Annotated in this window: 35 protein-coding genes and 6 pseudogenes; 11 read left to right on the top strand and 30 right to left on the bottom strand. The window is 46.9% G+C overall.

Annotation, left to right across the window (positions count from 1 at the left end; translation table 11 throughout):
- Positions 1-217: 217 nt before the first annotated feature.
- Positions 218-796 carry a penicillin-binding protein 2 gene (locus OB236_RS14475; protein ID WP_262684642.1) on the bottom strand — a complete coding sequence of 193 codons (579 nt, stop codon included), beginning with the start codon at positions 794-796 and terminating at the stop codon, positions 218-220.
- A 36-nt stretch (positions 797-832) separates the two neighbouring features.
- Positions 833-994 carry a hypothetical protein gene (locus tag OB236_RS14480; RefSeq protein WP_262684643.1) on the bottom strand — a complete coding sequence of 54 codons (162 nt, stop codon included), beginning with the start codon at positions 992-994 and terminating at the stop codon, positions 833-835.
- Positions 995-1,382: 388 nt separating this feature from the next.
- Between OB236_RS14480 and OB236_RS14485 the strand changes: the two genes are divergently transcribed.
- Positions 1,383-1,799 carry a VOC family protein gene (locus OB236_RS14485; protein WP_007729208.1) on the top strand — a complete coding sequence of 139 codons (417 nt, stop codon included), beginning with the start codon at positions 1,383-1,385 and terminating at the stop codon, positions 1,797-1,799.
- Between the two features lie 79 nt (positions 1,800-1,878).
- On the opposite strand, the pseudogene OB236_RS14490 reads toward OB236_RS14485, so the two are convergent.
- Together OB236_RS14490 and OB236_RS14495 are read right to left on the bottom strand one after the other, a co-directional pair.
- Positions 1,879-2,306 (bottom strand): annotated as a pseudogene (locus tag OB236_RS14490) (SRPBCC family protein).
- Between the two features lie 18 nt (positions 2,307-2,324).
- Positions 2,325-2,912, bottom strand: a complete 588-nt coding sequence (locus OB236_RS14495) for a nuclear transport factor 2 family protein (RefSeq protein WP_262684644.1) — start codon at positions 2,910-2,912, stop codon at positions 2,325-2,327.
- Between the two features lie 344 nt (positions 2,913-3,256).
- On the opposite strand from OB236_RS14495, the gene OB236_RS14500 reads away from it, so the two are divergent.
- Together OB236_RS14500 and OB236_RS14505 are read left to right on the top strand one after the other, a co-directional pair.
- On the top strand, positions 3,257-4,147 hold the full coding sequence (locus OB236_RS14500) for an alpha/beta fold hydrolase (protein WP_262684645.1): 891 nt from the start codon (positions 3,257-3,259) through the stop codon (positions 4,145-4,147).
- Between the two features lie 552 nt (positions 4,148-4,699).
- Positions 4,700-4,960: pseudogene (locus OB236_RS14505) on the top strand (MerR family transcriptional regulator); the annotation flags it as partial.
- Between the two features lie 41 nt (positions 4,961-5,001).
- On the opposite strand, the pseudogene OB236_RS14510 reads toward OB236_RS14505, so the two are convergent.
- Positions 5,002-5,206: pseudogene (locus OB236_RS14510) on the bottom strand (His/Gly/Thr/Pro-type tRNA ligase C-terminal domain-containing protein); the annotation flags it as partial.
- A 303-nt stretch (positions 5,207-5,509) separates the two neighbouring features.
- The gene (locus tag OB236_RS14515; RefSeq protein WP_262684646.1) at positions 5,510-6,103 is read right to left on the bottom strand and encodes a TetR/AcrR family transcriptional regulator; all 594 of its coding nucleotides are present in this window, start codon (positions 6,101-6,103) and stop codon (positions 5,510-5,512) included.
- Positions 6,104-6,266: 163 nt separating this feature from the next.
- Between OB236_RS14515 and OB236_RS14520 the strand changes: the two genes are divergently transcribed.
- Positions 6,267-7,160 (top strand): ketopantoate reductase family protein, encoded by an 894-nt coding sequence (locus OB236_RS14520; protein WP_262684647.1) that lies wholly within the window; start codon positions 6,267-6,269, stop codon positions 7,158-7,160.
- A 233-nt stretch (positions 7,161-7,393) separates the two neighbouring features.
- Here the strand turns inward: OB236_RS14520 and OB236_RS40090 are convergent, their stop codons facing one another.
- Together OB236_RS40090 and OB236_RS40095 are read right to left on the bottom strand one after the other, a co-directional pair.
- Positions 7,394-7,486: an Hpt domain-containing protein gene (locus OB236_RS40090; protein ID WP_408638474.1), complete on the bottom strand. Its 93-nt coding sequence runs from the start codon at positions 7,484-7,486 to the stop codon at positions 7,394-7,396.
- 99 nt (positions 7,487-7,585) lie between these two features.
- Entirely contained in the window at positions 7,586-7,678 is a 93-nt protein-coding gene (locus OB236_RS40095; protein WP_408638475.1) for a hypothetical protein, read from the bottom strand.
- A gap of 59 nt (positions 7,679-7,737) precedes the next feature.
- Here OB236_RS40095 and OB236_RS14525 point away from each other — a divergent pair.
- A pseudogene (locus OB236_RS14525) lies at positions 7,738-7,962 on the top strand (IS3 family transposase); the annotation flags it as partial.
- Between the two features lie 271 nt (positions 7,963-8,233).
- Here the strand turns inward: OB236_RS14525 and OB236_RS14530 are convergent.
- The 6 genes from OB236_RS14530 to OB236_RS14555 form a co-directional block, all read right to left on the bottom strand.
- Positions 8,234-10,966: an MGH1-like glycoside hydrolase domain-containing protein gene (locus tag OB236_RS14530; protein WP_262684650.1), complete on the bottom strand. Its 2,733-nt coding sequence runs from the start codon at positions 10,964-10,966 to the stop codon at positions 8,234-8,236.
- An 89-nt stretch (positions 10,967-11,055) separates the two neighbouring features.
- A complete protein-coding gene (locus OB236_RS14535; protein WP_262684651.1) occupies positions 11,056-12,615 on the bottom strand; it encodes an extracellular solute-binding protein in 1,560 nt (519 codons plus the stop codon).
- A gap of 38 nt (positions 12,616-12,653) precedes the next feature.
- Positions 12,654-13,523 (bottom strand): carbohydrate ABC transporter permease, encoded by an 870-nt coding sequence (locus OB236_RS14540; protein ID WP_262684652.1) that lies wholly within the window; start codon positions 13,521-13,523, stop codon positions 12,654-12,656.
- A 23-nt stretch (positions 13,524-13,546) separates the two neighbouring features.
- Positions 13,547-14,512 (bottom strand): ABC transporter permease, encoded by a 966-nt coding sequence (locus OB236_RS14545; protein WP_317259350.1) that lies wholly within the window; start codon positions 14,510-14,512, stop codon positions 13,547-13,549.
- 205 nt (positions 14,513-14,717) lie between these two features.
- Positions 14,718-15,773, bottom strand: a complete 1,056-nt coding sequence (locus tag OB236_RS14550; RefSeq protein ID WP_262684653.1) for a response regulator transcription factor — start codon at positions 15,771-15,773, stop codon at positions 14,718-14,720.
- A 17-nt stretch (positions 15,774-15,790) separates the two neighbouring features.
- A complete protein-coding gene (locus tag OB236_RS14555) occupies positions 15,791-17,578 on the bottom strand; it encodes a sensor histidine kinase (protein ID WP_262684654.1) in 1,788 nt (595 codons plus the stop codon).
- Between the two features lie 322 nt (positions 17,579-17,900).
- Between OB236_RS14555 and OB236_RS14560 the strand changes: the two are divergent.
- Positions 17,901-18,080: pseudogene (locus OB236_RS14560) on the top strand (transposase); the annotation flags it as partial.
- Here the strand turns inward: OB236_RS14560 and OB236_RS14565 are convergent.
- From OB236_RS14565 to OB236_RS14600, 9 genes are all read right to left on the bottom strand, one after another.
- Entirely contained in the window at positions 18,062-19,615 is a 1,554-nt protein-coding gene (locus tag OB236_RS14565; RefSeq protein ID WP_262684655.1) for a response regulator transcription factor, read from the bottom strand. The pseudogene OB236_RS14560 and the gene OB236_RS14565 sit on opposite strands and share 19 nt — an antisense overlap.
- Complete coding sequence (locus OB236_RS14570) at positions 19,612-21,450, bottom strand: cache domain-containing sensor histidine kinase (RefSeq protein ID WP_262684657.1); 1,839 nt, start codon at positions 21,448-21,450, stop codon at positions 19,612-19,614. Before OB236_RS14570 ends, OB236_RS14565 begins: the two co-directional genes overlap by 4 nt.
- Positions 21,451-21,773: 323 nt before the next feature.
- The gene (locus OB236_RS14575) at positions 21,774-23,414 is read right to left on the bottom strand and encodes an extracellular solute-binding protein (RefSeq protein ID WP_262684658.1); all 1,641 of its coding nucleotides are present in this window, start codon (positions 23,412-23,414) and stop codon (positions 21,774-21,776) included.
- A gap of 41 nt (positions 23,415-23,455) precedes the next feature.
- Positions 23,456-24,328: a carbohydrate ABC transporter permease gene (locus tag OB236_RS14580; protein ID WP_262684659.1), complete on the bottom strand. Its 873-nt coding sequence runs from the start codon at positions 24,326-24,328 to the stop codon at positions 23,456-23,458.
- Positions 24,329-24,347: 19 nt separating this feature from the next.
- Positions 24,348-25,304: an ABC transporter permease gene (locus tag OB236_RS14585; protein ID WP_262684660.1), complete on the bottom strand. Its 957-nt coding sequence runs from the start codon at positions 25,302-25,304 to the stop codon at positions 24,348-24,350.
- Positions 25,305-25,724: 420 nt separating this feature from the next.
- The gene (locus OB236_RS14590) at positions 25,725-28,841 is read right to left on the bottom strand and encodes a family 43 glycosylhydrolase (protein WP_262684661.1); all 3,117 of its coding nucleotides are present in this window, start codon (positions 28,839-28,841) and stop codon (positions 25,725-25,727) included.
- A gap of 340 nt (positions 28,842-29,181) precedes the next feature.
- Positions 29,182-29,424, bottom strand: a complete 243-nt coding sequence (locus OB236_RS14595; protein ID WP_262684662.1) for an S-layer homology domain-containing protein — start codon at positions 29,422-29,424, stop codon at positions 29,182-29,184.
- Positions 29,425-29,470: 46 nt separating this feature from the next.
- Positions 29,471-29,680, bottom strand: coding sequence for an InlB B-repeat-containing protein (locus tag OB236_RS40100; protein ID WP_408638476.1), 210 nt, complete (start codon positions 29,678-29,680; stop codon positions 29,471-29,473).
- 102 nt (positions 29,681-29,782) lie between these two features.
- Positions 29,783-33,631, bottom strand: coding sequence for a CBM35 domain-containing protein (locus tag OB236_RS14600; RefSeq protein WP_262684663.1), 3,849 nt, complete (start codon positions 33,629-33,631; stop codon positions 29,783-29,785).
- 305 nt (positions 33,632-33,936) lie between these two features.
- Here OB236_RS14600 and OB236_RS14605 point away from each other — a divergent pair, with 305 nt between their 5' ends.
- The 4 genes and pseudogenes from OB236_RS14605 to OB236_RS14620 all read left to right on the top strand — a co-directional run.
- Positions 33,937-34,548, top strand: coding sequence for a TetR/AcrR family transcriptional regulator (locus OB236_RS14605; protein WP_262684675.1), 612 nt, complete (start codon positions 33,937-33,939; stop codon positions 34,546-34,548).
- The gene (locus tag OB236_RS14610) at positions 34,545-35,138 is read left to right on the top strand and encodes a DUF4097 family beta strand repeat-containing protein (RefSeq protein ID WP_262684664.1); all 594 of its coding nucleotides are present in this window, start codon (positions 34,545-34,547) and stop codon (positions 35,136-35,138) included. The genes OB236_RS14605 and OB236_RS14610 overlap by 4 nt, the downstream gene beginning before the upstream one ends.
- Positions 35,139-35,345: 207 nt before the next feature.
- On the top strand, positions 35,346-35,687 hold the full coding sequence (locus OB236_RS14615; protein WP_262684665.1) for an acyltransferase: 342 nt from the start codon (positions 35,346-35,348) through the stop codon (positions 35,685-35,687).
- Between the two features lie 768 nt (positions 35,688-36,455).
- Positions 36,456-36,770, top strand: a pseudogene (locus OB236_RS14620) (transposase); the annotation flags it as partial.
- Positions 36,771-38,106: 1,336 nt separating this feature from the next.
- Here the strand turns inward: OB236_RS14620 and OB236_RS14625 are convergent.
- From OB236_RS14625 to OB236_RS14645, 5 genes are all read right to left on the bottom strand, one after another.
- Positions 38,107-40,764: a family 16 glycoside hydrolase gene (locus OB236_RS14625; protein WP_262684666.1), complete on the bottom strand. Its 2,658-nt coding sequence runs from the start codon at positions 40,762-40,764 to the stop codon at positions 38,107-38,109.
- A gap of 309 nt (positions 40,765-41,073) precedes the next feature.
- Positions 41,074-42,621 carry an extracellular solute-binding protein gene (locus tag OB236_RS14630; RefSeq protein ID WP_262684667.1) on the bottom strand — a complete coding sequence of 516 codons (1,548 nt, stop codon included), beginning with the start codon at positions 42,619-42,621 and terminating at the stop codon, positions 41,074-41,076.
- Between the two features lie 66 nt (positions 42,622-42,687).
- Positions 42,688-43,563 carry a carbohydrate ABC transporter permease gene (locus OB236_RS14635; protein ID WP_262684668.1) on the bottom strand — a complete coding sequence of 292 codons (876 nt, stop codon included), beginning with the start codon at positions 43,561-43,563 and terminating at the stop codon, positions 42,688-42,690.
- Positions 43,564-43,574: 11 nt separating this feature from the next.
- Positions 43,575-44,531 (bottom strand): ABC transporter permease, encoded by a 957-nt coding sequence (locus tag OB236_RS14640; RefSeq protein WP_262684669.1) that lies wholly within the window; start codon positions 44,529-44,531, stop codon positions 43,575-43,577.
- Between the two features lie 328 nt (positions 44,532-44,859).
- Complete coding sequence (locus tag OB236_RS14645; RefSeq protein WP_262684670.1) at positions 44,860-46,095, bottom strand: glycoside hydrolase family 130 protein; 1,236 nt, start codon at positions 46,093-46,095, stop codon at positions 44,860-44,862.
- An 88-nt stretch (positions 46,096-46,183) separates the two neighbouring features.
- On the opposite strand from OB236_RS14645, the gene OB236_RS14650 reads away from it, so the two are divergent.
- Positions 46,184-47,014: an AraC family transcriptional regulator gene (locus OB236_RS14650; protein ID WP_262684671.1), complete on the top strand. Its 831-nt coding sequence runs from the start codon at positions 46,184-46,186 to the stop codon at positions 47,012-47,014.
- Here the strand turns inward: OB236_RS14650 and OB236_RS14655 are convergent.
- Together OB236_RS14655 and OB236_RS14660 are read right to left on the bottom strand one after the other, a co-directional pair.
- Positions 47,008-48,528, bottom strand: a complete 1,521-nt coding sequence (locus OB236_RS14655; protein WP_262684672.1) for an FAD-dependent oxidoreductase — start codon at positions 48,526-48,528, stop codon at positions 47,008-47,010. The genes OB236_RS14650 and OB236_RS14655 overlap by 7 nt on opposite strands.
- Before the next feature lie 713 nt (positions 48,529-49,241).
- The gene (locus tag OB236_RS14660; protein WP_262684673.1) at positions 49,242-50,093 is read right to left on the bottom strand and encodes an aldo/keto reductase; all 852 of its coding nucleotides are present in this window, start codon (positions 50,091-50,093) and stop codon (positions 49,242-49,244) included.
- Positions 50,094-50,738 lie beyond the last annotated feature (645 nt).

Raw genomic sequence — 50,738 nt, forward strand, 5'->3', positions numbered from 1 at the left:
TCGCCACCGACCCGCAAATCGTTCTCCGCTCTTGGCGCATGCCATTCCTCGGAAGGTTGATACCACGTGCATAATATGGAATAAACTGGGTGAGTTCGCATCCACCTCTGTTCCCGTATGCCTTTTAAGATTCAACTAGCTACCGCCTCCTCTGTTTCTCCTATCTCTCAATTAAACTAAAGGTGAAATCCTGCGAATTCATGAGCTAGAGTGAGTATCACTTATCATATCGAGGGAGCTGAACAGCCTGCAGGATCTCGCCGGCAGGCTGTGTAATTAACCGGGTTGTCGCGATCTGATCGAGAATGGCTTGAAGCGCGGTGAGCTGCACCTTGCGATTAATCGTTAGATACAGATTCTGCCCCTTGACCGGCTTGGTCAGCTTCATGTCGCCGACGATCCGGCTCATGCTGTCGATTTGATAGGATTTATAACCGTTAAGCCCCCACATCTCCTTCTGATACATCAACTCGATGCCGTCGTAGCCGACCTCCTCGGAATCCAAATACTTAAGCGTGGGATCCGATTGATCCGCGTTGATTTCTTTGTAAAAGTCCAGATTCTCCTTGGCTCCCTTCATCTTGTTCATATAGCCGACCAATTGAACTGCGACCCGGTCGGGGCTGTACTGGCGGATGCGCTCCTCCACGATCTCCATGTCCGGATACTCGTCGCGGTGCTCGCTAAGATAGGCGATCTCTTCTTTTGACAGTCCCGATTTGATCCGTCGTTGTTGGAATGGCAGATGCGTTCTGCCTTTGATGTCCATAGCCTCTATAACTTCCTCAGTCGTCAACGGCTTGGAATTCGCTTCGCCTTTTTCGTTAAACAGCTACACGAGTTTTGCAGCCAGCGCCTCCGCCGCTTCTTGCTTAAAACCTGTTTTGAAAGTAAAGTATAGGGACTGAGTTGAGATCGAATATGCGATCTGCTGTCCCGCCGAATCGTAAATATTGCCGCGGATGGGCGGGATGGATACGCCCTTCGTGATCATGCTTGTCTGGCGTTCCTAGAGACAGAAATGTAAGCATGAAAAAGACATTTAACCTAATACTGAAATGGTGAAGGTTTCGAACTTTTTCTTTCGTACTTCGGTTTTATCATTAATTTCCATACCGTTCCTCATTCCGTCACTCGATACCCACCCTTTAATTGTCATATATTCAGACGAATTCCTTTTTAGAGAGGTTCAATCTTTATCCCTGCACAATAAGAATAAGCAACCTTACGGGAATGGCGGGTATCCGAACTCAATACCAAGTTATTTTTCAAAATTTACGCTTCCGAATCCATGAGACCGATGAATTCCCGGATCGGCTGTCGTCTATATAAACGAAGGCATAAATGAACACAAACTAATTTGACGAAGAGGTGTTTTGAAAATGGCATTAACGTCCGCATTCACGAGCTTCAACCTGCCTGTAAAAAACGTAGAACAATCGAAAGCGTTCTTCACCGGACTCGGATTCGAGCTCAACCCGCAATTCCCCGAGAACGAGAATTCGGTAGCCATCGTGATCGGCGACAACCTGCAGGTCATGCTGATCAATCAAGCATTCTTTAATACGCTCACGGAGAAGGAATCCGTCGATACGAGCAAGTATGCGCAGATGACGATCGCATTGGCCTTCGAGAGCCGGGAAAAGGTCGATGAAATCGTGAATACCGCGGTCTCCTTGGGCGGGAAATTGCACGCTGAACCTGAAGATCATGGGTTCATGTATCATTGGGGCTTCGTGGACTTGGACGGCCATCTGTGGGCCATTAACTACATGAACATGGATGCGGCACAAGGTTAAGGCTAACGGAGAGCACGCTCGTACTAGGGTTCAAAAAGAAAGACGCCGGGCATCTTCCCCGGCGTTTTCTTCGCGATGATTAGTTTTGTTCGGTATAGGCCTTGAAATTGTCCATGATCGCTTGCGAGAGCCTGCTTGCTGGAACTCGACGGGATTGGAGCTTTCCGCGTCGAACGTTTCAATGACCTTCGTCTCATTCCCTTGATCGACGAAAGCAATATCCACTCTTCTTCCGTCCTCCATGGTGTAGCCGATCGCCTCATGCCGATTCACGACATCGTAGACGCCGCCAAAATCAAAGGCCATGCTGCCATCCTTCGCTTCCATCCGTGTCAGAAACTTGCCGCCGACCCGCAGATCGTTTTCGGCTCTCGGCGCATGCCAGTCCTCGGACGCTTGATTCCACTTCGTGATGTGATCCGGCTCGGTCCAATAGCGCCATACCTTCTCGACAGGGGCTTGAATGACGGCTTGCACGGTTACTTTCGTCGGTTGACTCGTTTCCATTTTAAATAGACACCTCTCTCATGATATTCGTCGTTTGGTTATTCTCAATGATATAGACGTAAGCCAATGACGAAATTCATTGGTCAATTCGCTCAGGCAGCCCAAATCCGAAAATAATGGCGTATGAATGAAGTTTTGAACGTGCAGGATTTGATTTTCTTTGGTTTCGATGACGTGGATGCCCCAGGGTACCAGGCCAGAGCCCTCTTTGCCCGGCATATACTGGGCCAACGCTGGATAACCGCCATTCACCGTAATGGGCACAAATCGCGAACCTTCGCAATGCCAGCGAGTAAGCGAATAGAAGGCGGACAAATCTTCCTTGCCGCGGATCCACATTTCGAAGGGCGGCATCGACATGCAGCCTTCCTCGTGGAACAACGCGACGAGCGCAGCAATATCGAATTGCTCGAAGGCCTCCACATACTGGGACAGCAGCTGCTGCTCCGGTTGAACGTCCATGCTGCTGAGCTCATCCGAGCGAAGCTGCGCCCGGTCCATCGTCTCTCGGGCTCTTTGCAAGGCGCTGTTCACCGCTGCCGGCGACATCATCAACGTTTCCGCGATCTGCTTGGAGGACCACTTAAATATATCCTTTCCGTTCAACTTAACATCATAGTACTGGTATAACCTTCCAAAATATTGATGACTTGGAGGGTTATTTGGCATGCTTATTATAACTATACCATATGATTTAGATTCACTTTACTGGGAATCTTGACAAGCTATTAGCTGGTATAGCTGAGCGAAAGGCTACCTTTTGTGCTGGCAGCCTCCCATTGGTGTTTATTGAACAAATGTATCCCGTTAGAGTTTAATCCTCGCTTTTTATTCTTTCCAAAGCTTGTTCAATGGTTTCAAACTTAATTTTATTCCCATTCCAAAACATGAGAAAGAGTGTATCTTTTCGAAGCCTTAGGCATACGCTCAATTATATCGTTACTGAGAGGATGTTGCTCGTGTTTCCTTATCATTCCGGGAATAATCAAATTCCAAATCCTTATTACCGGTCTGTACCGCAGGGTCAATATTATAACCCTTATTCCGAATCAGGATGGTTTGGGTGGCATTATCCCATAGAATCAGAAGGAAGTTTTCGGCATTCTCAACGGCTTACTTTTGTCCTCGTGCATGGTTCCTGGGCTGATGCTCACTTTTGGGATGGCGTAGCTGCGGTACTGCGTAGTCAAGGGAACATAGTCTACACTCCAGAATACGCAGGCCATGGAACTGATCCAAATAAAAATGTCACTCATGCAATGATTACAAAATCAGTCGTTGATTATATTAGACACCTGAACTTGTTCGATTTTATTCTCGTTGGGCACAGCTTTGGTGGAACAGTCATCCAAAAAGTTGCTGAACAGGTACCTGATCGTATTAAACGTTTGGTCTTCTGGGATGCGTTCGTATTAAAAGACGGAGAATCGGTTGTTGATGAGTTACCGTCTCAAACAAGAAACGGTTTTGAACAGCTTAGAGCCATGTCGAATGACGACACAATCATGCTTCCGTTTGATTTGTTTCGAGTTTTGTTCGTAAATACGGCCACCACCGAGGATGCTAAACTTTTTTATACAAGTGTAGCTCCGGAGCCGGCTAAACCGCTTTTCGAGAAACTGGATCTTAAAACGTTCTACGCGCTACAAACCCCCAAAAGCTATGTATATTTCTACCAAGATAATGTATTGCCTCAAGGGGAAGGCTACGGTTGGAATCCCCACATGTCAATACGACTGGGTCTGTTCCGCCTGATCGTTGGCGATGGGGACCACTTTACGGATACACGTACAAGACCGGCTTATTTGGCACAGAAGATTTACGATGCAAGTCGGGATTGATTCACTCAAGCGTAAATATGCTTGAGGTTTTTTGCCCGGGAAATAAGCTATTCTTCCCGTTCGTATTATGAGATCAGCCAGAACTTACTGGTTGATCCTTTTTTATTTAGGTTGAGGATTAAAGATAGCCGGGTCGAACGTACTTGCCCGTGAGACTTGATCAGAGCGCTATAATGTTCTACCCCTACTTGTCATTACCATGATTGAGACTGGTTGGGACGCAATCCCGTATAACAAGCGATGCTATGGAGCAACAAGAAGAACCCATAGGGGCTACCGGTAAATTTATATCGAGGAGAGATGGGATGAATCCTGTATTCGGGCTAGACATTTCTAAAGGAGAGGGCCATGGACAAGCCTTTTTAGAGCGCGGTAAACCGTACAGAGGAACGTTTCAATTCGACCATACCCGTGAAGGGCTGCCGAAGCTCCTTCAAAGGACGTTGTCCGGACGCTTGCTCTACATTGTGAACAGTGCTTGTTCTAGAAGCAACCACTAGTCACCGTCAAGCTGCACCTTCTTGCATCTGATTTTAAGAAAGCAACAATTACCGCAACTATTCGGAAGAGGCTGTCGAGCGGTTGAGGCTGATCAAGAAGTTCCAGTCCATCGGCTGTTTGCTGGCCGAACTGAAGGAAGCTTTGCAGGACTGCGAAACCAATAAGAGCACCAATCTGCAGATTATAGATTGGATTCGCGACAAGAAAAAGGAGATCGAAAGGAAACCGTTACCTGGGATAAAGAAATCGATACCTGTAAACAAGAATGCATACAAGCGATTCGTTCGGCGACTCGGAATACAGCAACTCTGAGACTGAGGATGATGCATATTGTCTGCTTAAAGACATCTTTGTTAAATCACCTCACTATTGTCAAATGCTGAGACGTCTAATTGACCTCTTCTAAGAGTTAAAACTTTATGCGTTGTCCGATATGCCTTGAAATCAGCGATCGGTATGCGCGTTTGCTCCATCGAGTCACGTTCGCGGACTGTCGGCTTCCGACTCGAAATCATACGTGATGCAGAACGGCGTACCGATCTCGTTTTCCCTCGCATAGACATGGATTGCCCAAGTCCCTTCTTCTTCAGCAATGATTTTAGGGGTACAAATATGTCTCCCTGAACGCGAAACGAGCCTTAGAAGCGATTCTAGAGGCTCGTATTTCTTTGGAAATTCTGTTGCTCTCAACAAATGGGACTTTTTCAGTGGCCTCCGATGGTCGTGAATCAATCTATTTACTTCTCTTGACAAAAAGCACCTTCTTCGTTTGGTATCATGAATGTGTCGGGCAACTATGCAAACAAAGAGAGGTGAGTAACTTATGGTACACTATCGTTCCTATCTGACCAGTCTCGTTTTTCATCTGTATTCATCGCCATTGCGATACAACCCCAGACCGTTCATTACATAGGGATGAACAATGTCTACAAGCACATCGGTTCGATCTTTCTCCTCGACATTTAACCAATAATGTGCAGCGCCATAGATCGCTGAACCTGTCATGACCGCCGTGATTTTTATATGATGCCTGTCCGCCCCATGGTGGGTATCCCCTTTCAGAAAAATGTTCTCTATGGTTTGCTGCAGCATTTTCTTTATTTTTTCATCGACAAGCGTAGCCATCGAATTGGAATCCATTCTGCAGATCCGATAAAAATCCACGATGTATTGGTGCGTCAACAAGATCAACTGGTCACATATTTCATCCGTAAACTCCTGTGCATTCGCCACTTGCTCAGGAATCATTTCATGAAAAGCCTGTTCTGTGACTTCGTCAAGCAAAGCATATTTATCTTCAAAATGGGCATAAAAGGTGGCGCGGTTAATGGTTGCTTTCTGAGCGATATCTTTGATGGTGATTGCATCAAATCCTTTTCTCCGCAACAAATCTCTGAACGCTGCTCTAATTAACTGTCGTGTGCGCAACACCCTCGGATCTTCCTGATTTACCATTTCTATATCTCCTTGTTAAACATCAATTATCACAATGTGTTGCCTATGCAACTTTCATCTAACTCTGCCGGTTGAAATCATAAGCATGCGATATTATTATTATCTTATCAAACAGGTGTTGCTTAAACAATCTGTGACTAATTCTATGAAAGGAAGGATCATATTGAACACCAAACCACATAGACTTTTAATATTTGGCGCCGGCGTGATTGGCAGTGTATATGCACTCCGATTAGCACAGTCGGGACTGGACGTCACTATACTGGCACGAGGAAAGAGACTGGAGGCGCTGAAAAGGGACGGTCTGAAATACCACGATAATGGATCGATAAAGCAAATATCGATCAACACGATAGAAAAGCTTGATAACGACGACATTTATGATTTTATCTTTGTTCCAGTGCGATATGATCAGGCCGAATCCGCCCTGTCTGCGATCAAGCATAATCGAAGCAAGACCATCGTCACCTTTACCAACACCATTGGATATGACTCTTGGCTTGAAATCGTGGGCGATCGCTTACTTCCGGGATTCCCGGGCGCCGGTGGAGACATCAAAGAAGATGTTCTATACGCCCAATTCGGTTCCGAAAAACATCATGGAACCATTTTTGGTGAAATAAATGGACTGACGACCGAAAGAGTGAAAGAGCTTGCCCAAATATTTGAATCGGTGGATTTGCATTATGAAATCCAAAAAGACATTCAAGCATTCCATATATCGCATACTGCGTTGGCTATTGTCAACAAGCATTTCTATACAAATGACGGAATGGTGGATATTGAGACGGCAAGAAGTGTAAGCACTCTAAGCAAGATCGCCGCAGATATTAAACAAAACATTCACTTGGTAGAGCAAGCCGGAATTCCGGTAATCCCACCCGAAACGAAGGCAATGGGAGAATTGCCTGACAACGATATTATTTCCCGTTACCGCCAGATGCTGAGCAATGACTTCATAATTGATGTAAAGCTTGGGAACCATGCTATCAGCCAAAAAGCAGAAATAATGTTATTGGATGAGATGTTTCATAAAATGATATCCGCCCGGCGATGACATCACCATAAGCTCCATAAAGGACGGCAAAGGATTGATATTACCTCCCCAGTGGGAAAGCAATTAACGGATAATACCAAGGATTTGGCCAAGTTAACAAACAGCGGCAGTTGAAAAATCAACGTATGTTCAATTTAAGAGGAGGATAATCATGAAAGCTATTGCTTTGATAAAAATAAGGATGAACATATTCATCCTTATTTTTAATTTATCATTTAGTTTATTTTATATGGTTAGTCGTCGTACATAATGGTAAGGGTTTTTAGTTGTTCAAACCCCATGGCTGCTGCTGAGCCCTTAAGAGTGTGTGCTGCCCGGAATATCATTGTTGGTGTTGGAGAAGAACGGAGACCTGTAGCTGCTCATCCACCTCATCCAGAATCAGAAGTAACTGGAGCTGAAGCAGAGTGACAAGTCCTCCCTCGCTATACCCAATTCATTTCTGGGAAGGTGACAACCCTTTCTACAGCATCGACGATAACTCCGACGCTTTCCTGCTCAGGATTAACAACAACGATACGAGATTTCCCGGAAAATGGAAGCTCAGGTAGCGCAAATCGACGATATAGCGTTCAGCATCAAAGGCAGCCACTCTCGCAAAGCAACCTGCCTGGATAACGCTTGCATCGAATCCTTCTTTTCGCATCTCAAAACAGAGAAGTTGTATCTTCAACAGTGTAAGTCAGAATCGGAGATTCATCAAGCCGTAGAGGACTATATTTATTATTATAACTATCAACGGTTTCAATCTAAACTCAAACAACGCGCACCGATTGAGTATCGGCACGCGTTGGCTGCATAGCTTTTTTTCAATTGTCTACTTGACGGGGGTATGACCAAGGCACGATCAAGGTTTTTCCTTTATGCAGATTTATTTGATTATTAAAATATCTCCTTTTTTGATCTACAATATCCTTGAAAAATGTTATGGTATTTCCCATGGATCGGGTGCCCTGATTACTCTTGCAACAGATGACCCCCAGTGGCAGGCGTTGCATCCACACTTACAATACATCCGCCAATTCTCGGGAAGTTTCGTATTACCAGACTATCATTCTTGTATAAACACATTATCAAGCAGGACTGACGGTCAGTATTCCCCTGTTTTCTCCGGGAAGCCGGATATCCAGCAGGCCGTCATCCATCGTTCCAGCCTCCAGAGGTCGACCATTCCATGTGATCTGGTAGGTATGCCCGGCCTTCATGCATACAAGAAGCGTATGCGAATGATCTTGCTCTCCGTAATAAAGCAGTTCAACCGAAAGCTCCGTGTTGTCTCCGGAGAACTCCGTGCGCACCTGCCAAACATCATAGCCGCAGTTGACTGTTCCGGGTTTGTGATAAGCGGCAAACCAGCTGAGCACAGGTGCCGATAGTCCTCCGAAGTGATGCCAACCGGCTCCTCTTCCCGACTCCACAATGAAATGCTCATAACAGTTATAGGTCTGTTCGGTTTCCTTTTTCCACAGCTCCAATGCTGTGCGCGCGATAACGTGTGCCTGATCGCCGCAGCCGAGACTGAGCAGCATTTTCCAATAAAACCACTGATGGGCCATCCATACGGCTCCATTCCAATACCCATCCTTCTTATAATAGGCGGCTTTCTGATCGACAGTGGACAGGCCGATCGCTGTACTCAACCGAGTAGGGTCGGTTATGTAACCGAGTAAACGTCGTTCCTGCTCGGGTGTGCAAATCCCGGCGACAAGCGGGTATGCTCCGTCGAGTCCCATATTATAATTCTGCCCGCTCTCATGGCGGAGCAAGCCGTTCGGACGGCCCTGAGCATCATGGATGACATAACCGAAATAGCCGCTTTGCTCATCCCAGGCGTTGTCCTGAACCGCACTGCTGAATACGTTTATGTCTTCCTCATACCCTGCAATATCCACTTCCAGACCGCCTATGGCAGCCGCCACCATTTTCATTATCTTGGCGATTCTGATGGCATGACAGGTGGTGGAGACGGGTGCCGTTTCAGACGTCATCCCACTGCGATGAACCTCAACCTGCGGGGGATAATCATCCCAGCCGCCGGAGTTGTAGAAATAATCCCACGTCTTCAGCAAATTTGAGGACAGCGTCCTTGTCGTCGAGCTCCCCAGCTTGCCCGCATAAAATAAATAATACTGCCGAAGCCGCGGATAAAAATAGTCCATCAACTCTCTCGATCCGGTTTTATTCCAAATCTCCAGAAACAAGTAATGCTGCACAGGAACCATACTGCCATGATGAATAAAAGCCGCATGAGAATCCCCGGGTTCGGTAACGTAAGCGTTCAGGCATTCCACCGATCGCTTTATATCGAGCTCCGCCAATCCAATCCCTATGAAGCCAGAGTCCCATGTGTATAAGCTGTCCCACCAGCGTCCAGGAGTGTTATGACGGATATAGGTCCGCTTCGTATATACTGGATAGACGACATTCATCGCCAAAGTCGCTTCCATCAGCTGCTGACTGAAGCGGTACGGCTCACCCGACGGATTAAACGGCTTCATCTTCGCTTCTGATGCCCGCTTCACTGCAGCAAAGACGGTCTCACACTGCTCCGCATCGGTATGAAAAGAAGCAAGCTGCCTTTCAACTGATTCTTTACTTCCGGAGCAAACCATTCCATGAGTGATGGTACTCGACTGGGCAGGCAGAGGAATGGGTCTCAGATATACATTCGTAAAATGACCGTCTCCCTCACCCTTAAATACTGAATTCACATGATGATGCACATTGTGACGCATAAACCGGTCCAACTCATCGCAATGGAATTCTCTAACCTCATAATCATCATAAGTCCAGAGCAATCCGTAATAACCGACGATGCCATCGTATTTCAGCAGCAAGCTGTTCGGAACCGGCCCCTGAATCATTAACGGATGCGCATTTGCTTCCTCCGGCACAAACCGCACCTGATCAAGCAGGTGCCGTTCCGTGATAACAAACCCGTCCAGCACCGCAGAAATCTTGGCACATTCAACATCCCGTTCCATGGAGGTGAAGACGATTTCGTGCCGTCCCGCAGGCAGCGGCCCCAGACTCATGCTGACTTCTCTCGGCTCCCCGGTACCGCTAAGCTCCAACAGCGAGAGCGATGCATCCGCTGCTCCGCTAATCCCCAACAGCAACTTTTCCCCTTCCAGCAGTCTGCAGCGCAGCAGGAGCACAGCATGCTCCATCGGATCGGGCAGCTCATAGCTGTACGATACTCGGTCCCCGACCTCCCGTCCGAAGCGAAGTGCTGAGCCCTCCACCAGGCCTTGCCCTCTCTCTTCACCGCGATAAAAGCCGTCGTATACGAGAGTATCTCTCGGGGAGGGATCTGCGAATGACAAGACTTCATAATCCAGCGCGTCCGTCCACAAGGCCCGCTCCGGAAGTTCCACCCTACATGTTCGCAGCAGATCTCCATGGCCCCGCACCTGCGGGAAATGCAAGGAGGCCATGTAATGCAGCACGACGTTTTGCTCGGCGTCCGTCCGGTTAACGAATTCACACCGCACCAGCCGTGCATGCTCAGACAATTCGGCATAGGAAATATCCGTATACACTTGATCCTTCCACTCTAGCTCATGGCGGTGCGTGAACCAGCTCAAATCGGGCGATGCTTCCCATGGGTGATAGCCCGACTCCCACATCGTGTTTGGCACATCGACTTTTCTGCGATAAAATCCGGGGAACACGCTAAGATCGAAACGCAGCCCTTTTTGCGCATCGGCTATATGGGAGATTCCGATATATTTTTTCGTATAGGGTCCCCATAAAGGGAGTTGCTTCAAATCATGTGTTCCTGCTAAATACTCTATTGGCTCCAATTGCTACACTCCTCACAAGAGAATAGAGGCTGTTCAACCGCAACGTTATTACGGGAGATACAGCCTCTTATTTCTATAGTATCTGATTTTCACTTCTTCTGAGTGCTTTTGTACCAGTCCGTTGCTTCTTTAATGACCTGATCTCCACCACGTTTTTTCCAATCCTCAACGAATTTGTCGAACGCTTCTGGGGCTTCCTTGCCTGTAATAATTTTTGCGGCAAGCTCCAACCATAGTCCGTCTCTGGCAAGCTCAGGACGAGCCTGCAAAGTCGGTAGCGCCGGCATACCCAAGCCGTCATTTTTACGGCCTTCCTTCGCTGCTACGTCCATTGCCCGCAGCACGAGGTCGCCGGATGGACGGTTTTTCATAAATTCGGCATCGCTTAAATGTGAAGGCCCTACCATACGAAGCCAGACCAAATGCATCTCTTCTCTATATATATCCTCCTGCTTCTCCGGATATTTGTACTTGATCTTACCGCCGTCAACCGTGTAATCTTCACCCTCCGTACCATAGGTAAGGAATTTCTGAGCCTCATCGGAGTAGAACCAATCCAGGAATTTAATCGCATTTTCCGGATTTTTCGTAGTCTTTGGAATCACCCAAACGCTGCCACCAACCGCAGAGGTGATACTTAAACCGCCTTTGCCATCGGGACCGACCGGTGCCGGGATAATTTCCAATTGGGAAGAAGGTGTGCCTGTCTTCACCTCAGCCGCCCACTTATCTGCAAGTCTTGGGCCGTGCGACCATAAACCGACAATGCCTTGACCCTTGATTTTGGCATCCCAATCCTTTGCTTTTTGCACGAAGACTTCATTGTCCAACAGTTTTTGCTCATACAGCTTCCGGTGAGCCGTTAAAGCTTCTTTCATTGCAGGTCGGATCATATTCGGAATCAGTTGGCCGTTTTCGAATTTCCAATCAGCTGGAATCACATCGTAAGCACCAAAGAATGCTTCGGTGAACGCTAGCTTTTCCCTCCCGGAGTATGGAATCTCATCCGCCTTACCGTTGCCGTTAGGATCCTTGTCTTTAAACGCTTTCAACATTTCGATGTACTCATCCACCGTTTTCGGTGGCTTCATGCCGAGTTTATCCAGCCAGTCCTTACGGACCATCATAACGGTGCCATTAGGTGTTGCATTAACGGTTGGTATGCCGTAAATTTTGCCATCCTTGCTTACCGCTGCAAAATCCCATGATTCCTTCGGAATATTCTTTTTCAAGTTGGGTCCGTACTTGTCGATCAGTTCATTCAGCGGAATCAAGACACCGGTATCGACCGCAGGAGCCACCTCCGGTTTGTTGATGCCGTGCGTTTGCAGTAGATCCGGCAGCTCCCCTCCGGCAAACAGCAGCGTCAGCTTCTGATCGAACTCGCGGTGCGGGATCAAATCCAACGTCACATCGGTTTTGGAAATTTCACGCAGCTTTTTCACATACTTGTCGTCGTTGATATTCGGTGAACCCTCGATATATTGGAGCCCCTCCGTACCTATGCCGATCTTTAGCTTGACCGGCTTGTTATCGGTTTTTCCCTGTGAATCGGCTTGGCCCTTCGTACCCGCGTTGGAAGAACAACCGGCCAAGGTTCCGGCAGCCAAAGCTGCGGATAATGCTAAAAGCGTTATTTTTTTTCTCATTTTGGACCCTTCTCCTTTACTTGTTTATTGAAATTATGTTAACCCTTCACCGAGCCCAGCATAGCGCCTTTAATAAAGTGCTTCTGGATCAGCGGGTAAACCAACAGAATGGGAAGAGTTGCGACCATAATCGTTGCCATCTTGATGCCTTCCATCGACTGAAGCGTTACATTCACGCTTTGCATCAGCGCTTCCGTGTCACTATCCACCAGCAGCTGGCGAAGCTTGACCTGGAGCGGAAATAGCGACGGATCACGAATATACATGATTGCGTTGAAGTAGCCGTTCCAGTGACCCACCGCATAGAACAGCCCTATAGTACTCATGGAGGGAAGCGATAGCGGTAATATGATACTCCACCAGGTACGGTATTCTCCACATCCGTCAATACGCGCAGCATCGACAAGCCCCTCGGGAATTTCACGGAAAAAGGATACCATAATAATCAGATTAAATGCGCTGATCGTCCCGGGAATAATGAGAGCCCACAGAGAGTTCAGCAGCCCCAAAGATTTAATCAGCAAATACCCGGGAATTAACGGCACTTGAAAAATCATCGTGAACACAATCAACATCAGGATCAAGGATCGACCTTTCAACTCATTTTTGGATAATCCATAGGCCATTAATGAGGTAAATAACAGGTTGAATAAGGTCCCGGCCACGGTCAGGAATACCGTTACACCGAACGATTTCCATATCGCCGCATTCTGGAGAACAGCCTCATAATTGATCCAGGTCCATTCAACGGGAATAACACTGACCCGCCCTTGGGAAATGGCGCTGCCGCTACTAAGAGAACCTGCAAAAATATGTAGAAAAGGCAGCAGCATAACTAGCCCGGTAACGGTCAAAAAGAAATAATTGCTATACATAAAAGCACGTCGTGAAGCATTTTCCCTGATCAAAGCAACCGCTCTCCTTTCTGCACTCAGTAAATCGAATTGCCCGTCGCTTTTTTGCTTAATTGGTTGGCTCCAACGACCAGAATGACGCCGATAAGCGATTTGAACAATCCAATAGCCGTCGTATATCCGTATTGCCCGCCCAGAAGACCGATCCGGTAAATGTAGGTGTCTATGATCTCGCCGGTTTCCGTCACAAGAGGGTTGAGCAGCATATAGATCTGCTCAAAGCCGAGGTCGAGCACGTTCCCGATACGCAGCAGCAGCAGCACCATGATCGTCGGCAGCAGAGAAGGCAGTGTAATACTGAACGCTTGCTTCAGCTTTCCCGCTCCATCCACTTCGGCGGCTTCATACAGCTCCGGGTTGATGCCCGCCAAAGCTGCAAGGTAGATGATCGTCCCCCAACCGACTTCCTTCCATATTCCAGAGACGACAACGATGGAACGGAAGTAGCCCGGCTCCTGCATAAAAAACACAGGCTCCTTACCCAGCCATCTAAGTATATCGTTGACCATACCCGAGCTTGGGGACAGGAAGTTAATGACTAGCCCTCCTACTATGACCCATGACAGGAAATGGGGCAGGTACAAAATGGTCTGGACCGTGCGTTTAAAAAACATGCGCCGTACTTCGTTCATCAGCATCGCCAAAGCAATTGGAGCCGGAAACCCCAATACAATCTGATAAACGCTGATCAATACCGTGTTCTTTAAGACGCGCAAAAATTCGGGATACGTGAATAGATTGTAAAAATGCTTGAATCCCACAAATTTGCTGCCGAATATGCCGTTGAACACGTTATAATCCTGAAATGCAATAACGACCCCGGCAAGCGGAATATATTTGAATACAATAAAAAAAATCAATCCCGGCAGCACCATCGTATAGATCTGCCAGTGCTTTAACAAATAAGGCGTTCGCTTGACGGCTGCGGCCGGAATGGAGATTGTTCGCTGCGGTACGGTGCCTTTGCCTCTTAATTCCATCATCTCTCTCCTTCCCCTTTCACAGCTTTATTGTAATCGCTATCATTTTGATTTACCATGTGTTAATCGGCGGCGTGTTGTGCTTTTTTGACCAAACAAAAAGACGTGCATTACCTGCCACGTCTTACTTACTGCATACCCCCGATTATCAACCACTCGGCTGCCTTCCGATTACAGGCTCACTTAATAACCGCAAGCTGCAGCCCGATCATCTGGAGTTCAACCGTTTCTTATATTCATTTGGGGAGAGGCCACTGTATTTTTTAAACGACTTGGAGAAATGCGGATAGTCGCTGTAACCTACAGCATGAGCCACCTCATACGTTTTACTGTCAGGAGCCTGCAGCAGTTCCTTGGCTTTCTCCATACGAAGCTTGATTGTGTAATCAATGAAGCTCATCCCGAGCTCATCCTTGAAGCACCTGCTGAAATAGGATTCGGACATACCCGCTTCATTAGCCGCATGTGAAAGGGACAAAAGTTCGTTGGTATAATGAGTATCGATATATTCCATGGCCTTCTGGATGACGTGATGCTGTCCCCAGTTTCGCATCTGACGTATTTGCTCCACATAGGCAGCTGTAAGTTCTTCCGCCCGCAGTAGCAAATCATCCAAGGCTCCGGAGGCAGCTAATAGAGGCTTTGGAAGCTCGGTCAGTTTGCTGCCACTTTGAACTATAAGCTCCGTTTCCGCCAAAGCGAGCGTATCCTCCAACTGCTCCCTGCACGCAGCCAAGGTTAATCCTCTTTCCATTAGCTTATGACAATAATCGGTCAATAATCCTATGGCTTCCGGTTGCCTAATCATCCAGAGATTCTCCGCCACTAAGGCGGCCGTACCGCGACATTCCCACAGCCTCCTGCCCCGCTCCTGTCTGCTTCTTCCCTTACTGGCCAATCGGATTGCTGATTTCTCCAGAAGGTCCTCCAACTGTTCCTGCCTTAGCGGCTTCAGCACATAATCCATAATCCCATAGCGCATAGCTTGCTGTGCATATCCAAAATCATCATAACCGGATATTATCACGATTTCCGTTTCCTGCCCCCGGCTCCTGATCTCCTCTATAAGCTCCAGCCCATCCATGACAGGCATGCTGATATCGGTAATAATAAGGTCAGGCTTCAGACGCTCCCATAGCGCCAGCGCCTCGCTGCCGTCATCCGCCTCTCCGCCTACTTGAAATCCATGCCGACTTCCGTTAATCAGTTTGGTCAAGCTGCGCTTAATCATCACTTCATCATCCACTATTAATACGTTATACATAAGACACCGCCCTCTTCTCAGACTGCTGACTTCAACCGCATTTCGATAATGGTTCCCGACGAATCCGATTTGGAGATGAACAGTCCGTAAGGCTGTCCGTAGTTAATTCTAATGCGCTGATGTACGTTCCAGAGACCGATAGTATTGAAACTACCGCTAACATTACCGCTTTGCGGAAGCTCCTTAGGATCGTTGGCTGCAAATGCCGCATTATAGCGTTCCATAAGCTGGCTGTTCATGCCTTGCCCCCGGTCCTCTATCCGCAGGATATAGTCGCCATCCTGTTGAACACCGGTAATGCCAATGTAGGTTGGTTTTTGCTTATGCGCCTGATAACCGTGCTTAAACGCATTTTCTACCAAAGGCTGAATCATCAAACGCACCGCATCTACTTTGGGTATCAACCCTTCATCCGTACTAATATCGACCTGCAAAATATTAAAGCGCTCCTGTTGGATGTTCAGATAGGTTCGAATGTAACGGATTTCGTCCAGCAGCGTCACTGCTTGCCCCGGATTGCCAACGCTGTAGCGGAATATATCAGCCAGCGAAGTCGCCATCCGACTGATCGGCTGAACATCCTCGATAATGGCATAAGAATTTATAATCTCAAGCGTATTGTAAAGAAAATGCGGATTAATCTGCGATTGCATGACCTGTAAGGCCGATTCACGCTGGCGAATTTCCATCTCCTGCTCCTTTATCCGGGAGGTCTGTACCTCTTCGAGAAGACGGCCGATCTCCCCGACCATTCGATTAAAGCCTCTGTTTAAATCCCCCAGCTCATCGTTCCTCGATCCAGGAGCCTTAACGCTTAAATCCCCCTCTTCAGCCCGGCGCATAAGCCGCTGCAGATGGGTCAAAGATCGTGTCAAATGAAAGGAAAAGCCTCCGATCAGAAATAAAGCAAGACTGACCAGCAGAAGACCGATCCATACGGTAATATTCCTTAAGCTGATCATTTCCCCGTTTAATTCCTTCAGCGATACTTCTGATATTAGCGTCCATCCGGTCATTTCTGAGCGTTCATAAATAATGAGCCGGTTGTCCTGCTTCACTTTTTCTACATAGTAGCCGCTCTGACTTTGCAGCTTTTGGCTAAGTTCGGGTGTGAGCGCCGATTTCCCCCATTTGTCCCGCTGCGGATGGTATATAACTTGCCCTTCCTCATCCATGATCCATACGAATCCGGTTTCCCCCAGCTTTATTTTTTCGCATATTTTAATAATTTCATTGAGCCTCACATAAATGATTAACATTCCGCTCGATTGATAAGAGACCGTATCCAAAAATCTGCGCGCGATCGTCAGCACGGGAGTCGAGTCCAAGTATTGGTTACCGACGATGCGATAGTTGCGTTCCCCTAGCAGAGCATCCTTATACTGCTCATAGCTTTTTTTACCGGCTGAGGCACTGTAGCTGGCCGTGGCGATTCCGTTTTTGGACACAATAGACAATCCGTAAATATCGGGGCGCCCAAAAGTAATGCTTGGAAACAGCTCATCCGATATTTTTTTGCTGATCAGAAACCGGTCGTACTGATCCTCGTCTTCCGTTGTCAGCTTCATGAAAGATTGAATTTGCGGATGCAGCAGCAGCGGATAGGTTATCTTCTCGAGATCCGTAAAGTATCCGTCCAGCTGCGAGTTGATTTGACCCATGAGCTGTTCACTGTAGCTGATCGCATTATGTTCAATGCTCTCCGTAGCTTTGTCGTACCACAAGGTACCGAACGCAAGCAGTGGAACACATAAAAAGAAAAGAATGAGAAGAACAAGTTTTGTTTTGATTGATTGCGCTTTCACAAAATTACCCCACACTCCTCTTCCCGTGTGTCATACAATGTATTATCTAAATTAGCATGAAAAGGTTCAGGAGGGAAGGAATTTGTTTACAGAAATCGATTGCTTCCAGTCAATCGGGTACAATTCGGACATCCCGATCTCATCAACAAATAACCGTCCCCAAAACTGAAGCTCCTCTGGGCACGGCATTATTTCTTGAGTATAGATAACTATTTCCGCAGTCCTGTTCATCAGAGACATACGTTTGAATAAAGCGCTGAATACAAACTATCCATTCAACGGGTAACTTAGCAAAGCATTTAAGTGCCATCAATATCTACATGTCCATGACCTGTATTCCCTACGCTGGCAAATCGAGATTTTATTTAAAACGTGGAAATCCATCTTCCTTATTGACCGGTGCAAGCCGATCAAAACTGAACGCTTTGAATGTCATGTATACGGGCAGTTGATCGCCATTTTGCTGAGTTCTTCTCTCATGTTTCAAATGCGCAGGCTTTTGCACTGGCCGGCCATCTGCTTGCGGTATTCTTTGGGGGAGACTCCCGCTATTTTGTTGAACATATGCGTGAAATAATTGGAGTCGTTGAAGCCGGTGGCCTCGGAAATTTCGAATATTTTCATATCTGTGCTTTTCAGCAGAAGCTTCGCTTTCTGTACGCGCAGGTTCTGGATATAGCCGGTTACACTTTCACCGGTTTCCTTTTTAAACAGATTGCTGAAATAGCTGGGGTTGAGATGGACATAGGCCGCCACCTCGGCTAAACTGCATACCCCCATGTATGATTCTTCAATAAACCGGGTGGCCTGCTTGACCGGGTTATCATTCTTGCTGGCAAGCCAGTTATTGTGGGACTGCAGGAATTCATGGATGTATCCCTGCAGCCATGCTGCAATATCCCCCGACACCGCATATTTGTAAACCGAATCCCACTCTATGGGGCGCACGGCCATTTGCCATTCGGGAAACTGGACCTGCACCAGCCGGAGAATGGCAGCAGCCAGCAGCAGCGCTTCGATCTTGGCGGTTTGGGGGGGCAAATGGCTGATCCGGACGGCTTGCTCCTGAAGCTCCCGGCTCAGCCGGCTGTTATCCTCCGACATAAGCCAGGTTACAATTTCCTTCTCCTTCTCGTAAAGCGCCGTCTGGTTGAGCAGTGATTCATTGGCAGAACCGTGGTCCCTGTCCCCTTCCCCGCAATACCGTCTGTAGCCCTGGCGCAACTCCTCCGTGCTGGCGCATAGCCCTTGTCCGCTGCATTCAAGAGCCAGCCTTAGATAATGATAGACCGAATCGGTAAGTATCTGCAGCCATGAGGGGGAGGTATCCTGCCGGGAAGCACTCTGGTCCACCAATAAAGCCCACACCGATGCGTTCAAGGGAAACAGGTGAAAGCCGCCGGGAAACCATTTATTTAAGTGCTCCCCGGCAATATTGGCGAAAGCAAACTGCAAAAGCGGCACATCCTGGGCAGAATAATGCTTCTCCGGGGGGAAATAAGTAGGAATACGGAGAAAATGCAGCTCGCATTGCTTCATCCGCTTCAGCAGAGCCTCCACCTCTTCGCCGCTGCAGGGCATGCCCATCATAGCCGAGCGCAGCTCGCTGTCTTCATGCTCGCGCTTCCAGCCCTCCACCAAGAGCTGAGACTGGCTTTCTTCAATCAGCTGCACATAAATCCGATCGAGTACGCTTAATATATCCGTTTCCACACAAGGCTTCGTGATAAAGTCCAGTATCCCGAACTTGACGGCGGACTGGGCATATGAAAAGTCCTTGAATCCGGTAACAATCACAATCTTCGTCAGCCAGCCGCGGCTTCTGATTTCTTCTGCCAGCTGCAGACCATCTATATGAGGCATCCGGATATCAGTCAGCAAGAGATCCGGGACACATTTCTCCATCATTAACAAGGCGTCCCGGCCATTGGCCGCTTCCCCCGTCACCACCCACTCGGCGGACCGCTTCCCCGCCAGCTTCAGCAGCCCCTTGCGGAAGTTGGGTTGATCCTCTGCAATAAACAGCTTGCCCTTCATCCGTTCCCCTCCTCATGACTCTCCAGTGTCCCGTATTTAATAGGAAGTGTCATGTGAACAACCGTTCCTTTCCCTTTACTGCTGGTAATTTCGACTCCATATGCGGGTCCGTATACCAGCTGAATGCGCCGCAGCACACTATTGTAGCCGATTCCCGTCTTATTGCCGTCCGGCAGTACAGCCTCCGCCTCTGTCAAGGATCTCAGAGTTTCTTTATCCATGCCACATCCGTTGTCAGCCACCTCGATATGCAGCGCCTCATTGAACAGGAACGCTTTAATCCGCAGCACCCGGTCTTTCTCCATATCACGGAAAGCATGCACAAAAACATTTTCCACCACCGGCAGCAAGAGGGATCTCATCATCCGCAGATTCAGCAGGGACTCCTCAGCTTGGATAATGGATTCAATCTCGCCGGTGAACAGCTCTGTCTGGATCTTGATGTAATTGCGGATCTGATGCAGCTCTTCGCCAAGAGTCGTACTAGTCTGGACAGATTTAAGGGAATACTTCAACATCTCCGAGATGGCGTTGATCAGAAGCGCTGCCTCCTCCTGGTCGTTGCTGTACAGCTTCCAATATAGCTCATTGAACAGGTTGTGCAGATAATGGGGGTTCAGCTGTGCCTGGATGGCCTTCAGCTCCGATTCCCTCTGGTTGATCTGGGCCAAATATACCTTATTGATCAGCTCACTCACTTGCTCCGCCATGCTGTTGAAGCTGTCTCCGATGTAGCCCAGCTCATCGCCGGAATCCACTCTAACACGGACCGTGAAATCACCGGAACGCAGCGTACGCAGTCCCTGCATCAGATGGGCCAGAGGAGTCAGGAGCGTCCGGGTGGAAATCGTAATAAGCAGTGCACTGAGCAGGATCACGCCGATTCCGGCAAATGCCAATACCTGGATGATGTCTTTGTTTTTCCTCTGTATCTCCTGCAAAGAAGCCCCTCCGTATAGGGTGAAGCCTGCAGGAATCAGCTCGTGGCGGACAAACAGATAGGTGATGCCATTCATTTTGACATAACGGGGATAATTTGCCTCTGTCAGTTGCAAGAGTTGTTCCATCTCGCTCTGGTCGGTATTGGAATAGAGCATACCGCCCATAGGCTCCAGCAGTAGCACCTTGCCGCTGCCGTTCTCCGTAAGATCCCGCAGCACCTTGGAAACCAGGCTTTCCTCCATCACCATCACCATGGTGCCGTACGGGATCAGCTTCTCATTGAGCATCCGTCTGGCAGCAACCAGAACCGTTCTGCGGCCGTCCTGATCAATGGTGCTGGCCGCCTCAGCCCGGCCCCAGACCATATTCCCCCGATGGGGCTTAAGCTTTTCCATCAACCTGTTCAAGTCATCTGTTCCCGGCTCTCCCGACGCACCGGTTTTGGAAAGAACCGTCATTTCCCCGTTCTCATTGTACAGGAAAACAGAACGGATGGACGGCGCATCCACCAGCAGCATATTCAACTGCTCTTCCACATACTTGCGGTTCTTGAATTGGGTGTAGGAATCGCTTACGGGAACGATGTTCTGCCTGAGAAACAGTTCGATGGACGGATTCAGGATAATGGATTGGGATACCCGGTTGATTTCTTGGAAGGACATCTCCAGTCTGGCCAAAGCCTGTTCGTTGGCGATGGAGAATTGCTTGCTGATTTCATCCTCCATTAGCTGGATATTTGACCGGTAAACCATCCAGCCTGCCAAGGCAAAGGCAAGTGTTACCATACACGAGAGCAGCACGATCAGTTTGATCTTGAAGCTGCCCTTTATTTTTCCGGCTATATACCCCGGCCAGTTTGTCGGATGCAGTCGGCTCCCCCCCTTGAATTTCATATTGTATTATAAAACGCTTCCTCCCAAGCAAACAAGGTTTTCATTTTACCTGTCTACGTAGAAAAGAAGCGTGTCTCGTTCCGGTCCGGTCTACTCGTATTATTTATAAGCTTCATAATAACGGTGATCGCTGTAATACTTCTGCAGCTTGTACAGACATAAAGACCGACACCCTGGGGCCAGTCCCACTCTTCAATTCCGAAATCCTGTTGGACAATCCTTGTTCTTGTATCGGCCCGGACCCTAAAATGTTCCGAAAACAAACTTGGCCCGGCGTTTGCCGAACCAAGTCCACATTCATCCTATTCCAGGTCCTTCAGAGCTTACTTATGTTGGGAGCGGACCAACTCCAGGATATCCTTACCCAGGAAGGCTCTGTCCTTATTTTCTTTATACCAGGTATTCATGAATTCCTCAATCTGTTTGCCGCCGCCTCTCTCCCAGGCAGCTTTGGTATCTGCAACGGCCTGCTCAGGGGTATAACTGGCCCCGCCGATAATGCCCTTGGCATAGATGTCTTTTATTTCCTTGTCAACATTCGTATTGATCACTACCAACTCGCTCGACAGGGTAGGCATATGCTCATAGTGACTCAGCGCGGGATACTGGGCCTCGGGATTAAGCAGGAACTCGTCGGCTTTCTTCAGCATGTCCAGACCGGCCTTCTGGTCAGGATCACTCACATCGAATGCAGTGGTGGAAATCAGAAGCGGATTCTCGGGGATCGAGTAGAACATGGAGTAGTCTAAGGCCCAATCCAGTTCCTTGGCATTCTTCGCAGGATCAATGACCTTAGGGAAACCGTCCGCGCCTTTTTTCCAATGCTCTCCTTCAATTCCTTTTTTCAGAATCATACCGGTTTCCGGCTTGATGATGAAGTTAATGTATTCCATAGCGGCCTTGGGATTTTTGGCCGCGGCATTGATCACCGTAGTCATTTGAACCGGATTAACCACATGATGAACGAATTGCCCCATGGGAGACTTGGGCTGCGCCATCGGCGCAATCTCCGCCTCCGGAACAACCTTGCGGAGCGTTTTGAGGTCCGTTACCGTACTCTCAAACCAGTTGCTGACAACAGGAGGAAGATAAACACCTATTTTTCCGTTCAGATAATCCTGCTTGGCTTTGGCTCCATTCTTGTCCGCCAGGTAATCCTTATCGATAAGTCCTTCCTCAAATAACCTTTTCTTGAATTTAAGAGACTCCAGCGTATTATCCCAAGTCCTAATAATTTTGTCATCATTGGAGATTTTCCAGCCGTACGAACCGAACATGGAATCCACCATACCGTCCGAGGTGTAGCTCATATTGGTTCCATAAGTATCCTTTTTCCCGTTGCCGTCAGGGTCCTGCTCAACGAATGCTTTCAGTACGACAAGCAGTTCGTCAGTGGTTTTCGGAACCTCCAGCTTCAGCTTTTTCAGCCAATCCATCCGAATAAAGGCTACACTCTGCAGATGGGGCTCATTAATTTTGCCGATTTCGTATAGCTTGCCGTCCGGCTTGGTGCCTATTTTGCGAAGCTGGGGGTACTTATCCAGCAGCTTCTGGTATTCAGGCGCATATTTCAAGTAATCGTCCAGAGGCATCAATTGCTTCTGTTGGTACAAAGAATTCCGGAACCCCGTATCATAATCATTGACAATATCCGGTGCACTGCCCGATGCGAACAACACATTCAGCTTCTTAACTGCCTCCGCCCGGGACACCGGCACATACATGGCTGTAACAGGAGAATGCTCATTGATCCACTTGGTCCAACGGTTCTCCTCAACCGTTCCCTCCACTGCGGGAATATTGCCCCTGTCATAGTTGGAAACGGTAATTGTGGCTTTTCCTTCGGCTTGTCCCTTTGCCCCCTCTTCATTTTGACTGCAACCAACTGCCCCTGCTGCCAGTACCGCCGACAGTCCCAGTACGAACGTGTTCTTCATTCTTGATGTGGATGTTTGTCCAGACATGTGAAGTCCCCCTCAATCTATAATTGATTTCATTGTTGTCGCTATCCCTTGATAGAACCAAGCATAATACCTTTAACAAAATACTTCTGCAGGAACGGGTATATTACCAGCATGGGCACAACCATAACCATAACCCCAACCGCTTTCAGCTTTTCGGATACCATTTCCTGCTGCTGCATCATATCCATAGCCGACACATTGAAGTTCCCCTGAATTTGCAGCATCCCCTGAACGATAACAGTAAGATTCTGCAAATTCGTCTTGCTGATGTAAAGAATAACGCTCATGAACAAGTTCCAGTAGCCTACCCCGTAGAATAACGTCAGCGTAGCCAGCATCGGAAGAGACAAGGGCAGTATGATGCGTATGAGCAGCGGGACCTCGCCGCAGCCGTCAATCTGGGCGGAATCCACCACTTCTCCCGGGATGCTCTCAAAATAGCTTTTCATTATCAGCATATTATAGGTGCTGATCAGCCCGCCAAACCAGAGGGACCAGTAAGTATTGGTCAAATGCAGGCTATTCATGACCAGATATGTAGGAATCATGCCGCCGCTGAAGAGCATGGTGAACAATGCGGCCGTTGTGATCGGCTTGCGGGCGTAGAGGTAACGGCGGGATAAGGGATAGGCCGTCAGCACCGTGGCCAGCATGCTCAGGGCCGTTCCGAATAAGGTAATGATCACGCTGTTGGTGAAGGCGCGCAAGGCCGGCGTATTCTCAAAAAAGTATCTGTAAACGGTGAAATCAAGCCCCACCGGCCAGAACCAGACCTGACCCAGGTCAACCGCATGCCCCGAGCTTAGGGACAACGCAATCAAATGCAGGAAAGGCAGGATGCAGGTGAGTGAGATGATGATCAATACCACGTGAATAAAGTATACAAAAATTTTTCCGCTTGTCGATTCCCTCAAGAGGATTTCCCTCCTTTCTTCAGAATAATCCCTGATCGAATTTACGGGCCAATGCATTGGCCGACAGCACAAGCACCAGGCCGACAAAGGATTCAAACAAGCCCATGGCTGTGGTCAGGCCAAACTGAGCCTGCTGCAGCCCCACTTTGTACACGTAGGTGCTGATGACCTCCGCTTTCTGCAGGACAGTGGGATTCTGCAAATTGTAAACCTGGTCAAACCCTACTTCCATCAAACGGCCCATTCCAAGAATCAGCAGCAGAATAATCGTAGGTCGGATACCCGGCAGGGAGATATGCCAAATCTGCCTCAGCTTACCTGCGCCGTCCATCCCCGCGGATTCGTACAGGCTGGGGTCAATGCCAGAGAGAGCGGCAAGATAGATAATAGCGCCGAAGCCCATCTCCTTCCACATGCCGGAGCCGATAAAGATGGCAATCCATGAGTTTGCGCGGTACAGGAAAGGCACCGGCTCTACCCCCCATTGACCCAGCAGCTTGTTGATGGTGCCGCCGTCGATGGAGAACAAGGTCAGGATAATGCCTGCAACGATAACCCAGGACAAAAAATGAGGCAGATAAATAATGGTTTGAATCCAGCGCTTCAGCCAGCTCTTCCGGACCTCATTCAAGGCAATGGCGATAATAATCGGCGCAGGGAACCCGAAGATCAGGTTCAGAACGCTTAGGGCAAGAGTATTCCAGATAATTTGCAGTGTGACGTGAGACTGGAATAAAATTTCGAAATATTTCCACCCCACCCATGGACTTGACCATATGCCATCGTGAAAATTGTAGTTCTTGAAAGCAATCACAAGACCGCCCATAGGCAAGTAGCGGAATATCAGATAATAAAGCACTCCCGGTATAAGCATGGCAAATAGCGGAATATTCTGCTGAAACCGCTTTGTCTGGTAAAACGCCTCTTTGGCTGCCGGAGCTCTATCTGTTCCTACGGCGTCAGGCGTTGTTTTCATGGCTCCCCCTTCTTTCCTGTTAAAAGTTTTTGTTGGACGTGATGCTTATAATGTACCGCGGTTCGTCCATTCGGGGCCTTAAGAATCTTTAGGTCTTTCTGTGCGATTTTTGTTTTTCCTACAAACCAGCAGGAGCCTCCCGGAAATGGGCAACACCCTCATTCGGAATCCCGCTTTGCGGAACGGCAAAAAACCTGTGGCGGAAGCCACAGGCCTGCATGGATTGAACAAAAACCAGCGGAGGAAAGCTGTCAGGTAAGCAGCGTAATTGCCAGGAAAATGTACAATACCAGCGGCAAGATGCGCCGCTCGGATTCACCAGACCATAAAAGCCGGGACCGTAAGGGAAGAAGCAGTTGGGCGGTGGTCTGATTCATGCTCCCCCCGGTGATGCGTCCATCATTGGCCCCAACCGCTGTTTCATTGGTGTGCTTGAGTCCCCTCGGGCGCAGCCTTCGGTCCTCCGGCAACTATTGCTCTGAAATCGTCAAAGTCGATGGAGGCGTTGGCATAGCCATCGATGCCGAACCGCTGGCCGGTCAGCTTGTCGCCGCCTATGTGGCGGAAGTTGTAGTCAGTGGCCACCTCAACATCGTCTATATAGACGATATAAGTCTTGGCGTCCCAGTTTGCCACCATTTTGATTTTGTACCATGTATTGTACTGAAAGTCTTTGACTTTGACCTTAGTGGACGGTCCATTCTGGACTACAATTTTACCCATATCAAAAGCCGTGACCATGGAATAATTGCCTGTGCCGCTATCATTTCGCATCATGGCGCCATTGGCGTACTGAAAGCTGGTGTTTAGTCTGGCGCGGTATTCGATAACGATGCGCTGATCCGCATCAGCCTTTACCTCGCCTGCATATGGCAGGAGCAAGTTTGCCTTGCCCGAAGTAGCGGTTGTGGTCAGCCGGAGGAATTTATTCCCGGCCTCTTCCTGCACAGTGGCGGTAGCGCCATTGGTCAGATCTTCGATGGTAATGCCGTAAGGGTACTTGCCAATCGTATCCCCGGTGAAATCCCGGTAAGCGTTATAGATTACGCCGTCCTGAATGCTGTTCAGCGAACCTAACAAAGCTGCTTCCGCTTGAGCAAGCTTATCCAGTTCCTCGTCAAACTGTTCTTTGCTCAGATCGGCGTTTACGGCCATCTCTTCCGCCTTGTTCACTTCGGCCACGAAGGCATCATACTTGGATTTGCTATAGTTGCCCAGCCCATCGCCCAAAGGATAGGAGAAGTTGGTCAGCTTGTTGCGGAGTTGATTCACAATCTCATCAAGGCCCCATCCCGGAATAACGTTTACGGCAACGGTGGAAAGAAAATCACGGACATCCAGCTTCAGGGTGACTGGCACCTGAACAGTGCCAAGGGAGTTGAAGTCAAGTCCCTCCGGCTCCCAGCTGACAACCTCTGCCTTCTTCGACTGGCTGTTGTAGACAACATCAACAACGCTGGGCAGCTTAGGGGCCACTCCGGAAGGAATCTTCACTACGGAAGCAACCTGAACCGCATCAGAAGCTGCAATAACGGTCAAGTTGAGCGCTGCTTTCTTGCCGTTGTATTCGGCTGTAATAAGAGCTGTGCCCGGTTTAACCGCATATACCGATTGGGTCACAGAATCCGAATCAATCCTGGCCACCCCAGGATCGCTGCTGGTATACTGGGCAGCCGCTGTCACATTCTGAACCTCATAGTTGTTATAGCGTGCCGTCACCTGCAATGGCCCGCTTGTTTGCCCGCTGGTCAGGATGCGGTCCAATCCGCCGATGGCAACGGACTGCACAGCTTTAGGCTCCGCAGCAATGGTAACCGTGGCTGTGGCCGTTTTCCCGTTATATGTGGCGGTGATTGTGGTACTGCCCGCACTTACAGCCTTAACCCTAATCCCTCCGTCAATAACGGCGACCTTCGTATCGGAAGAACTGAAGATTGCTCCTGTGTCAACAGCGGTATAGGTAGTGCCCGTTACGGTATACAGGGGCAAGCTGCGGATTTCACCCAACCCCAACGTGTACCCCGGGGCATCGAATAACATTTCCGATGCATCCAGCTTAAATATATCCATGCTGTCGATTTCAGCAAGGTTGTTCCCCTTCGAGAAGCGGAGGATATTGTTGCCTTCCCTAAGATAGACTTTCGCCGTGGAGAGTCCCCAACGATTCAGGCCGGAATAGACGATGTTCAAATTGGCGCCGGAGCTCCCGTTGACCGACAAGATATGGGAGGCATCGGCCGCATTGGGTGAGCCGTTGGCATTGCGCACGGACAGCATATAAAATCCCGCCTCCGGCACGTTTACGGTAAACTGGGCATAATCATTGGCGTTCTTGATGTTGGCGATCTTCATCCCGCCGGAAGCGGTGCTTTCCAGCCGGACAGCGGGAGAAGTTTCACCGCCCGGACCCTTCATCAGCAGCGCGTTTTCCGCTTCATAGCGCTTCCGCACCGGCTCGCCCGAAGGCTTGGCAATCGGTGTGTTCGGATCGGCGGGCTCTCCCAGATTCGGCGTATTGTCTGCGTTCCAGGTGAATTTCTGCGTGTGGACTTTGCGGGTCCATCCCGATCCTGGCCAGCGGGCGGCATGGTAGATGATCCAGTCCTCTGTGCCGTCAGGAGACGTGACGATGCTGTGGTGGCCCGGGCCGTAAACGCCATTGGCGCTGGAGAAGATCGGTGTGTCTTTTTTCACCCAGGAGCCGGGATTCATCAAATCGTCGCCGATCTTGGCCGTGATCAGCCCGAGGCAATAACTGTCTGTCCAGCTTCCGTTTGCGGAATAGACCAGATTGATGGTGTCACCCTTTATCGTGACTTGGGGGCCTTCATTGATTCTGGCCGGGGACGATTCCCAATCATGTTCAGACGTCGAGAGTAATACCCGTTCCGAGCTGATGGTCCGTGGATCACTCATCTGCGCAATATATAAATTTTGGAAGCTTCCGTCCGTTTCTTCCCAACCGGACCAGATGAAATAGTGTTTCTCATTTACAGTCAGCACAGTGCCGTCGATCGCCCAACGGTCGGTAGAATCGGTAATCTTCCCTTTGAACTCCCAGGTGCCGGTCAACGGATTTTCACTGGCGTTCTCCAGCACGTACATGCGGTGGTTTGCGTTAGTTCCGTTGTCAGCCGCAAAGTAAATATACCATTTGGATTTGCCGTCGGTATCCTTGAGATAGTGCATTTCCGGTGCCCAAACATTGGAGCTGTACACGGTGTCCTTAATCGGCGTCCAGGCCAGGCTCCTCTCGCCCGCCTCAATGCCGCTGATGGTCTTCGCTCTGCGGATCATGATGCCGCTGGAGTTGACAAATACGTTGTAATAGTATCCGTCCGTGTGTTTGTAAACCCAGGGATCAGCTCCTGTCTGCATGATTACATTGTAGAAATCCGACACATTCTTCCCCTTCTGCGCAGACGCCGAATCCGGCTTAGGCGTCGGCTCTGCCGCCGCAGCCACTCCGCTCCATTGCGGTAGCATCAGCAGCACTGCGAGACAAAGCAGCAGATGTCTGAATTTTTTTTTGACCATGTGCAATCCTCCTTGGAATCATATCATTCTGTTGTCTATGGTGTTCATGCTCAACTGGAGAAGGCAATAGATTACCCCGCGGTACGAACTGTAGAAGCACCACCCGTCAGCCCTGATGAGTTGCATAAACCGCTTTCATTTTCTCGTTCTCTTGTATTGGTTTTTTTCCGCCCGTTTCCTCATTCTGCCTTTCGAAGAATCTAATAAAAATGTATTATCTTAATTTTTTTTGTAACCGTTTTACAAAATGGTTGCTCTACACAAAATGATCGTTCTGACAGGAGCGCAAAACCCGCCGCAAGCCTGTGGGCCTGCGGCGCCGGAGAAGGCATTCACACTTCTATTGTCTGTTGCGCAGCATGTTCAGCAATACTCTAATCGTCTCTGCTCTTGTTGCTTGATCGCCGGGAGCGAATTGGTTCCCTCCTTTGCCTTCAATAATGCCCCGCTTGCTCAAGGTCGCCACGGCACCCTTCGCCCAGTCAGGAATAGCCGTGTCATCCGCAAACCCTGTGGTAGCAGCCTCATGGCCTGACTGGCCCAGGGCGTTGGGATGGTGAACTGCCATCGGAAGAATCCCCATCAAACGAACCTCCTCCAGAAGAACCACCCGAATTTTTAACCGTCCATTACGCATACAGGGTCAGATTCGTCCCACCCATTGTGAATACCTGGCCTTCAGTGTAGGTGGCTCCGCTGCCATCCTCCCGTACATTCCAGCCGGCAAAGAGATAGCCCGGCTTCTTCAGATTGCCGGTATTGCCATAGAACGATACCGAAACGCCTTGCCCATAGCTGCTGTCATCTACCGAGACATCTTGCTGTGCCGTTGCCGTTATAGGTCACGCTTTAGGACTTTTTTCCGAATATCGCCGTGATCACCACCGCCTCGTCTGGCATGGTGAAGGTATTGCCAGTCACGTTCAGTCTACTGGGACTATTCACCTTCCAGCCTTGAAGAGCTGGCCCGGATCTGGCGTGGCGGTTAAGGTAATCGCCGTATCCTTGACCGCCGACGATACATTGGCGCTGGCAGTGCCGTGTCCTTCGGTTGCCACTGTAATGCTATGGTTGGTCAAAGCAAAGCTGTCCACCACATTGACACTGAACACAGCCGGATTCCCCTGATTAAACAGGATAGAGAAGTCCGCCTTATCGCCGCTCTTCAACCCCAGTGCGGCCATAGTCTCGCGCTTGATGGTCAACATATCCCCGCTGACCGTATAACCATCCGTTCCCAATGTGCCATTGTATACGGCACCTGTTACTGTTGCTGCGTATACCACCCCGGTCACAGACTTGGCTTCATTCCATATGATACTGGTGCTTACATCCCCGCGAACATAGAGATCATAGGTGGCCTTTTCAGGACTAACATCCGCGTCCTTCTTGGAGACGGTAACGGTGAAGTCCTTGGAGTAGTTCATGCCGATCTCGCTTCCTTCTTCAATCGTAGCGGTGACAATGACTGTTCCCGCTCTTGTGGCGGACAGCACATTCCCATCCAGGGTAGCTCTTGTTTGCCCGGCATCTTTGATGCTCCAGGTGATACTTTTGCGCGTGGCCCAATCCGGTGAGACTGTTCCGAAGAGAGTCAGCTCCTGTCCTGCCTGCGCTGCCGCCGGAACAGCAGTAATGTCCGACACCGCGTGGAATGTAGTGTCATAAAGGTTGCGCAGCTCAATCTTAAACCGCTGGTTGTCTTTCCCCTCGTCATCGGCCAACCGCATAACAGCGTTGTTTCCTTTAGACGCTTCATTGACTGTAATCACCTTTCCATTGCTTTTGTTGATCACTTTATAATAATCACCCTCCTTTTCCAGACGCCACTGTTCAGTATCGGAGGGAGTGGGAGCCTCTTCAATAGTTTGATTTAGAATAAGTTCTTGGATATCCGAATTAGGCTTAATATCGAGGAAGCGTGCACCACGCATAACTAGGATCCGGTAATAGCCTGTTCCCAGATCCAGGAATCGCACCAATTGACTATTGGTATCACCATTGGAATATTGGGTAACGGCTGCTCCCTGATTGTACTTCTCACCTGCCACACTCAGCGCTTTACCGCTATGCTTCGGCTGGATCTTCACCATCTTCTCGGGGGTAAGTTCCCTGGCCGTCGTTCTCATGAATCCACCGCTGAATTTATCCAGGATCAGGCTGTCTATATTGAGCTGTCCGGTATCTCCTTCCTCACGGCGGAATTCAATGTTATTCTTCCCGGCTACCAGATTGACCGTCTCGGTCGCGTCCATCCAGGTATCCCAATTCGCTGTCGGCGGCAAGGAAACTTGCTTGACCCGTTTGCCGTTCACATACATGCTCATGGTTCGGTTCGACGACTGTACACCCGAATAACGCAAGGTTGACGTATAGTCCGCTGTATAGGGGACATTCACTTCAAACCCGATAGAATCCCCTTTATTCTGGAATAAGCCAACATAACCGTTGCCTTCAAACCATAGACGGTCTCTTCCGATGCCTACCGTGCCTGAGAGGGCTGCTGCTTCCGCCTGATATTTCCAGGGCGTCCGCTTATTCAGATGAATATGATCGATATGGATGACACCTGAATCTCCGGTTGCACTCTTAAAAGTGATGCTGTTGTTCCCTTTGTTCAAGGGAACGGTTACAATCTGTTCCTTCCACACCTTGGCGCCTCCGGAGTAGGGAAGGACCATGTTCTGCAAAGGCGTGCCATTCACCTCCAGCGACAATGTTTTGCCGCCCTGCTCTGTGGCGTACCGCAACTTGAGATCATAGGAGGCCGCATATTCGGTATCCACAGAGAATCCCACGGACGAGTTCACTTGGGACAGACCGCTCACATAACCGATTCCCGTATTCCCATCCTGAGCCTGAACGATCCCGGAATCCGCCCCTCCTGTCGTTTTGGCGGATTCCGCCTCATACGTCCAGGTCGCCGCTTCGGTAACGGTGATATAATCCAGATTGACATTCCCCGTATCGCCGCTATCATACTTATAGGTGATGACATTGCTTCCCTCTTTCAGGAATACATTGTCATATCTGTCGGCCCACTTGTTCCATCCCTTCAGACCGAAGAAATTCGCTTGTTTGATCTTGGTGCCATTCACATACATGGTCAAGGTTCGATCTTTCCCAGTTCCAGCGCCATAAGCCAGCTTGACCGAATAGCTGCCCGCGTGAGGAGCGTTTACCGTAAAGCTGATCGCCGCGTTCGGCTCTGAGAACCCTCTGACAAAGCCTGAACCGCTATATCCCGTATGATCTTGAGCAATTCCCGTGCCGCCGGACAACTCTGCGCCCTCCGCTTCATACAAGACGCTTTTCTTGGCAATGATAGCGTCCAGCCCCAAAGCGCTTTTGCCGGAAAGACGTACGATGTTGCTACCGTCATTCAGCCGGATGTTGTGAACGGTTTTTAAGTCGAAGTTCAGCTTGTTCTCCGATCCGGCATTAGACGGGAATACAAGCGCGGTAGGAGCCTCCTGGTTCACGCCCAGCGTCATGGTGACCGGTACTGTCGTATTGTTATTGTAGCGGAAGTCCAGCGAGTAAATCCCCCCTGTATTCGTGTTGACTGTAAACTCTACGTAGTCGCTGTCATTGCCATTGCTGTACCGGGCATATCGGCCGGACGAGGCATAGATGCTGTTCATGGTTGCTCTTGCAGCCCCTGATAATTGCGCGTCTTCCGCTTCATAGACTTCGCTCTTCTCCTCCCCGGAGGGGCGGCTAAGCACGGTGCCGGGGTTGGACGGGATGCCCAGATTGATGAAGTCATTGTCGTCCCAATTGATCCGCTGGGCGCGAACCTCTCTGTTCTTGCCGCCTTGACTATGGGTCGGTATGCCATGGTATGTAATCCAGTCCTCTGTGCCGTCTTCGGATTTCAGGAATAACGGCGAGCCTGTCGAATAAGAACCGTTTTCATCCGAACGTTTCATGATCGGCTCGGGATGTTTATTCCATGCCGCTTCATTCTCCACACTTTGGGCCAGATCGGCCCAGGACAGGCCGACAGCATAGTTATCATGCGTGTAGCTGCTGGCGGAATAGGCAAAATAAACTTTACCGTTTCGCTCCACCACGGCTGCGCCTTCATTAACATTATCAACATACTTCTCCCAGTCGTAGGTCGGCCTGGCTAACGTAATCTCTTCGCCTTCCAATGTCCACGGGTTTTTCATTTTGACAATCGTGGGACATTCATCAAATCTCTCGTTTCCCGTTTTTGGATCTATAAAATAGAAATATTTCGTGTAGGTAAGGTATCTCTGCCCTTTGATGGTGACAAAACCGGTAGGCAGTCCATAGCTTTGCGTATTCAGCAACCCCTGTTGGGGTGTAAGTCCGTCTCCATTATCATAGGTTCCCTTCAGTTCCCAGGTCCCTTCAAATGGATCGGGTGAGCTGTTCTCCAAAACATAGGAGCTGGGATGGCCATAAGCAAAGCGCCCCGCATGATCACTAATCTTCGGACCGGAAGCGAAATAGATGTACCATTTGCCGTCGATCCTGTGCGCATCGGGCCCCCAAATAAATTCCAGGTTTTCAGGTAACTTCCATACCTCTTTACTCTTCGCGGTGGAAACGCCAAGAATGGTTTCATGCCGTTTCAATACAACATTGCCATCGCCTGCCGCCGAATAATAGTATCCATCGTCTTGCCTTTCAATGGTAGGGTCGGCTCCTTTCATCAGCGGGTTAAGATAATGGGATGATACATCCGCATAGGCGATATTGGTCAGCATCATTACGACCAGTACCACCAGAGACACAGCAAACAAACCAATTCTCCTCATTGTAACAATTTCCTCCTTAGTGAATTTTATGTGGAGCTTTTTGGCAGACAGGAAATGATCGCTCACAATAAACCGCTTTCATTTTCACTAAAAGCTTCGCTCCATTGATGCTTACACTGTACTGCGATCCCTCCATTCCAGGCCTTAAGAATCTTTAGGTCTTTCTGTACGATTTTTGTTATTTACCTAAATCCGCTTTCAAACCGACTGTCCGACTGCGGGGTGATCGAGTAGGAGACTTCATGATAAAGGTATCTACTTTGTAGGGGTTATAGTATCGTTCTTTATTCATGTCATATCGTCCCATGGATTATATAGCGGCGCTGGCGGAATTTAACAAGGAGGGATATCTAAAGTCATCAATGCGAAATATTGCCGGAAGCGCCGGCGTGGCGATCGGCAATATTTATCGTTATTACAAGAACAAGGATGAGTTGTTCGATGAGCTTGTTCGACCCGTCTATGAACGCTATGAGGCTAACATGGCCGAAATGCGACAAAAAATCAGCTTCAGTTACAGCAATGATCCCCCCGACGTGCTCAAGTATTACAGCAAAATCGAAGCGACGCTCATTGATTTGTTCAAGACCTTCACCGCCGAAATGACCATCGTCTTCAACCGAAGCGAAGGCACCAAGTACGCGCATGCAAAGCCCGACTTGATCAAGCTTTCTTTTTCCGTTATCGAGAGCATGATTCTGAAGGTCAGGGGAAATGAGAGCCTGAGTGAATATGAAACGGCTCTTGCTCGAATGTTATCCTCCTCGCTCGTGGAAGGATTGTGCCTGATTCTTAGGGATAACAAGGAAGGGTATACGTACAAAAAACTTGTGGACCAGTTGCTGAGCATCTATTCCACGGGTCTCAATTCCGTTATCCAACAAATGCAAGCTTCAGGGAGAGATCAAACACAATGACAAAAAACAATAAAGTCTCTACTATCCTGCTACTCATCGCTTTTGTCTTTGTATTTCTCGGGTATGTCATAATCAAATCGCTGACTTCTCCCTCAAGCAGCAAAAGTTATACGGCAACTGATATACAAAACATTCAGGTCGATGTCAAAAATGCCAATGTCCATATTGATACCACAGAGGGTCGGGAAAATAAAACAGAGGTTGAGGTTGTTGCCAAGGGCAAGTATGACAGCAGCCATATCCACTTCGAATCGAAAAACAATGCTCTTATCATTGAGCAAACCGGATCTCACAAGCTACTGAATGTTAACTTAAACAATAGACTGGATGTTTTTCCGAAAATCGAAACAAACGGGACGGCAAACCTGCTGGATCGAACTGCCGTCTCCAGTCAAAACGGCGAGATAACTATCGAAAATCTCAACAGCCGAGCGATTGTCGTTCAATCCGAGAACGGGGAAATCAGTATGAAAGAAATCTCAAGCGACGAGATTTCGGCCCATTCCACGTCCGGAGCTATTCATTTGGACGGGGTCAATACCTTCACTGGACACAAAAACGGAAAACGGCAGCAGCCATATCGTATTTAGCGACAAGTTGGAAAAGTTAATTGCAAATTCCACAAGCTCCTCTGGAAGCATCAACTATATCTTTCAAAATGATATCGCGCTTAATCTTAAATGGAAAGGCAAATGGGACAGTAAGCTAAAAAGCGATGAAGCCTCCGCCAATACAATTGTTATGGAATCCGACTCGGGACATATGTCCGCCTGCAGAAAGTAAGGAGAGGAACCATTATGCGCAAGGATTACATCGATTGGCTCAGAAATATAGGCATTCTGTATTTGTTCGTTTATCATACGGCAGGAATTTTTGATGATCACAATCCGTTCTATATCAAAGGGGAACCGAATGCATTCTCGTCTCTTGTGATTCATTCCTCTTTCTGGTTTATGCCGGTGCTCTTTCTACTAGCCGGCATGTCAAGCTTCTATGCGCTTCAGAGGAGAACGGCAGCCCATTTTATCAAGGAGCGTTTCCTGCGACTGTTGATCCCGCTTGGTATTGGTGCTTTGATCATCTTCCCTCCGCAGGGGTATTATGCGAGAAGATTTCATCTGTACGAGGAAGAAAGCTAGCTCGCGTTTCTGAAGCGTTATTTTACCGATATTTCCGATTGGTCCGAATATGCAGGCGGCATTTCCCCCGCTCATCTGTGGTTTATCCTGTTTCTTTTTCTCATCTCGGCCGGCCTTTTGCCGCTAATGCTCCGGATAATCAGGAAGAAATACTCACCTTCCTGGATGCGACATCCCCTTCTCATCATCTTGTCTTTTGCAGCAGGCTTGTCCGTTCTTTCCGTACTGCCTGATGTGAGCGGTAAGAACATTTTTGTCTATGCCGGGTACTTTATGTTAGGCTTCTTCATGGCGACCAGTGATAGGATCATGGACCTGATTGAGCAACGCCGAAGGCTGTATCTAGTGGCCACGTTAATAGGGACAGCCCTTCTTTTCCGGGAAATCTACACAATTCGGAAGCCAGTCGGGCTTTACTTCTACAGCTCTCCACTTGCTTCTTTATTGGGTAACTCTACTTACGATGCTCGGGTATGGCAAAAGGTATCTGAACCAAAAGTCAACCTTTATGACCTACTTTAACCCGGCTGCTTTTCCCGTCTATATTTTGCATCAGACTTATCTCATTATTATCGGTTTCTATGTTCTAAATTGGATCAATCACGGCTTCATACCATTTCTGCTTATCGCATTAATATTGTTCGGCATGAGTATCGCCACTTATGAGATTATTCGTAGAATAAAACCGCTCCGGGTCTTCTTAGGCCTCAAGGCCTGATAGTCAAGTGAACGAAATCGTATATGCGAGACTCTCTCACTTTCAGGCAGCCAGGGGGCGTGAAGAAAAACCAAACCAACGTCACCGGCATTGAAGAGCAGATCATCGCTTATACGCCAAAAGCGTCAGCACCCGAGATATCTTGGGTCACTTGGAGCAACTATACGGAATCGAGGTTTCGCCCACGCTGATTTCCAACCGTGACGAACAAGATCGTTCCGGTGATCAAGGAATGGCAAAACCGTCCGTTACAAAGCGTGTATACCATCGTTTTTCTGGATGCAATCCATTTCAAAGTGAAGCAAGATGGGCATATGGTGAATAAAGCGGCTTTCATGGTGATCGGCATTGATTTGGATGGAAACTGGAGAATGCATTCCAGCAGCGACGAGGAAACTGCCTGTTGATGACGGCCTCCCTGAAACTGTCCTGCCCGGAAAAAGACTTAGAACTTCGTTGCCATTATTTTGATCATTTTGTTTTGAGCAGTTGCAGAATAATCATCTACAATGGGCCAATCGCATTTAGGTGAAGCCATAGCACTGATAAGATTTAATCACTTAGAGAAGAAAGCAAATAAAATCTAAAAACCGCATCTATTTTTTAATCATTCAAAATTAATGACAATAGCTGTCACTATTATTGGCTAAACTAAAGTCAGGAACGGTCTCCTCCATCTTAAAATATTACCTCTTGTCCTCGCAAATTCTATTATCCGAAAGTAGCAACATAGTCGAATTCGGGTATACTTTTATTCTCCTCACAGACAAAAAAAGAAGACAAACTCTCTCCTAAGAGTAAGCTTGTCTGATTATAATCATTATGTTTTTTCATGTAGCTTTTAACCCGTTGTGTTCGACTCCTGACAGCCAGCTTCCGAAATATCGCGTCATCTGCCCACGCTGATTGAGGCACCGAGAGAAGCGTCACAATCGCAATCCCGAACACAATTATCTTGTAAAGCCGACTAGTAAGCGCCTTTCCACATTAGCGCCATAAGCATAGAATTTCTTATGGACATACAATCCCTTATTTGTACAGCTCCCCCTCTATTTTAGATAGATACGGACATATATTCCGTTTTCAAATAACGGATCTGACGTCCGATCAGTCCTTTGGGACAGCCATATTTTATAAAAATTTCGCCCGATTTGTGATAAGGTTCAGCGCGACTAATCTTAAACTATCCGTTAGCTTAATCCCGTAGGGAGTTTTCGTATACCTCCTTTTCACTTCAAAGGAGACTCGTCGGGAATGGGATCAAGTTCTTGTCATTTGGTTTTGACAAGAACTTGATCCCATAAAATAAAAAAAACCGCGATTTACGCGGCAACTAATGAGATAATGTTCTTGTCACCCGACATTAATGATGTTGACTTCCGACAAAAGCCGTATTATTTTTTGTTGTATGTTGAAGCAAAAGTCACCGTTCTGCGCTGCTGCAACATTAAATAGGCGTTCACCCAAAAATAGAGTGAACGCCTATTTAATAAAATTTGTTAGATGACAAATTGGTATTCATATATTGTTTAAATTACAAATTAGTTTTGAAATATATCTGACAAACTTTTGAAAACAAAAATCTCTTCTAAGTTCTTTGATTAAGTCACCATAGCCCGCTATTCGACAATGAGAAATTACAAAGCTGTTCCTCTCAGCCGTTTCATGGCTTTAGGGACAGATCCTTTTGGTCACCGAACGTTACTGGTTAAAAGACAGAACCAAGGCGTCATCAAATGATACATCTACAGAGGTGGTTCTGAATCCGATTTTCCCTGTTGTCAATTCCGTCACAGGATTGGTCCATTCCGTCTTTAAAGCTCCATCCACATAACCTTTTATGGTATTGCCTTGAATGGAAGCCTTGATCGTATACCACTGGTTCGCCTGAGCTGTGAAAGGAGTGCTGGATACCAGGGTCAGCTGTCCATTCACAGCTTTATGCAACTCCAATTTTTGATTCCATACATTTATGCGATACATATAATAATTATCCGCATTCTGAACCCTGAAGACGATGCCCGCATTCGCATTGGTGATGGGCATTTTCACTTTACCCTCATATGTATAGTCCGTCCAAGAATCACCGGCTGTAATAAGCCCAGTAGTCGAAGCACTCTGGAACAAGGTTTTCGTACCTGCTGTCACAACACTCCATGAACCTGAAGATGACGTCCATCCTGTCATATTTCCATCTTCAAAATTATCGTCCAATCGAATGATTGGGGACACAATGGCATCGTCAAAATGGACGACCATCGAGGTGGTGCGGAATCCGATCCCACCTGTGGTCAATTCCGTTACGGGATTGGTCCATTCCATTTTTAATGTTCCGTCCACATAACAGGAAATTTTGTTCCCCTCTATAACCGCCTTAACTGTATACGACTGCTTCTCAATGGCTGCGAAAGGAGTGCTCGTTACAAGCGTCATTTGTCCATTGACGGATTTATACAACTCCAACGTCTGATTGGATGAATTAATTCGATACATATAATAATTATTAGCGTCCTGAACCCTGAAGACAATGCCTGCATTGGCATTGGTAATGCCCATTTCCACTTTGGCTTCATAGGCGTAATCCGTCCATGAGCCGCCAGGATTGGCGACAATAAGGGATGTTGTTGTCTGACTGCCGCTGGACAGCATTTTATTCTTGTCGACTGTCGGTACGGTCCAGTCACCTGAAACGGATGTCCAACCCGTCGTATCTCCGTCTTCGAAATTGTCACTAAACAACGGCTTGGTATTGGCAAACATGATGCCACTTACATTGTCATTTAATACGCTAACTTTCAAGTCAGTCAGGTTTATTGCGAGCTTGCCTTTCACATAAACATCTGAGAACATGACACCGTTAACCATTCCGCCTTTGGTGACATTTCCGGAAAGTCTGGATTGCTCAGATCCTACCTCGCGAAGATTAATGTTCTTTAATACAACATTGTTTACATTGCCGGAAGTACTAGTAGAAACTGTAAGCCAATGATTCCCGAATTGATTGATACCGACTCGTTCGATATCGATATTTTCAAACGTAATATTTTGAGCGTAACCTTCCTCCGGAAGCGTATTATTTGTGTAACCATGATCAACCAGCAATGCCCTTGCGCTTTGATACACATATGAATTTCGGACGGTCACCCCGATCTGCGCCTGGGCTACCCCCTGGCCAATTTTGAAAGCCGCGCATCTTGTCCATGCAAATGCGTCATCAAAGACTACATTTTCCAAATGTTCAAGCGCTCCAGGCCATCCGCTAGACATTCCCGTCTGCAACCAGGTTTTCGTAGAATAAGTGTCATCATCCGATATGGCAATTGAATGTTTTACAAGCACATTCTGACTCTCGTTTATATCGATAACATCATTTTCGATTTTGTATAAATCCTGGAATCCCTTGAGATTTTTTATTGTAACATTGTCGGAACGAACAACCATGAACGACCAGAAACCGGCATCCCGCAATATTAAACCATCAAAATTAAAATTTGTAGTTGCGAGCGGGACCAACAGGTTATTCAATAATCCTTCATTTTTATTCGGTGCTGGCATTTTTCGCTCTCGCATCGCTATGCCTTTTCCGTCAATAGTCCCCCGTCCCCGTATGGTGATATCACTGGAGTTTACGGCAGTACGAATAAAATACGTTCCATCCGCATTTCGTGAATCCTTCCGAAAATCAATCCCATAGTCTTCGCCCATGCCAGTGCCGACAATGACAGCGCCTCCTGCCAGGTAAAAGGTCACATTGCTTTTCAAAGTCAGGTTCCCGCTCTTATAGACACCGGCTGGAATGAATACAATGCCACCGCCAGCTTGATAGGCTGCATCGATAGCCTGCTGAATCGCGTTCGATGCCATCGATGTCCCCGTATTATCCGCGGTGTATGGCGATTGGGTCACATTATAAATCCCGGCACCTGTGGATGGGGGAATATTCGTCTCCAAGGGATCTGCTGCGATGACAATTCTCTTCGTCTGGTCATTGATTTTTACGATCACATAGGTTGAGGAAGAAAGCGTAAACGTTAGCTTGTTCCCATTAACAGTCCCCTCGATGTTCTTGGCCATTGGACTGATGGAATAGGATGTAATCGGCACATTAGAAGTAACCTCAATACTGACCGTGCCGGCAAAAGAAAATTGAGCGTAGTCATAGTCATCCTTATAGTTGATCACAGGAATTGATTGGTTATCCGCTTTCAATGAAAATACACTGGATGCGGTATAGATGGATGGCATCGGGTAATTCTGAATCGTAGCTGGAGCTGCTCCAACCGTTCGGGGTAACAAACCTATGATTATGATGGCAAGCACTACCAACAGGCCGACTAATTTTCTTGTCATTGTAAACATGAATATACCTCCTTAAGATTATTCACTGCCCACCGATAGTAAGGCAGCGAAGCTTCGTACGCCAAACAAGGTCCTTGCTTGCGAATTATTGAAAGCATTGAAAGCGCTGACATTTATCGCAATAACAAACAAATCTATTTTGCGGCATTCTCTCCCCTTTCATGAAGTAATTATCTTATTTGTTTAGGCATGGCCCAATAAGATCGTTGAATAACTATCGTCTATATAGATGAAAACACAGACAAGAGGAGATCCTACGTCAGTCGTGCAAGCAAGTTCTCCTCTTATTGTAAAATAATGTTGAATTACTTACTTTTTCACAGTTGCATACCAGTCATTGACTTCTTTGTAGCTAGTGTCTCCGCCTGCTGATTTGAATTTGGCAATGAATGCATCAATCCCCGTAAACGGCTCAGCACCAAAAATTAACTTGGTTGTGTAATCGTTAGATTGCGTATTTAGATTTTGGAAGTTCTTGGAGAATTCCACCATATATGGCGCGTAACCTAGAAGATCGGTTACTTTGGTAGGTTCAGGCGCTAATCCATTCAATGAATTCCAGGCATCGTATAGACGCATATCCTTACGTACACGTGCCTGCCAATAAATAGGGTAGTTCTTATCGTCCGTTCCCGTTAAAAAGTTATTCGCTTGATTACGCTCATCAGTAAATATCGGTTGGATCGGTGAATATGCACCATCTTTGAGCGTGTAGTGTTTATTTTCTTCCCCAATAGCCATCGTTCTAAACGTATCTTTCTCCAGCTTCGCATTCATCCATTTAATCGAATCTTCCGGGTGTTTGGATGCTTTTGGGATGAAAGTAATACGGTCAAAGCCTTTTGAAGCAGATAGGCCCGTTTTACCATCTTTACCTTTCACTGCAGGGATAAACGTTGCTTTCGCAGTTGGGATATTTTTCGTTAATGCATCAGCAATCGTAGGGACATCCGACCAGTTCATCATAAGGATACCTGCTTTACCGCTTGTAAATTTCTCTTTCGTCGTTGCTGCCTTATTGGCAGCAAATTCTTTATCAATTAAGCCTTGTTTAAATAAATCAGCTACAAACGCTGCATAATCCTTGAAGGCGGGATCCAACACACGAGGTGTTAATTTACCATTCACATCATTCCAGAAATTCGGCATTCCGAAAGCACCAACAATATTTGGAATAAAGGATGAATCACCACCGACGGTTAAAGGAATATTCCCATCGCCATTCCCTCCGGGATCTTTTTCTTTAAACGCTTTCAAAACTGTAACTAGTTCATCAAGTGTTGTCGGCATTTTGAGTCCGACTTTATCCAACCAATCCTGCCGAATGTATAAATCTGTATTAACAGTCTTGGTGCTTTTCGTTGGAATGGCATATAGCTTCCCATCTACCTTGGCAGCTTCTAAAGCTTCAGGATCAATGACAGCTTTAATGTTCGGTCCGTATTTATCAATTAGCGGTCCAAGATCGACTAATGCCCCCTTTTTCGCATAATCGGAATAAAGTGCTTTAAAATCTGTGGTTCCTGCTATAGTCACTGCATCGTACGGCTCTCCTGAAGCGATCAGGATGTTCAGTTTATCTTGGGGTTTATCCTGAGGAAGCATATCATACTGAACTTTATAACCCGTAGCTTTTTCCAAATACGTAGCAACAGGGTATGCGTTATAATCATCCTTTTGCCAAATTTGCAGAGACTTTAGTTCCGGCTTTACAGTCGTAGCCGTCGGTGCCGTTGATGCTGCTGGTGACGTGGTGCTACTTGAGCTGGTCCCACCTGAGGAACAAGCAACGAGCGATGAAGCTGACAAGCAAGCTGTAAGCGAAACGAGCATCAGCTTTTTGTTTTTTTTCAACATACAAAAACCCTCCCTAGTTCATTGTGTAATAATATCATTAAGCCGTAGTAGGCATTAACGCAAGTTCTAGCCTTTCACTGAGCCAATCAGAACACCTTTGACGAAATGCTTTTGGAGAAACGGATAGACGAGCAGCATCGGAATAATAGAAGCAATAACCGTCGCCGATCGTATACCTTCAGGCGAAATCTTCATTATATCGTCCACACTGCTATTCAGGGCAGTCGAGCTATCTGCATCCATAACAATATCCCTTAGATATAATTGCAATGGTTTCAAACTTGCTTTCGAAATATACAGCATAGGATGAAAGTAGTCATTCCAGAAATACACCGCATAGAATAGCGCGATTGTAGCAATAACCGGTGTGCTTAGCGGAAGAATGATACGGAAAAGAATCGTAAAATTGCGAGCCCCATCCATTTTGGCTGACTCCTCTAACGCTTCAGGTAAAGATTCATAATAGCTCTTAATTACCAATAGATTAAAAACGCTAATCAGTGCAGGCAGCATTAAGGACCACAAACTATTGATGAGGTGGAGTTCCTTCATTAGTATGTAATTGGGAATGATGCCACCATTAAACAACATCGTAAAAATGAACAGGATCAAAACAAATGGGATTCCTGGCAGATGCTTCTTGGATAGTGGGTAAGCCGTCAAAGCCGTCAACATAATGGCGAGCACTGTTCCCACAACCATGACAATAATGGATACGGAGATCGAATGTAAAAACTGACTTGAAGATACAACATATTTCATCGTTTCTAGTTGAAAGCCCACAGGCAGAATGCCGACCTTACCCGAGATGACCGCTGATTCATTACTTAATGCTTTGGATAGTACATTGAGCATAGGCAATAGCGTAAGCACGCTAGACAATAGCAGCGTAGCATATACGCAGATATCTAGGGACCAGTCACCGATTGTTTTCTTTTTCATAGCTGCACCTCCTACCAAATGCTTCGCTTGACGACTTTTTTGCTGAGCTCATTGCCCAAAACGATCAAGAGGAATCCAATTACGGAATTAAATAAACCTACTGCTGTACTAAAGCTATAGTCTTGCTGTCCTAGACCTATTCGATATACATAAGTCCCAATAACATCACCAGATTGATAAACAACGGAATTATACATGGTCAAAATTTGTTCCGTACCTGCTTCGAGTAAATATCCGAGACGCAAGACAAGAATCAGGATAATCGTAGGCACGATACCCGGCAGAGTAATATGCAGCATCTGGCGAATTCGCCCAGCCCCATCAATAGACGCTGCTTCATATTGCTCTTGCTCAATGCCCGCAATCGCCGCAATAAAGATAATTGCGTTCCATCCGGATTCCTTCCAGCCTGCGGTAAACACCAGCACGCTTCGGAAATAGTCATTGTCAAGAAAGAACGATATCGGTGTACCACCGAAAAACGCAATCACATTGTTGACCAAACCTCCGCTTGGGGAGAGTATGGTAATGAACAGTCCGGAAATAATAACCCAAGACAAGAAATGCGGCAGAAAAATAATAGTTTGAATCGAACGTTTGAACCAGCTCTTACGTACTTCATTCAGCAGTAGCGCGATAATAATCGGAACTGGAAAGAGAAGCACAAGCTTGTACAAACTGATTAAGAGTGTGTTGATAAATACTTGCATAAATTCTTCCGAATGGAGTAATTTCTCGAATTGCGCCAAACCAACCCATTTACTTCCCGTAAACCCATCGAAAATGTTGAAATCCATGAACGCAATGATAATTCCATACATGGGCGTATATTTGAATAATAGTAAAAATAATAGTCCAGGAATAAGCAAAACGTAGAGATCTAAGTTTGTGAGAAACAACTTCCCCCTGTTCTTGCTAACCTTCGCCGTTCCGACACGTTGTTTCACTTCCAATGTTCTAACGCTCATATCCCGTTCACCTCCATGTTGTTAGATTTTAATCTTAAAGACTACTATCAAGTTCGAAGCATCGGCTATCGAGACGTGATCTCTGCGGCACTAGCCTACAAACACTATTATAAAACGCTTTCCTGATTGGCGAGAATGATGGATCTTCCTTTTATACTTGATGAATCTTACTGTTTTTATGAGAAGGTGTTTTGGATAAATGAAAGAGCACTCCTCACCAATCGAAAAATACTAAAAGCATGAATTCGGCACTGTACCGGACTCATGCCTTTTAGCTTTACCGATAGATATGTAGTAGCTGATGCTGTTAGTTTTGTTACCCTTTTTCTCAATCTTGCTTCGAATATGTTTTAATGGCACTACCGTTCTCGTCGAAACAACGGATGTAATCCGTTAACTCTTTAAAGTTGACCCAAGAAATTCCTACTTTCTGATCAGCAGCACCGTATGACATGATCAGCTCATCTCCCACGACGATACCAGCTGTGGTAAATAAGCAAGGCGTCGGATAATCGGAAGGCATCTCCCACTCTCTATCTGCGAACATCAGCCGCTCTGAGCACCGATGTGTTACTACCGGGAAATCGTTCGGCTGCTCCTTCACAATCATGAAGGACTGCGTGTAGCCAAACACAACGTCTTTCTTTCCATGATAAGATACGAGCCATTCGTCGTCCGAGACACGGATTGGCGGCCAACTTGCACCAATGCGGTTATCCTCCCAGTGAAAGACACTCGTCGCAAGCAGACGATGCGTTGCTTTCGGAGAAGCGAAGTCCTCAATCGTATTTGCAGCTGCTATGTAGATAGAGGGTTTCTTCACTTCAGCTCCTCGCTCGAACGGTAACACGTTCATTGGACGATGAAGCATCACATATTGTGAATTCCCTTGAATCATCATTTTGTCAGGAAAAAGAAAAACGTCCCGATTATCGCTAACGTGCCCTTCCGTCAGTGGGCCTATATAATGGAATGCTGCGCTATAGTTACGCATTTTCAACTGCTGCAAATCTAATTTATATAGAACCGTGACAGTATCATTGGAGCGCGCTGTTTTAATAAAGGGGTCTTCAGCTTCACTTCCATTGAATATCCACTCTGGTACATATTCAAATCTCGTCTGGACATCCGACAGCCAATAAGGACCCGGAGGAAATGGACGACAAGCCACACTAACGTATAGCTCCCCTTCAATTGGGAAGATACGCGGATCTTCCATACAGCCATTCGCATAATTGCGTACGCGATTTCCATGAATATCTGCAATGTAAAGTTCGTGTTCTTCATAGCCTAACGCCGGCGATAGCGCTGGCTCTCTGAAATCGGCTTCCCATGTTTCCCCATTATCTTCGCTAGTAGCATAGCCTAGGAAAATCGGGTATGGGTCGTGGCAGCCTTCTCTCCGCTTTTGTGCCCAAGGACCCGTTGCCCTGAACAACATATGCAATGTGCTCGACTCTGGATCTTGCACGATGGCAGGATTTAGCACCATTTTGCTGGCCCAGTCACAGCCTGGTACCGGTTCTAATGCCGGCTTATTTAAATATTTAAAATTTGGTTTCATTATCCGTTTTCCTCTCTTTTCTCTGTCAATCTCAACGAAGAAACTATATAATCGGAGCAGAATAGTTATTTTCTGGAGGAATCTTCCTATGACGAGGTCAGTTCAATACCAATCCAGCGTTATTTATGCTAATTATTTCACCCACACTAAGCCTCACTCCGTTACGTATAAAGACGGGCTGAACTTCTACATGTTCCGGCTTCAGTCAGAAGGATCCTGTCGCGCACTGGTGGGAGGGAAATCCGAGACCATCATCCCCGGTGACCTGCTCATCTATCCTCCGGATCAGCCATACGAACTCAATGTGCAGCCCCGAAGCGCTCCTGATTCGGGTGCGGTTCAACCTGTCGGCGACTATTTCCTGGCCGGTAACGGGGAATGGCTGGACTCGTGGTGGAAAAACAAAGACTTGCCCACTAAAACAAACATTGGCTTTGACGATACGGTCATTACCCTATGGAAGCATATTATCAGCGAAAAGAAAAAAGTCATGCAGAACCAAGAGGAGATCATGGACTACCTTCTTAGAACGCTTTGTTTGACACTGGAGCAAGTAATTAAGAGCAAACAACGCACCAAAGGAGCAGATATCGCTCATAAACTTAAGCTATTTATAGAAAGTCATGCCAATGAACCTCTTAGTTTAGAAAAAATATCGGCCTCTGTCGGATTAAGCGTCTCACGCTGCTCATATCTGTTTAAAGCCGCTTTTGGCCAATCGCTGTTCGCCTACTGTATTGACGTTAGGCTAAAGCTTGCGCAGCAGCAGGTGCTCTACAGCAATCTTGCGCTGGAACAGGTTGCTGAAAAGACAGGCTTTGAGAGTTACCCTCATTTTTGCCGAGTTTTCCGCGAACGATTTGGACATCCCCCAGGCGAATACCGGCGCAAATTTGGATATGGGTTCAATCCTTATTGATGCGTGCTTAGGACGTCTACGTATAATACCTGATTTTCTTGAACGAGCAGGGAATGAAGCTGCTCATACTTTACATTTTGAACGATACCATCCGTATCAAGTGCCAGAACGGCTGCAGCCGCAGCCGATTGCCCCAGGATCATAAATACGGGCTCCATCCGGATCGAACCGTAGGCTGCATGGGTAGCCGAAACACATACCGGCACAATTAGATTGGTGCACTCTGTCCGTTTTGGCACAATTGCTTGATAGCTTATCGGATAAGGGGCTTTTAATTTTACGTAAAATCCGCCTTCCGTGCTAACATTCCCGTCTTCGTTTACATAATATTGCGTGTGATGTGAGTCCATGGCAAAGGAGCCCATTCCAACGGAATCGAGCACAGGTTTTTCCAATCTGACCACATGCTCGGTCACAACATAGTCACTAATCATTCTGCGGGATTCTCTGATGTATAACTGTGGAGTCCAGTGACCTGTCTCGATAAATTCATCGAGCGGCAAGCCCCATGGCTTGTAGACTGCTCGAATTGCCTCCGGCACTCGCGGATGATTTTGAATGGTCCACACATAGCCTTGCTGATAGAGGCGATGAGCATGCCACATGTGTTCCCGCTCAAGATAATCCGCCTCTGCATAACTATGGTTCATTCCGTTATAATCCGTAGAAATGCCACTGTTGTTATTGGAATCTGTCTTATCCGAAGTTACCATATTCAATTTAAAAAATTTTGAACTTTGCCCTTGCTCGATGGCCCGGAACAAAATTTCATAATCGGCTTCGTTATATCCCTCAGGCTTTTCGATCTCCAGGCGGTTGTCCGGATTATTCGTCAAACACATGCGGAAGTTATAAGCTTGAAGCTTTGTGTCTCCATCGCCCATATTGCCTCCTCGGTGAGGATTGACTCGCAAAAGCAAGCCGCTCGAGGGCACCCCTTTAATGACATATGGATCGATCCCGCTGGGTAGTTCATTGAGTTCATTGCCAGGATGAATGCCGTTTAATGTCTCCCCATATTGTGAATTGGACTCCCGGCCGACAAAATAGGATACGCCCGATTTACCCATTAAATCCCCTTCATAAGTAGCATCAATAAACACTTTGCCTTGATAGAGGTTCCCGGATTCCATGCAAATGGAGATAATTTTTGAACCTTTCTTTGTGACCTTGTCTTTTAGACGTAGCTTTTCTCCGTATATGACTTCGATGTTATGTTCCGTCACCAAATCTTGCAAAACCTCGAGCGCTACTTTAGGTTCAAACAGCCAGCAAGCTCCGTCATGTGAATATTTCTGGGCTACCCGTTTGTAAAACTCCAAGGATAAGCCCCCGATAGCTTCCTTCATCCCGAAGTCCGTATCCCCCAGGCCTCCAGTAGTCAAGCCCCCAATCCGCTGACTTGGCTCGATCACAACTGCATTTTTACCCATTTTTTTTGCTTGAACAGCAGCCATAATACCTGCCGCAGTCCCTCCGTAAATTACAATATCATACTGTTTCTCCTGGTACATTTTATTCCTCCTCCATCTTAATTACGTTTACGTTTATTATTATAAGCCTATCCTTAATCTATCGAGAATGATGGATCTTCCTTTTTAACTTGATACATCTTACTTTTTTAGCATTACTACCATTTGATATAAATGACCCGGAGGGCGAGCACTTTTTTTAAAAGTGTTCACCCTCCGAGTCACAGTAGAAAATCAGTAGTTTGATAAATCGGAACATTATCTATATGTGCATGCCCTAAGAAAAAACAATCAAGAGCGGCACTACCCCTGCAGTCGCCGCAGCCATCTCCCTGAAAATTCGTTAAAAACAAGAATGAGCCGCTTCCCATACGGCTCATCTAATAATGCAAGTACTTAGTGGGAGCACATAAGCCTAATACATGCTTATCAATATCCCTAGCTTCACTTTCGAAATTTTCTGGATATTCCAATCCATAATATCTCATGGAATATGCCAGTGGTGTATGCATCTTCTCTTTCATTCTATTTACCTTTTTATTTTGCTGGTTTGGACACACTAAATTCATTTTCTCATGGTTATTCTTTTTGAATTCCTCCCTTTTAAATGCACCCAAGCATACGCGTGTGGACATATAGGCGGGAAAGGTTGATTCTCCTCTTCAAGACGCTCTGAAACGATTGGCTTGTCCGATAACCGATTCAAGATTGCGGATTTTGAAACATTCATTGTTTAAATTTTGCGTTGGACTATATTAAAACTTTCTTACCATGCTGGTTAAACGTTCAACTTGTTCAGGATCATAATGTGAAAAGAACAAAGTTTCTCCTCTATCTAAAGCAGCAATGACATCCATATCCTCATTTGTTAATTCAAAATCAAATACATCAATATTCTGTTTCATTCGTTCCTTATTTACCGTTTTAGGAATCACTGACACACCAATTTGAATCAAGTATCTCAAAGCTACTTGAGCACTGGATTTATTGTATTTATCTCCAATTGCGTTTAATGTTTCATTACTAAATAAGTTGTTTTTTCCTTCCGCAAAAGGTGCCCAGGCCTGGGTTTGCACTCCATATTTCTTCATAATTTCTCGAGCCTTTGCTTGTTGATTAAATACATGTGTTTCAACCTGATTTACTGCTGGAACAACTTCATTGAATTTAATCAGGTCGATAAATCTGTCCGGATAGAAATTACTTACACCTATCGCTCTCAATTTTCCTTCTTTATTTAGTTCTTCCATTGCACGATATGTTCCATAGTAATCATTAAACGGCTGATGAATTAATAATAAATCTACATAATCAAGCTGAAGTCTTTCTAAAGATCCTTCGATAGATTTTTTTGCATTTTCATATCCATATGTGGAAATCCAGATCTTTGTAGTAATGAATAATTCCTCTCTTGGAACCCCGCATTTTCTAATAGCTTTTCCTACAGCCGCTTCATTGCCGTAGCCCTGAGCAGTATCGATTAAACGGTAACCTACCTCTATTGCATCCAGCACACACCTTTCACATTGTTCATGATCTGGAATTTGGAACACCCCATATCCCAAAATTGGCATTTTCACACCATTGTTTAATTCTACGTATTTCATACCGATTTCTCCTTTATTAATATTTGTTTTTTACTTAATTACGAATAAAATTTGGTCATTGGACCTGTTAAGTCTTCAGGCGTCTACCTTCTGAGTTAGATAGATACGGTTACATCCAGCAAAACACAATGGGTCTGGTTGCTTTGTAAACTTAGAGAATTGGCAACAACGTATAGGCACGCATCGTTCGCACCTCTAATTCCCTTGTCCAGCTCCAAGTCTGCCCTTTTCGGCATTGTTATACCTGCACATCATATTATTTCGACATTCTTATTATGCAACAAAAAAATAAGAAACCCTTAGCCTATTTCTCTCATATTATTGTCTAATCCTCTCAAAACTACTCACGCCATCGACAAATATGCCTTATACCGTACTCATTTAAAAGTGTTGTTCCTATTCCGCTTGTTGAGAACAGTTACACTAATATGAATCTCACGGCTGAGCAGGCAATAGAATATACCTGCGTCGCTTAATTAACAAATCCTTAATTTTTCTTTTTTCCTGCTTGTATCCTAAGCTCGATCTCCATTGTGTTCTTCAATTAGTACTGATTCATCCCTATATTATCCTTAAGAATAAGGATCGCTGCAGTTTGGATTTGTTTGAGACTGGATTGTCAACATAAAACTGGACAATATTTAT

Source organism: Paenibacillus baimaensis, from assembly GCF_025567575.1.

Excerpts from the sequence above, each read along its gene's own strand:
- OB236_RS14480 (WP_262684643.1), bottom strand. The coding sequence starts at position 994 with ATGATCACGAAGGGCGTATCCATCCCGCCCATCCGCGGCAATATTTAC.
- OB236_RS14485 (WP_007729208.1), top strand. The coding sequence starts at position 1,383 with ATGGCATTAACGTCCGCATTCACGAGCTTCAACCTGCCTGTAAAAAAC.
- OB236_RS14500 (WP_262684645.1), top strand. The coding sequence starts at position 3,257 with ATGTTGCTCGTGTTTCCTTATCATTCCGGGAATAATCAAATTCCAAAT.
- OB236_RS14515 (WP_262684646.1), bottom strand. The coding sequence starts at position 6,103 with ATGGTAAATCAGGAAGATCCGAGGGTGTTGCGCACACGACAGTTAATT.
- OB236_RS40090 (WP_408638474.1), bottom strand. The coding sequence starts at position 7,486 with ATGATATTCCGGGCAGCACACACTCTTAAGGGCTCAGCAGCAGCCATG.
- OB236_RS14535 (WP_262684651.1), bottom strand. The coding sequence starts at position 12,615 with ATGAGAAAAAAAATAACGCTTTTAGCATTATCCGCAGCTTTGGCTGCC.
- OB236_RS14545 (WP_317259350.1), bottom strand. The coding sequence starts at position 14,512 with ATGATGGAATTAAGAGGCAAAGGCACCGTACCGCAGCGAACAATCTCC.
- OB236_RS14550 (WP_262684653.1), bottom strand. The coding sequence starts at position 15,773 with ATGTATAACGTATTAATAGTGGATGATGAAGTGATGATTAAGCGCAGC.
- OB236_RS14565 (WP_262684655.1), bottom strand. The coding sequence starts at position 19,615 with ATGAAGGGCAAGCTGTTTATTGCAGAGGATCAACCCAACTTCCGCAAG.
- OB236_RS14570 (WP_262684657.1), bottom strand. The coding sequence starts at position 21,450 with ATGAAATTCAAGGGGGGGAGCCGACTGCATCCGACAAACTGGCCGGGG.
- OB236_RS14575 (WP_262684658.1), bottom strand. The coding sequence starts at position 23,414 with ATGTCTGGACAAACATCCACATCAAGAATGAAGAACACGTTCGTACTG.
- OB236_RS14585 (WP_262684660.1), bottom strand. The coding sequence starts at position 25,304 with ATGAAAACAACGCCTGACGCCGTAGGAACAGATAGAGCTCCGGCAGCC.
- OB236_RS14590 (WP_262684661.1), bottom strand. The coding sequence starts at position 28,841 with ATGGTCAAAAAAAAATTCAGACATCTGCTGCTTTGTCTCGCAGTGCTG.
- OB236_RS14595 (WP_262684662.1), bottom strand. The coding sequence starts at position 29,424 with ATGGGGATTCTTCCGATGGCAGTTCACCATCCCAACGCCCTGGGCCAG.
- OB236_RS14600 (WP_262684663.1), bottom strand. The coding sequence starts at position 33,631 with ATGAGGAGAATTGGTTTGTTTGCTGTGTCTCTGGTGGTACTGGTCGTA.
- OB236_RS14605 (WP_262684675.1), top strand. The coding sequence starts at position 33,937 with ATGGATTATATAGCGGCGCTGGCGGAATTTAACAAGGAGGGATATCTA.
- OB236_RS14610 (WP_262684664.1), top strand. The coding sequence starts at position 34,545 with ATGACAAAAAACAATAAAGTCTCTACTATCCTGCTACTCATCGCTTTT.
- OB236_RS14615 (WP_262684665.1), top strand. The coding sequence starts at position 35,346 with ATGCGCAAGGATTACATCGATTGGCTCAGAAATATAGGCATTCTGTAT.
- OB236_RS14625 (WP_262684666.1), bottom strand. The coding sequence starts at position 40,764 with ATGTTTACAATGACAAGAAAATTAGTCGGCCTGTTGGTAGTGCTTGCC.
- OB236_RS14630 (WP_262684667.1), bottom strand. The coding sequence starts at position 42,621 with ATGTTGAAAAAAAACAAAAAGCTGATGCTCGTTTCGCTTACAGCTTGC.
- OB236_RS14635 (WP_262684668.1), bottom strand. The coding sequence starts at position 43,563 with ATGAAAAAGAAAACAATCGGTGACTGGTCCCTAGATATCTGCGTATAT.
- OB236_RS14640 (WP_262684669.1), bottom strand. The coding sequence starts at position 44,531 with ATGAGCGTTAGAACATTGGAAGTGAAACAACGTGTCGGAACGGCGAAG.
- OB236_RS14645 (WP_262684670.1), bottom strand. The coding sequence starts at position 46,095 with ATGAAACCAAATTTTAAATATTTAAATAAGCCGGCATTAGAACCGGTA.
- OB236_RS14650 (WP_262684671.1), top strand. The coding sequence starts at position 46,184 with ATGACGAGGTCAGTTCAATACCAATCCAGCGTTATTTATGCTAATTAT.
- OB236_RS14655 (WP_262684672.1), bottom strand. The coding sequence starts at position 48,528 with ATGTACCAGGAGAAACAGTATGATATTGTAATTTACGGAGGGACTGCG.
- OB236_RS14660 (WP_262684673.1), bottom strand. The coding sequence starts at position 50,093 with ATGAAATACGTAGAATTAAACAATGGTGTGAAAATGCCAATTTTGGGA.